The organism is Streptomyces sp. AC627_RSS907, from assembly GCF_019049165.1.
Map to the genome: position 1 here is coordinate 2,488 of NZ_JAGMUE010000280.1, position 57,671 is coordinate 60,158.

Sequence of the window (57,671 nt, forward strand, 5' to 3'; positions counted from 1 at the left end):
CACGCGACGGCCCGCGGCACGCGCCGACGAGAGCCGCTCCACCAGTAGCATCCCCGCGCCCTCGCCCCAGGCCGTCCCGTCCGCCGCCGCGGCGAACGGCTTGCACCGACCGTCCGCAGCAAGCCCCCGCTGCCGGGAGAAGTCGATGAACGCGTCCGGGGTGGACATGACGGTGACGCCACCGGCCAGAGCCATGGAGCACTCACCGGACCGCAGGGCCTGCACCGCCAGGTGCAGCGCGACCAGCGACGACGAACACGCCGTGTCCACCGTCACCGCCGGCCCTTCGAACCCGAAGGTGTAGGAGATGCGCCCGGAGACGACACTGCCGGACGTGCCGGTACCGAGGTATCCCTCCAGGTCGGTGGGGATGTCCTGCCGCTGGGAGGCGTAGTCCTGGCCGTTGGAGCCTGCGAATACGCCGATCTGCTCACCGCGCAGCGACAGCGGGTCTATCCCGGCGCGCTCGAACGCCTCCCACGACGTCTCCAGCAGCAACCGCTGCTGCGGATCCATCGCCAACGCCTCACGCGGCGAGATCCCGAACAACCCCGCATCAAACTCACCGGCGTCATACAGGAACCCGCCCTCACGGACATACGACGTCCCCGCATGATCCGGATCCGGATGGTACAACGACTCCAGATCCCAGCCCCGGTCCACCGGGAACCCACCAACCGCATCCCCACCCGAAGCGACCAGCCCCCACAACGCCTCCGGCGTATCCGCACCCCCCGGGAACCGGCACCCCATCCCCACGATCACAACCGGATCGTCACCACCACCACCGACGGCGGCCGGCACCGCACCCACCGCCTCCACCGAACCACTCAACTCACCCAGCAGGAACGCCGCCAGCCGCTCCACACTCGGATAGTCGAACGCCAACGTCGCCGGAAGCACCAGACCAGTCGCACCCTGCAACCGGTTCCGCAACTCCACCGCCGTCAGCGAATCAAAACCCAGCTCCCTGAACGCACGCCCCGGCGCCACCGCCTCACCCGACACATGCCCCAGCACCACCGCCACCTGCGACCGCACGACATCGCTGACGAACCGCTCCCGTTCCCCGGCGGGCAGGCCGGCCAGCCGCTGGCCGAACGTGGAGAACACCGTCTCGGCGACGGCGGGCGTCCCGGCCTCGGGGAGTTCGTCGAAGAGCGGACGCGGACGCGTGGCAGCGAAGAGCGCCAGGAAGTCGTCCCAGCGGACGTCGGCGATCGTCAGCGCGCCCTCGTCGCGACCCACCGCGTCGGCCAGCGCGGCCACCGCCCGCCGCGGGTCCATCGGCACGAGGCCCTGGCGCCGCAGCAGCTCGGTCTCGCCCTGGTCGGCGGCCATGCCGATCCGCGCCCAGGGTCCCCAGGCGATGGCCGTGCCGGGCAGGCCGGCCGCGCGCCGACGGGCGATCAGCCCGTCCAGAGCCGCATTCGCCGCCCCGTACACCGCCTGCCCGCCACTGCCCCACACCCCCGAGACCGACGAGAACACCACAAACGCGTCCACATCACCGACCAGAGCGTCCAGATGCAACGCCCCGTCCACCTTCCCGGACAGCACACGCCTCACATGCGGCTCATCCGCCTCCACCAGCGAAGCATCCTCACCCACACCCGCCGCATGCACGACCGCATCAACCCGGCCGACAACCGTCAGCAGAGCCTCAACCGCAGACCGGTCAGCCAGATCACACGCATGCACCTCCGCACAGGGCAACTCCTCCAACAGCCCCGCAGCACCCTCCGCACCCAGACCACGCCGCGACACCAACACCACACGCCCGGCACCCTCAGCCGCAGCCCACCGCGCAACCTCCGCACCCAGACCACCCGTACCACCAGTCACCAACACCGTCCCCCGAGGACGCCACCCAGCACCCACACCCCCCGACGACACACCCCCAGACGACACCCGCTCCAGACGCCGCACCAACACCCCACCACCACGCACCGCGACCTGGTCCTCCACCCCCAGACCACCCGCAAGCACCACACCCACCCGAGCCGCCACCCGAGCATCCACCACCACCGGCAGATCCAGCAGACCACCCCACAACCCCGGATGCTCCAGACCCACCACCCGCCCGAAACCCCACAACGCAGCCTGACCCACATCCACCGGACCATCCGCCCGACCCGTCGACACCGCCGCACACGTCACCAACCACAACGGGGCAGTGCACTCGACATCGATCAAGGCTTGGACCAGCTCCAGGGCCTGGGAGACGGAGGCCGGGGAGGCGAGTACGCCGGTGAGGTCCGTGGGAAGCGTCGTCGCGTCGGTCAGCGGGACGACGGTCGCGCCCAGAGCGGACAGTGCCGCGGCCAGGCCGTGGCGGTCGTCCCCGATCCAGGCCCAGGTGCCGGAGAGTGTGGCAGGGGTCGGTTCGGTCGCCGGGTGCCAGGTGACGCGGTAGCGCCAGCCGTCGATCAGGGACCGCTCCCGGCCACGGGCCCGCCAGGAGGCCAGGGCCGGGAGTACGTCGGCGACGGCCCCGGTGTCGACGCCGAGTTCCGCGGCGAGCGCGGGGAGGTCGGCGCGGTCGACCGCGTCCCAGAAGTGGGTGTCGGCGGCGTCGGCGGACGTGCCGGGGCGTGCGGGGGTGCTCTCCAGCCAGTAACGCTGCCGCTGGAAGGCGTAGGTGGGGAGGTCCACGACGCGGGCGTCGGGGTAGAGGGCGGACCAGTTCACCGGTGTGCCGTGGGCGTGCAGGGTGGCCAGGGCCGTGACGGCGGTGGTGGCTTCGTCGTGGTCGCGGCGCAGGAGCGGTACGCAGACCGCTTCGGGGGCCGCCTGGCGCGCGAGGGCGGTGAGGGTCGCGTCCGGTCCGAGTTCCACGTACGTGGTGACGCCGTCCAGCGCGTCGAGCGCGTCGGCGAACCGGACGGGGCGGAGGATGTGGTCGGCCCAGTACGCGGGGTCGGTCCACTGGCCGGGCTCGACAGGGCGGCCGGTGACCGTGGAGACGACGGCCAGTTTCGGCTCGCGGAAGGTGAGGAAGCGCAGCAGGCGGCGGAACTCGGCGAGCACCGGTTCCATGAGCCGGGAGTGGAAGGCGTGGCTGGTGCGCAGCCGGGTGGTCTTCCAGCCTCGTTCGGTCGCCTCCGCCGCGGCCTGGGTGACGGCGCTGTCGGGACCCGAGACGACGACGGCGTTCGGCCCGTTGACGGCGGCGATGTCGAGGTGGGGGAAGGTGTCGCGGACGTCGGACTCGGTGGCCTGGACGGCGAGCATCGCGCCGCCGGGGGGCAGTTCCTGCATCAGCCGGCCGCGGGTGGCGACCAGGGCGGCGGCGTCGGCGAGGGAGAGGACCCCGGCGGCGTGGGCGGCGGCGATCTCGCCGATGGAGTGGCCGACCAGGACGTCGGGGGTGACGCCCCAGTGGCGGAGGAGGGCGAGGGAGGCGACCTCCACGGCGAAGACGGCGGGCTGCGCGTACTCGGTACGGCCGAGGAGTTCCTCGTCGGTGAGGGCGTCGGCCAGGGGGCGTTCGAGTTGGCGGTCGAGGTACCAGGCGGCCTCGTCGAAGGCGGCGGCGAAGGCCGGCTGGGCGGCGTACAGTACGCGGCCCATGGCGAGGCGTTGGGAGCCCTGGCCGGTGAAGAGGAAGGCGGTGCGGCCCCGGGGCGACGGCCCGGTCGCGGTGACGGCGTGTGCGGAGGGGGTGCCGGTGGCGAGGGCGGTGAGGGCCCGTGTGATCTGCTCGCGGTCGGTGCCGAGGGCGACGGCCCGGTGGGGGAAGTGGGTGCGGGTCGTGGCGAGGGAGAGGGCCAGGTCGGCGAGGTCGGTGTCGGGTCCGTCGAGGCGGGTGAGGAGGTTCGCGGCCTGTCCGGCGAGGGCTTCGGGGGTACGGGCGGACAGGGGCAGTGCGATGACACCGGTGGCCGCGGTGCGGGGGCCGGGGGGCTGTTCGGCGGTCGGCGGTGCTTCGAGGATCAGGTGGGCGTTGGTGCCGCTCATGCCGAACGAGGAGACGGCCGCGCGGCGGGGCCGGTCGGTCTCGGGCCAGGGCTGCGTCTCGGTGAGCAGCCGTACGGCACCCGCGGTCCAGTCGACGTGCGGGGTCGGCTCGTCCACGTGGAGGGTCCGGGGCAGGCGGCCGTGCCGCAGTGCCTGGACCATCTTGATGACGCCGCCGACCCCGGCCGCGGCCTGGGCGTGTCCGATGTTGGACTTGAGGGAGCCGATCCAGAGAGGGGCGCCGGTGCGGTTCTGGCCGTAGGTGGCCAGGAGGGCCTGGGCCTCGATGGGGTCGCCGAGGGTGGTGCCGGTGCCGTGGGCCTCGACGGCGTCGACGTCCGCCGTGTCCAGGCGGGCGTTGGCGAGGGCCTGGCGGATGACGCGTTGCTGGGAGGGGCCGTTGGGGGCGGTGAGACCGTTGGAGGCGCCGTCCTGGTTGACGGCGGAGCCGCGGATGACGGCGAGGACGCGGTGGCCGGCGGCCTGGGCGGTGGAGAGCCGTTCGACCAGCAGCATGCCGACGCCCTCGGCCCACGCGGTGCCGTCGGCCGCCGCCGCGAACGGCTTGCAGCGGCCGTCGGCGGCGAGGCCGCGCTGCCGGGAGAAGGCGACGAAGGAGGCGGGGCTGGCCATCACGGCGACGCCGCCGGCCAGGGCCATCGTGCACTCGCCCTGGCGCAGCGCCTGCGCGGCGAGGTGGAGGGCGACCAGGGAGGAGGAGCAGGCCGTGTCGACAGTGAGGGCGGGGCCCTGGAGGCCGAGGGTGTAGGAGACCCGGCCGGAGGCGACGCTCGCGGCGTTGCCGGTGACGAGGTAGCCCTCCAGGGAGTCGGTGGCGTCCTGGAGGCGGGGCCCGTACTCCTGGGTCTCGGCGCCGACGAAGACGCCGACGCGCTGGTCGCGGAGGGTGTGGGGAGGGATGCCGGCGCGTTCCAGTGCTTCCCAGGAGGTTTCCAGGACGAGGCGCTGCTGGGCGTCCATGGCGAGGGCTTCGCGCGGGTTGACGCCGAAGAAGTCGGCGTCGAACTCGGCGGCGTCGTAGAGGAAGCCGCCGTGGCGGGTGTAGCTGGTGCCCGGTGCGTCGGGGTCGGTGGAGTGGAGGGCGTCGAGGTCCCAGCCGCGGTCGGTGGGGAACGCGCCGATGGCGTCGGTGCCGGTCTCGACGAGTTGCCACAGCGCCTCGGCGGAGTGGACGCCGCCGGGGAAGCGGCAGGCCATGCCGACGATGGCGATGGGCTCGTCGGTGTCACCGGTGGCCGGGCCGGCGTCGGCCGGTTCCGGGGTGAGGCCGAGGAGTTCGGCGTGGAGGTGGCGGGCGAGCGCGGCCGGCGTGGGATGGTCGAAGGCCAGCGTCACGGGGAGTGCGAGGCCGGTCGCGGCGGTCAGCCTGCTGTGCAGTTCGACCGCGGTCAGCGAGTCGAAGCCGTTCTCGAAGAACGTGCCGTCGGCCGTGACCGGTTCGCCGGCGGGGCGGCGCAGCGCGGCGGCGGCCAGTTCGGTCACCAGGTCGGTGAGCGACTGCTGTGCGTCCGCTGCCGGCAGGCCGGCCAGGCGGCGCCGCAGCTCCGTTCCGGCGTCCTGCGCGGCCCGCGTCGCCGCTTCGGTTCCTGCCGATCCGTCACCGCTCGGCACAGATGCTCCGAACTCCCCGGACGAATTCATCATCTAGCGCCCACCTTCGGCGAGTAGAACCGTGGATAGCCCACACCGTCCGGCGAGGCTAACCAGCGGGTTCCTTCACCACAGCTCCTAGCGCACCCCTATTGGGAGGGGTGCGGCGCGGGGGCGGGGAGGCGATCGCGTCCCGGGTGTTCCGGACGCGGGGCCGTTCCCGGGTGTACCGGACGCAGGGCCGTTCCCGGGTGGGCAGGGCGCGGGGCCGTTCCCGGGTGTTCGTCACGCGGGGTCGGGGCTGCGCCCACGGTCCGTTCTCCGGGGGACGCGGGCTTCCGCGGGGGCGTCGGGGCCCTGTGCGGGCGCCGGTTCCAGGAAGGCGTCCAGCATTCCGGGGGTCGCCTCGTGGGCGAGGGCGAGGGCGTCGGCGAGGGCCACGTCGCGGATCTTGTAGCCGCCCCGTCCGGCGGCGACCATCACGACGACGGTGGCCAGTCCGGCGCGGCGCTGGAAAGCCGACTGGTTGACGCTGTAGGCGAGGATGCCCGACCGGTCGAGCAGGACGGTGCGCCGGGCGTAGGTGCCGTAGCGGGTGACCAGGTAGCGGCCGTGCAGGCCGCTGCCGAGGTTGCGGTAGGCGTCGACGGCCGCGGCGAGTGCGGCGGGGACCAGGACGAGGGCCGAGGTCCAGGCGATGTGCAGCAGTACGTCGGTGAGGAGCGCGCCGAGGACGAGCAGGGGTGTCTCGGCGAGGACGACCGCCGCGAGGGCCCAGGTGATCCGGCGGCGCAGGGCGGCCCGGGGCGGCCGGGACAGGCGGAGGCCGGTCAGGAATCCCGGGGCCTCGCCGAGGACTGCGGCGGCCACCCGTTCCGTCTCCCGCCATGAGGCGGGCGGGAGCAGGGCGCTCTTCGTGGAGGTGGACCGGTCGTCGGCCTTGCCCAGTCCGGTGGCGATGGCGTTGAGGCGGGCGCCCCGGGCCAGGCGCAGGGGCTGGGGTTCGGCGATCTGGATTCCGCGCAGCCGGCGGCGTTCCAGCCAGAGCGAGCGGGTGTTGAACATGCCGCGGCGCAGCCGCAGTGCGCCGTCGTCGACCTGTTCGAGCCGGTAGTCCCACCAGGTCTCGACGAACGTCACCAGGGAGGTGAGCGCGCCGAGCAGGATGACGACGAGGACGGGCAGGGTGATCGCGGCCCACAGAGGGAGGGCGGTCAGGGCGGACCAGGCGGCGCGGAGAAAGCCGACGTCGGCCGGGTTGACGCGCAGGGAGTCGAGGAGCCGGGCGAACCCGCCGGCGGCGAAGCCGACCCAGGCCAGGCCCCAGACGGTGAGCGGCGCATACCACAGCCAGCGCGGGCGCAGCACGGCCAGGGTGGTGTCGGCCGCGGTGCCGTCCGGCGCCAGGTGGTGGCGCAGGCGCTCGGCGGCGTCGCGGGACACGCCGTCGAGGGAGAGTTCCCGGGTGTCGGCGAAGACGTGGGCGCCGGCGCTGACGCGGACGGTGCGCAGTCCCAGGGCCCGGTGCAGGGGGCCGGCGGTGATGTCGACGCTGCGGACGCGGTCGCGGGGCACCGCGCGGTGGCGGCGCAGGAGGGCGCCGGTGCGCAGCTCGACCCGGTCGTCGGTGACGCGGAACGAGGTGGTCAGCAGGCGGAGGGCGAAGACGCCGGAGACGACGAGGAAGGTCACGCCGATGGAGCCGAGGGTGATCACGGCGGCCAGGTCGGGGGTGCCGCCGGTGATCAGCAGCGTCAGAAGGGTCGAGCACAGCGGCGGGACCAGCCAGGTGAGGCAGATGGCGAGCATGCGCGGGTGCAACCGCTGCCAGTGGGCCGCCGTCGCGTCGGTCACTGGCCGTCTCCGGGCAGGGCCTGGGCGCGGGTGGCCAGGGCGTCGGCGAGTTCGGCCGCCACGTCGCGGTCCAGGCCCTGGATGCGGATCGGTCCGGCCGCCGACGCGGTGGTCACGACCAGTCCGGTCAGCCGGAACATGCGCTGGAGGGGGCCGCTGGCGGTGTCGACGGTCTGCAGCCGGGCCAGTGGTGCGATCCGCGCCCGCTGCCAGAACCAGCCGGAGACCGCGTAGACGGCGTCGTCGGTGGCTTCCCAGCGGTGGACGCGGTACCGCCAGACCGGCATCACCAGCAGGTAGGCCGCTCCGGCCGCGGCGACGACGGCGAGGCTCAGCCCGAGCCAGGTGCGGGCCGGTGGGATCAGCGCGGTGAGCAGCGCCAGTACCAGGATCGGGGGGAGGACGACGACGGCGGCCTGGGCGGTCCACCAGCCCAGCGCGCGGCGTTCGAGCCGATGACGTGGGGGCCGTAGACGCGGTTCACGGCGGGGCACGTCGCCACTGTAGAGGCCGTCGCGATCGGCGGGCAACACACCCCTGGTGGCACCGGTGCCATCCGAGTCGGCTAGGGGTTGCCGGCTGCGACGGGCACCGATAGCTCTTCTCCGTTCACGTCAACACGCCCTCGAATCACGGGACGAACGGCCGATGAATTCCTCAGGAACGGATCATTCCCCGGCGAGAGACCCCGGAGCGACGACGCCTTCCGGAGTCGTCCGTGTCGCCTGCCGGCAGCCGGCGTGGGCCGGTGGCGGCGCGGGCCTCGACGGATTTCCGGGCCGGCCGGCGCGCACCGCGGAGCGGGCAGCGGAGGGTGGTGCGGCGCTGCTGGTCGCACCGGAGACGCCGGCGACCGGGTATCAGCTGGGCGCGGTCCGCACCGCCGGCCTCGCGGAACCGGACGCCGGTGGCCTGACCGGGGGTGTGCGGGCGATCGGCGCGCGCACGGGTGTGGCCCTCGCGTACGGCCGGCCCGAGCTGACCGGTGAAGACGTCCACAACCGTGTGCGTCACGTCGACGCTCGGGGGGCGGTGGCGGCACGGCACCGCAGGACACACCTCGACCGGGCGGCGCTTGCCGCCTGCCGCGAGAACACGCCGTATCTGCGCGACCGGCGGCCCGGGTCGTACGGCGGTACGTGCGACAGCGTGTGCGGGGGCGCCGGATGACCGCGCTCGCGGAGGACCTGTCCGCGCCGCCGGTGACGATGTTCGGGCCCGACTTCCCGTTCCCGTACGACCGTTGGGTGCGGCACGCGGAGGGGCTGGGATCGGTTCCGGCCGGGGTGCTCGGTACGCGGGTCGCCGTGGTCGGCGGCGGGATCTCGGGGCTGGTCGCGGCGTACGAGCTGATGCGGCTGGGTCTGCGGCCGGTGGTGTACGAGGCGGAGCAGCTCGGCGGCCGGATGCGGACGGTGGGTTTTCCCGGGCATCCCGGTGCGGTCGCCGAGCTGGGGGCGATGCGGTTCCCGCCGTCGGCCACCGCCCTGTTCCACTACGTCGACCTGGTGGGGCTGGGGACGCGGCCGTTCCCGAACCCGATGGCCCCGACCACCCCGCACACCGTCGTCGACGTGGGTGGCGAGCGGCACTTCGCCCGGCTGCCCGAGGACCTGCCGTCGGTGTACCAGGAGGTGTACGACGCCTGGTACAAGGTGCTGGAGGAGGGCGCCGACCTGTCCGCGATGGACGCGGCGATCCGCCGCCGGGACACGGCGACGGTCAAGGCGCTGTGGAACCGGCTGGTGCCGCTCCTGGACGACCAGTCCTTCTACGGTTTCCTGGCGTCGTCGCCCGCGTTCGCCTCGTTCCGGCACCGAGAGATCTTCGGTCAGGTCGGGTTCGGCTCCGGTGGCTGGGACACCGACTTCCCCAATTCGATGCTGGAGATCCTGCGGGTCGTCTACACCGGGGCCGACGAGCGGCATCTGACACTGACCGGCGGCGCGCAGCAGCTGCCGCTGCGGCTGTGGGAGCACGTGCCGCGGCGGTCGGCGCACTGGCCTGGGGGGACGTCGCTGGCGTCGCTGCATCCGCAGGGGCCGCGGCCCGCGGTCAGGGCGGTCCGCCGGACCGGCGGGGGCATCCGGGTGGTGACCGCCGACGGGGCGGAGGAGTTCGCGGCGGCGGTGCTGACGCCGCAGGTGCGGTTGCTGCTCTCCCGGATCGACACCGATGAGGACCTGCTCCCGGCCGAGCTGTGGACGGCGGTGGAACGCACCCACTACATGGGTTCCTCGAAGCTGTTCGCGCTGGTCGACCGGCCGTTCTGGCGGGACATGGACGAGCGCACCGGTCGGCCGGTGATGGGCATGACGCTCACCGACCGGATGCCGAGAGGGGTGTACCTGTTCGACGACGGTCCGCACGAGCCGGGTGTGATGTGTCTGTCGTACACCTGGAACGACGACTCGATGAAGGCCGCCGCGCTCCCTCCCGACGAGCGGCTGGAGGTGATGCTGCGGCATCTGCGGCGGATCTATCCGGACGTGGACGTCCGGGGCCGGATCGTCGCGGAGCCGGTCGCCGTGTCCTGGGAGACCGAACCGTGGTTCATGGGGGCCTTCAAGAACAACCTGCCCGGCCACTACCGGTACCAGCGGCGGCTGTTCACCCACTTCGTGCAGGACACGCTGCCCGCGCACCAGCGGGGGGTGTTCCTCGCCGGGGACGACGTGTCGTGGACCGGTGGTTTCGCCGAGGGGGCGGTGACCACGGCCCTGAACGCGGTGTGGGGTGTGCTGCGCCACCTCGGGGGACGGACACCCGCCGGCAACCCCGGGCCGGGGGACGTCTTCTCCGCCATCGCGCCGATCGACCTGCCCTCCTGACGTATCCGGTGTGCCGGGCAGGTCAGGAGGGTGCGGGCGGCGGGTTGTGGGCATGCCCGTCCGGCCGTGAACCGGCCGCCGCCGAGGGGTTCACAGCAGTCCGGCCTGTACCGCCGCCATCACGGCGGCGGTGCGGTCGGACACGCCCAGTTTGGTGAAGATGCGCACCACGTACGTCTTCACGGTGGCCTCGGTGATGAACAGGGCGCGTCCGATGGCGGCGTTGGTGAGTCCCTCGGCCACCAGTCGCAGGACGTCGATCTCTCGGCGGGACAGGGTCTCGGGGCGGGGCCGGCGTACCTGGTGCAGGAGTTTCGCGGCGACGGTGGGCGACAGCACCGTCTCACCGCGGGCGGCGGCGCGGACGGACCGGGCGAGGTCGGTGGGTGAGGTGTCCTTCAGCAGGTAGCCGACGGCGCCGGCCTCGACGGCGCGCAGGATGTCACCGTCGGTCTCGTAGGTCGTCAGGATCACCACGCGGGTCGCGGGCAGTTCGGCGAGGATCGCGGCGGTGGCGCCGACGCCGTCGCCGTCGGGCAGCCGCAGGTCCATCAGGACGACGTCGGGCCTGAGGTCGCGGGCGGTGGTGAGCGCGGCGGCGGCGGACACGGCCTCGCCGACGATGGTCAGTCCCGGCTGGTCGTGGAGCATGGCGCGGATGCCGGCCCGGACCACCGGGTGGTCGTCGACCAGCAGTACGTCGATGGTCATGCGGGCACCTTGATCCGTACGTGCGTGCCCCGGCCGGGTGCGGACTCGACCCGCAGGGTGCCGCCTGCCTGGCGGACCCGGCGTCGCATCAGCGGCAGGCCGTGGCCGGAGGAGGTGGTGTCGGTGGTGAAGCCGAGGCCGTCGTCGCGTACTTCGAGCCGTACGCCGTCGTCGTCGGTGGCGAGGAGTACGTCGACGTGGTGGGCGCCCGCGTGTTTGCGGACGTTGCTCAGCGCTTCCTGGGCGTGGCGCAGCAGGTCGACGTTGAGGGCGGTGTCGGTGGGGTCGGGGGCGCCGTCGACGGTGAGGGTGGCGTCGATGCCGTGCAGGTCGCGGAGCCGGTCCAGTTCGCGGCGGAGACCTTCGACCAGGGACGCGGAGGTGGCCTGGGGCAGGGGGCGTGCGGTGATCAGGGCGCGGGCGTCGGCCAGGTTGTCGCGGGTGGTGGACTCGGCGAGCCGGAGGTAGTGGCGGGCGCGGGCGGGGTCGGTGTCCAGTGCCGCGCCCGTGGCCTGGAGCAGCATGACGGTGCTGGACAGTCCCTGGGCGAGGGTGTCGTGGACGACGTCGGCGACCTCTTCGCGTTCGGTGGCGCGTCCGGCCTCGTAGGAGAGGCGGCCGAGTTCGGCGCGGGTGCTCTCCAGTTCCCGGATGAGGGCGGCCCGTTCGGTGCTCTGACGGATGATCTGGCTGGCCCAGACACCCAGTACGACGGAGAGCGCGGCGACCGTCGCCCCGGCGACGCCCAGCGGCCAGCCGGAGCCGGGGATCAGGTCGCCGGCCGCGACCCGGCCGAGCCACACCAGGTTCATGGCGAGCACGGCCACCGCGCCGGCCACCGGGCCGACGGTCATGAACGCCGGGGCGCACAGCGCGAACAGCATGAACGCGCTGCCGGCCGCCAGCACGACCGCGCCGCCGAACACCAGCACCACACCGAGCTGGTAGAGCAGGGCGCGCGGGGTGCCCCGGCCGGAGCGGATGAGGCGGCGGCCGAGTGCGAGGTGGGCGGCGACCAGGAGCAGCAGCAGTGCGGCGGCGCCGGTCCGCCGGGCGGGGGCGGCGCCGCCGGCCAGCAGGACGGCGCCCAGGCCGGCCGCGCCGACCAGGACGAAGTAGGCGTCCCAGAGCGGCTGCCAGCGCAGCCATTCGTCGGGGGCGCGGCTCAACCGTCCTTCCTTCCCTGCCAGCGGAACGTCGTCAGGCACAGGATCAGACCTCCGAGGCACCAGGCCGCCAGGACGAGCGCGACACGGCCGTGCTCCCAGGAACCGGCCGGTTCGGTGCCGGCCGCCGCGTCGGGGAGGAACACCGAGCGGAAGCCCTGCGCCATCCATTTCAGCGGGAACACCGCGCCGACGTGCTGCAACACGGTCGGCAGCGTGGTGACCGGCACGATGAAGATACCCGAGACGAACTGCAGGACGAGGAACGGGAGGTTGACAATGGGTGCCGCACCGCGCACCGAGCGGGGGACGCTGCTCATCGCGGTGCCCAGCAGCGCGCACCCGGTGACGCCGAGCAGGAACACCCAGGCGAACGTCGCCCAGCGGCCGGCGCCGGTGGGCAGCGGCAGGTCGTAGAAGAGCACGGCGACGGCGAGGACGACGACGACCTCGGCGACGGCCGTCACCAGCACCAGGATGATCTTGCCGATGAAGTAGGCGACGGGGGGCATGGGGACGCCGCGCAGCCGTTTGAGGGTGCCGTCCTCGCGGTCGCTGGTGATGCTGACGGCGAGGTTGACGAAGCAGGTGGAGCCGATGCCACCGGCGATCATGCCCGCGGCCAGCAGTTGGCTGGAGGGGATGCCGGTGGCGCTGAGCTGTTTGTCGAAGATGGAGCCGAGGAGGATCAGCAGGACGACGGGCAGGGCGAAGGTGAAGATCACGGCGGTGCGTTCGCGGAAGAACTGGCGCAGTTCCACGCCGCCGCGGGCCAGGCACAGCCGCCACACGGACGGCTCACGGACGGTGTGCGGGGCCGGTGCCGGGCGTTCGGTGGGAGCGGTGGTGGTCATCACGGGTTGCCGATCAGGTCGAGGTAGACGTCTTCCAGGGAGGGCCGGGTGACGGTGAGGCCGGGGACCTCGCCGTCGAACCGGGCGGCCAGTTCCCGTACGGACTCGGTGGGGCGGTCGGTGCGCAGGTGCCGGGGCGCACCGTCCTCGGTCCAGCGGACGGTGGCCTCGGCGGAGGCCCGGCCGCCGAGTTCGGCGGGTGTGTCGACGGCGACGATGCGTCCTGCGGCGATGACACCGACCCGGTGGGCCAGCGCCTCGGCCTCGTCCAGGTAGTGGGTGGTCAGCAGGATGGTGGTGGCGTCCTGCTCGGACAGCCGCCGGATCAGCGCCCAGAACTGCCGGCGTGCCTCCGGGTCGAATCCGGTGGTGGGCTCGTCCAGGAACAGCAGCCGGGGGCGTCCCACGACGCCGATCGCGACGTCCACGCGCCGGCGCTGGCCGCCGGAGAGGGTCCGGACCTTGCGGCCGGCCTTCTCGGTCAGGCCGACCAGGTCGAGCACCTCCTCGACGGGGCGCGGGTCGGGGTAGTACCCGGCGAAGTGCCGCACCGTCTCCGCGACGGTCATGTCGGCCATGTCCGAGGCGTTCTGCAGGACCAGGCCGATGCCGTAGCGCCAGCGGCGGGGCGCCCGCTGCGGGTCCTCCCCGAGCACCCGGACGTCGCCGCCGTCCCGTTTGCGGAAGCCTTCGAGGATCTCGACCGTGGTGGTCTTGCCCGCTCCGTTGGGGCCGAGCAGCGCGAATATCTCACCGTCGGCGATGTCCAGGTCCACGCCGTCGACGGCGGGAGTCCCGTGGTAGTTCTTGCGTAGTCCGCGTGCCTGCACCGCATCTGTCACCGTTTCAGCGTCGCCCGGTGCGGTTCCCGCCCGCGACGGCCCGCCGGCCGACAGGTGTCCATCGATCGGTGGACGGCGGCCCCGGCCCGGGGTGCGGTAGGGGTTGGGGCCGGAGCGGGGCACGTCTACGTTCGGGCACTGTGGAAGCCCCGACCCTGTTCGCGATCAGCGACCTGCACATCGCCTACGCGGAGAACCGTGCCGTCGTCGAAGGGCTGCGGCCCGCTCACGACGGCGACTGGCTGATCGTCGCCGGTGACGTCGGCGAGTTCTTCGCCGACGTGGAATGGGCGCTGAGCCTGCTCGCCGGCCGGTTCGCCAAGGTGATCTGGGTACCGGGCAATCACGAGCTGTGGACGCCCCGGGAGGACCCGGTGCAGCTGCGCGGCGAGGCCCGCTACCGCCGGCTGGTGGAACGCTGCCGGGAGCTCGGCGTCGTCACACCCGAGGACCCGTACCCGGTGTGGACCGGTCCGGGCGGTCCGGTCACCGTCGCGCCGCTGTTCCTGCTCTACGACTACTCGTTCCGGATGCCGGGCCTGGCCACCAAGGAGGAGTCGCTGGCCCACGCCTACGACGCGGGTGTGGTGTGCACCGACGAGATCCTGCTCCACCCCGACCCGTATCCCGGCCGGGAGGAATGGTGCCGGGCCCGGGTCGCCCGGAGCGAGCGGCGGCTCGCGGCCGTCGACCCGGAGCTGCGGACCGTACTGGTCAACCACTGGCCGCTGGTCCGCGAACCGACGCGGATCCTGCGGTACCCGGAGTTCGCCCAGTGGTGCGGCACCGAGCTGACCGCCGACTGGCACGTGCGGTACCGGGCCGCGGCGGTCGTGTACGGGCATCTGCACATTCCCCGGACCACCTGGTACGACGGGGTCCGCTTCGAGGAGGTGTCGGTCGGCTATCCGCGTGAGTGGCGCCTGCGGGCCGCGGAGCCGGGCCGGCTGCGCCGGGTGCTGGAGTGAGCGGGCGGCGGGTGCGGGACACGCCGCGCACCCGCCGTTGGTGTTCAGGCGATGTTGCTGAACCGGGGGCCGAGTTTGACCAGCAGGTCGGCTCGCCGGGTCACGTTGAGCTTGCGGTACACCTTGGTGAGGTGCTGCTCGACGGTGCTCACCGTGACCAGCAGCTTGTTGGATATCTGCCGGTTGGTGTTGCCCTGGGCGGCCAGCACGGCGACCCGCCGCTCGGCGTCGCTGAGGGAGTTGAAGGCCTCCGCGTAGGACTCGTCGGCGCCCTCGGGGACGGCGTCGTCGACGTCGGGGAGCAGGCGCTGGCGCAGCGCGTCGGCCTGGCAGTCACCGGCCAGGGTGCAGGCCCGGCGCACCGTCATGCGGGCGCGGTGGAAGTCGCCGAGGGAGCGCTGCGCCTGGCTGAGGTCGGCCAGGGTGTGGGCGAGTTCGAGGCGGTCGCCGCAGCCGCGGAGCATCTCGGCGGCCTCCCGCAGCAGGGTGGGGCGCTGGGTGAGGGGCGAGACCGCGGCCAGCACGCGCAGGGCCGCGGCCTTGGTCCGGCTGGGTTCGGGGCCCATCTGGGTCAGCTGGCTCTCGGCCAGCGCGCGGGCCTGCTGCGTCTGGTCGAGTGCCAGGTGGGCGCGGGCGGCGTCGACGCGCCAGGGCACGAGGGCGGGCAGGTCGAGGTCCCAGCGTGCCATGAGGTCACCGCAGGTGGTGAAGTCGTCCAGGGCGGCCTCGGGTATGCCGGCCGCGAGGTAGTAGGCGCCGCGGGCCCGCAGGTAGTGCAGGCCCCAGACGGTCTGGAACGTCGCCTCCGGCACCGGCTGGTCGAGCAGCCGGCCGGCCTCGGCCAGGCGGCCCCGGGCGGTGAGCGCCAGCAGGGCGGTGCCGAGCGGGACACCGACGGCGGCCGCCCAGCTCTCCCGGGACATCGTGTTCAGGGCGACCTCGGCGTTGCGCTGGGCGTCGGCGAGCCGGCCGGAGCGCAGGGCGATGTCGGCACGGATCGCCAGCAGCACGGCCTGCCAGGAGGAGGCGCCGCGTTCGCCGGCCTGGGCGAGGAGGCGGTCGGTCCACTGGCCGGCGGTCTCCAGGTGGTCGGCGCAGACGAGGATGGTCAGCGCCGCGCGGTGCAGGGCCGTGCCGTCGCCGCGCAGTGGTGAGCGCGGCAGGACCCGTTCGGCGGTGACGACGACCGCGTTGTCGGGGCCCTTGTCCCGTACGGTCTCCAGGGCCTGGGCGAGGGCTTCGCGGATGTTGACGACGCCCTCGGCGGGGCGGCGCCTCGGGGTGTGGGGGTGCGTGGGTTCGCTGCCGAGCAGACCCGGGTGGGTGAAGCGGGCCCACACCGTCAGGAAGCGGATCTCGGCGCTCTCCTCGGCGTCGGGTTCCAGGGCGGTGAGGGAGTCGATGATCTCGACGGCCTCGGCGGTGCGGCCCATCCACAGCAGGCAGTGCGCGGTGGAGACGCGTTCCGCGACGGAGAGCCGGCCGGCCCGGACGGCGGCCGTGAGCTGGCCCAGGCGGTGCCCGGCGGCGGCCGGGTCGGTACGCCATTCCGCGCGGAGCAGGGCGACCTTGAGCGTGTCCCGTTCGCTGACGTCGGCGGCGCCGTCGTGGGCGAGGCGCAGCAGGGAGACGGCCGGCTCGGTGTCGCCGGTGCCGAGCAGTCCGTCGGCGGCGGCGCCGAGCACCGGTCCCGCCCAGTCGGGGGCCCGGCCGGCCGCCAGCAGGTGCCGGGCGACGGGGAGCGGCGCCGAGCCCTCTTCGTAGAGGAAGCGGGCGGCCCGCAGGTGCAGTTCGGTCAGCGCGGCGGGCGGGAGCTGGTCGAGGACGGCCTGGCCGGCGGCCGGGTGCGGGAGCCGGCCGTCGGTGACCAGGCCGCTGTTCTTCAGGCTGGCCAGGGCGCGGCGGGCGGCGGCGGTGTCGACCTCGGCGAGCCGGGCGAGGGTGAGCATCCCGGTCGGCGGGCACCGGTCCAGAAGCGCGGTGGCGGCCAGGACCCGCCGGGTGTCCGGGTCGCAGCGGTCCACGTACCGGCGGACGGCTGCGGTGTAGGCACGGCCGGGCAGCGCCTGGCCGTCCCGGTCCAGGCCGGTTTCGCCGGCGCCCCGCAGATCGGCGATGAAGGTGCGGATCAACAGCGGGTTGCCTCCCGAGGCGCGGGTACAGGCGTCCACGAGCGCCTCGCAGGAGCGGTCGCCCAGTGCCTCGGTGAGCAGCTCGCCGACGCCGCGCCGGGACAGCGGCGGCAGTTCCAGGTGGTGGTCGGAGGCGAGCACCATCAGTTCGGCGTACAGCTGGGGGTCGGTCGGCTCCACCAGGTCGCCGGCGCCGACCGCGATCAGGAGACGGGCGCGTCGGGTGCGCCGGGCCACGTGCAGCAGGCAGGACAGGGAGAGCGGGTCGAGGTGGTGGAGGTCGTCGACGACCAGGAGCAGCGGGGTGTGCCGGCTGCTGGCCAGCAACGCGGTGGCCAGCCCGTGCACTTCACGGATCAGCGTGGTCCGGTCGGGGTGGCCGGTCGTGTCGAGGTCGTGCCGGATCTGGCCGGCCAGGCCCAGCGGCAGCTCCCGTTCGGTACGGGCGCCGGTGGCCCACAGGGTCTGGAACCCGGCCTCGTCGGCGCGTTCGGCGAACGCGCGCAGCAGCGCGGTCTTCCCACTGGTCAACGGACCGACGACGGACAGTGTCCGGCCCTGACCGGCCTGACACTCCTCCAGTACGGCCGTGAAGCCGTCGAGCTGTTCCTGCCGTTCGACAAACACCCTGTCTGGCCCTCCACGAGGTCGCGGAGTCGGCTGCCGCACCGTCTCTCGTCTTTTTTCCCCCGAGAGAGACCGCGCGGCATTCGACAACTGAATTGGTTCGTAATGAGAAGCTTTCGCCTTCCCCGTTCGGCTGCTTCAGTATGGACCAGGGAAGATGATCTTCAGCTGAATCGGGCAGGTCCGGGCCGTGAACAAGCAAGCGTGTTCCCGGGCAGCCGTCCACGTCGCTGAACTGGCGCGTTGCCTCTCCAGGTTGGGCGGTAGGGGATCCGCTGGGGTTGGCGCACCCGACCGCGCTCCGTAGCCTGCGGTCGGCGTTGACGAGTCTTCGCACAGTGCGTTGCAAGGCAATACAACGGTTAAGGATTCAGCGTGACGGAAAAGGGCGCCGAAGAAGAGGCGTGGCGAATTCCGGTCGACCGCTCGCAGGCGCCGTCGCGCGAGCCCGGCCCGATAGATCTGCGGCGTAACTTCCTGCAGGCGGCCTACAGCGGAATTCCCACCTTCATGGGCGTACCGGTCGCCCTGAACCCGGAGGACCTGCGGGCCGGCGGCGTCGACGTCGCGGTGTTCGGTGTGCCGCTGGACTCCTCGTCGGGCCACCGGGGCGCCGCCTACGGCCCGCGGGCGCTGCGCTCCGACGAGCGGTACCTGTTCAACACACCGGAGCTGCTGGTGAACGCCAGTACCCGGGTGAGTCCGTTCAACCTGCTGAAGGTGGTCGACTACGGGGACGCGGCGGTCGACATCTTCAGTGTCGAGAAGTCGCTGCCGTCCATCGCCTCGACCGTCACCGAGGTCGCTGAGACGGGGGCGGTGCCGGTGATCCTGGGCGGCGACCACTCCCTGATGATCGCCAGTGTGGGGGCGCTGGCCGACCTGTACGGGCCGGACAAGGTCGGGGTGGTCCACTTCGACGCGCATCCCGACTGCCACGAGCACATCTTCGGGCACCGGATCACCCACGGCACCCCGATCTGGCGGCTCATCGAGGAGAAGCGGATCCCGGGCAAGAACTTCGTGCAGGTGGGCCTGCGCACGCCGACCGGTCCGGACGACTCGCTGTTCAACTGGATGCGCCGCCAGGGCCTGCGCACCCACTTCATGGTGGAGATCGAACGGCTGGGCTTCGACGCGGTGCTGGACAAGGTGATCGAAGAGGTCCTGGACGGCCCCGAGTTCATCTACCTCTCGCTGGACATCGACGTCCTGGACCCGGCGTACGCGCCCGGTACCGGCACCCCGGAGCCGGGCGGGATGACGCCGCGCGAGTTGTTCCCGGCGTTCCGGCGGCTGTGCGCGGAGACCAACGTCGTCGGGATGGACGTGGTGGAGGTCGCGCCGCACCTGGATCCGGGCTACTCGACCACGATGAACGCCCGCCGGGCCATCTTCGAGGGCCTGACCGGCCTGGCGATGAAGAAGGCCGGCATGACCAGCGCCGACTACGTCAACCCCATCGCCTCGGGCCGGCTGAAGTTCCCGCTGACCTGACTTTCGCTCGTACACCCACCCGCGGAAGGACGGCATCCGACGATGACCGCCACTGTGTTCGCGCCCGGTTCCGCCCAGCCCCTGACCGAAGTGGAGCGGTCGGCCGTCGGGGTCGCCGGGGTACTGGCCGGCCTCGGGGTCCGGCCGGGTACCCGTGTGCTGTTCAAGGCGGACAACTCGGCCGCCTGGCTCACGGTGCTGCTCGGCCTGGCCCACGCCGGCGCGTCGATCGTCCTCCTCGACCACCAGGACACCGCCGAGGAGACCACCCGCGTCCACCGGCTGGCCCGGACCGCGCTGACGGTCGTGGACGACGCGGCGGCACCGCCGGCCGTCGGCGAGACGGTACGTGTCGGCCAGTTGCTGACGGCCGCCGCTTCACGGCCCGCTCCCCCGCTCGACGGCCCACTGGACCTGGACCTGTGGCGCGGGCTCCCGGACGGGCTGATCATGTGGTCGTCCGGTTCGACCGGCGTCCCCAAGGGCGTGGTGAAGACCGGTGCGCGGTTCCTGCGGAACCTGGAGCGCAACGCCGAGCAGATCGGCCATCGTCCGGACGACGTACTGTTGCCGCTGCTGCCGTTCTCCCACCAGTACGGCCTGTCGATGGTGCTGATCGCATGGCAGGTGCGCTGCTCCCTGGTGGTCGCCCCGTACCGGCGGCTCGACCAGGCCCTGCGGCTGGCCGGCGAGACCGGCGCCACGGTGCTGGACGCGACGCCCGCCACGTACCGCAGCATCTTCAACATCGTCACCCGGCGGACCGGCACACTGGCCGGCCTGCGGGACGTACGGCTGTTCTGCAGCGGCGCCGCACCGCTGGACCCCACTCTCGTCGACCGGTACGTCGGCCTGTGCGGCAAACCGCTGCTGGACAGTTACGGCAGCACCGAGCTGGGCAACGTGGCCTTCGCGACCGCCGACAACCCGGTGGCCACGGGCCGGCCGGTGGCGGGCATGGGCGTACGGATCGTCGACGACGCGGGCACGGTGCTCGGCCCCGGGGAGACCGGGGAGATCGAGGTCGACTCCCCCGACCTGATGGAGGGCTACCTCGGCCCGGACGGTGAGCTGGCCCCGGCGGTACGGGGCTGGCGGCGCACCGGTGACTTCGGCCGGCTGGACGCGCACGGCAACCTGTCCGTCGTCGGCCGCAAACTGGCCGTGCACCGCATGGGCTACACCCTCTATCCCGAGCGGATCGAGGCGCGGATCGCCGAGGCCGGGTGCTCGGCGAAGGTGATCGCGGTGCCGGACGAGCGGCGCGGCAGCTCCCTGGTGTTCTTCGTCGAGGACGAGTCCGGGGCGGAGGCCGCGCACTGGCGGGAGCGGATCTGCGCGGTGCTGCCCGCCTACGAGCAGCCCAACCGGGTCGTCGTCCTGGACCGGCTGCCGCTCAACCGCAACGGCAAGCCCGACCGGAGGGCACTGGAGCAGTTGGCCGCCCGGCCGGCCGTCGAGAAGCCCCTTGTCCCATGAACCACCCGGCACCCACGGGAACGCTCACGGAGGCCCCCCGATGACCGACGCGATCGTCTTCCCGGCGCTGTCGCCGGTCCGCCGCAAGGACCTCGGCACGTTCCTGATGATCCATCCGTACGCCCGCCGGCGCCTCGCCGAGGCCGACGAGGCGCTCGGCTACCACCTCGCCGACGCGCTGGCCGACGCGCCGGACGACGACTACGCGGAGCCGGTGCAGGTCGCGGTGCTCGTCGCCTGTCTGGCGCTGGCCGAGTGGGCCGGGGAACGGCTCGGCGCCGCACCGGAGTTCTGCGCCGGCCCGAGCTTCGGGGAGCGTGCCGCGCTGGCCTACACCGGCGCGCTGCCGTTCGCGGACACGGTCCGCCTGGTGGACGAGATCGCGCGGACGGAACGGCGGTACTTCGCCGCCGAGCACCGTGACGTCGTCACCCACTCCTTCGTCCGCGTGTCGGAGGAGCGGCTCCACCCGCTGCTGGCCGGCCTGGACTGGCACGACGTGTCCGGCAGGCTGGACGCCGACTTCCACATGGTGTCACTGCGCGAGCCGGAGCTGGACGGTTTCAAGTCGGCGATCAGCGCGGCCGGCGGGTACTCGCTGTACACGATGCGCCCGCCCGCGCACACGTCCCTGTTCTCCGGGGTGCGCGCCCTGATGGAGGACGTGTACGCGCGCTACACCCTGTCCGCGCCGCGCGTCCCGGTGGTCTCGTACCAGGACGGCACGGTGCTGACCGACCCGGAGGCGCTGCGGACCGCGCTGCTCGACGGGTTCGTCAACCCGATCCGCTGGGTCGACACCGTCCGGTCCCTGCGCGACCTGGGCGTCGACCGGCTGTGGATCACCGGCCCGGACGCGATGCTCTCCCGGCTGCGCACCACGGCCGACACCTTCGACGTCGAACTCTGCGACCTGCGACGCGTCCTGGTCCGCCCGCGCCGGTGACGCGCGTCTTCGGACGCGGGCACGCCGGACCGGTACCGGTCGGCCGTCGCGCGAGAGCTGTTCCCGTGACGGTGATGCTGTGCGTCCGGTTGTCCGGTCGCACGCGTTGCCAGGCCCTTCGGTTCCGGGACGCCCCGGGCTCGGGACACCGCTCGTGATCGGGCGGTTCCTCACGTAGCCGGGGCGGGGACACATCGACGAAGCTGGGCCCGGCCTGCGTGCGGAGATCAGCCAAGGCGGACAGGACAATCCGAACAGCCGAGTCACAGATCACCCGCTCGGCGCAACGAAGCCGCGGACCGCCGTGCGGCGGCACGCCTGCTCGAGCAAGCTCGTGACAAGGCGGGCCCACGTCCGCGCCTGTGCCGAATGGAGGCGTCCTTGAAACCAGCCCTGCGCACGGCCTTGGCCGTCGTTCTGTCCACGGGGACCATCTCGGCCACGGCAACGGTCACAGCCGCCCCGGCCGCGGCCGAGCCGCTGCGGTACGTCGCACTCGGCGATTCCTACGCGGCCGCGCCTCTGGTACCGCCGATGGACCCGGCCGACCTGGCATGCCTGCGCTCCCTGGCCGACTATCCCCACATCGCCGCCAAGGTCCTCGGTGCGAAAGTCACCGACGTGAGCTGCTCCGGCGCCACCAGTGCCCATCTGAGCACCGCCCAGCACCCGGGGACCGCGCCCCAGTACGACGCTCTCACGCCGGACACCGACATCGTCAGCGTCACCATCGGCGGCAACGACACCGACCTCTTCGACGAGCTGCTGGGCTGCGTCAACATCCTGCCCCAGCCTTACGGCACCAGTTGCGCGAAGGAGAACACCGCCGGCGGCACCGACAAGGTCCGGGCCCGCATCGACGCCTGGGCACCGGCCTTCGCCACCGTCCTGGACGCCATCGCTCGACGGGCACCGCATGCCGAGATCTTCGTCGTCGGCTACGGCAACTACGTCCGCACCGACGGCTGCCACCCCGCGCAGCCCTTCTGGAAGCAGGACGCCAACTACCTCCAAGGCGCGATCAACCACCTCGGCGCCGTACTGAGGCAGACGGCCGAAGAGCACGGTGCCACCTTCGTCGACACCTACACCCTGAGCATCGGACACGACATCTGCGCCGCCCCCACCGACCGCTACGTCGAGGGCGTGATCCCCACCCGGGTGGCCGCGCCGCTGCATCCCAACGCTCCAGGAGCCCGGAGCGTCGGCGAGGCCCTCGCCGCGGCCGTCCGTGCGACGGCGGCAGGCGGCTGACGCCGGCCGTTCACATCGCCCGAGACCGTCCGGCCAGGGACCGTCGCCTGCCTTTCCCGCACGACCACAGGGTGCGAAGATCGAAAGACCCACACCTGAGCGGGGCGTGGATGGACGTGCTGATCAGGCCCGCACGGGCGACAGAAGCCGACGTACTCACCGACTTGGCGCTCCGGTCCAAGGCGCATTGGGGCTACGACGCCGATTTCCTGGAAGCGTGCCGGGACGAGCTCACCGTCGCCGCGCACGAGGTCGCACGCCGACGGACCATGGTGGCCGACACGGATGGCCACGTCCTGGGCTTCACCACTCTCGAGGGGGAGCCACCCACAGGCGTTCTGGGCATGATGTTCGTCGATCCGCGGGTCATCGGCCAGGGGATCGGCCGCCTGCTGTTCGAACGCACCGTCGCGGCTGGACGAGACCTGGGGTTCACCCGGCTCACGATCGACGCGGACCCGAACGCCGAGCCCTTCTACCGCGCGATGGGCGCAGTCCGCAAGGGAAACGTCCCGTCGGGCTCCATCGCCGGCAGGGTCCTGCCGCGGATGGTCGTCACCGTCCGGCGCTGACAGACGGCGCCGCTCGACAGCGTCATCAGGTTCGCGGCCCGTCCTTCCTCGCTGTGCTTGCCTACCGAGCGGCGCGGCGACCGTCCCGTCTCCACGGGCGGGCGGGTGCCCACTACGCTCAGCGCATGGGCAGCGAAGCGGCGGCGGCCGGAAACCCCGTGTGCCAATGGTGCGACCGTCCGCTGTCAGAGCGCCGATGGCGCCGGTACTGCAACCGTAGGCACGCGATGAAGCACCGCATCGTGGACTTCATCGACAGCCTGCTGAGCGGCCTGTGGTAGTACGGAGCCGACGATCGGGACCGTCGTGACGGCCACGGTTGACGCGGTACCGCGCCATGCCGATGACGTCTGTGCTGCTCCACGATGACATCGGCCTGGACCTCGTCCTCGAGGGCCGCTCCCAGGTAGCCCTGAATGTATCCCGCTCGCCCACCGTCCGAACTGGCGCACCCCGCACTGAAACCACCTCCGCCCCGGATCGTTGACCGTGTAACGCTGCCTGCTCGTCACGGGCCTGGCGAGCAGGGCGACTCCGCGCGAGGGCAGGCGGCGGCTGTCGGGGACACACCAGGAGGGAGAGCGAGATGACGCAGGCCGCGGTGGACGGGCCGGACGAGCGGGTGCCGGGGCGTCGGTGGACGGTGCGTCTGGACGCCGTCGGCCGGGGCAGTCCGGCGGTGCGCGTCTCGTGCAGCCGTCCCGCCTGTGCCGAGCAGCGTCTGCCGTCCGCGGCCGCGGGCCGTGCGGCCGCGATCGCCCACCTCAAGGCACACCTGCGAGCCGCCCCCGCCCCCCGGGCCGAGGCGTACTGCGCCTGCAGGGCCGACGGCTGCCACACCCATCTGCCCGGCACCGGCCGACATGCGCGTGCCGAACCCTGGCGGTGCGGCGGGCCGGTCGTCCTGGCCGTGCTCACTGACCGCGGGGGGCGCTGGTGGCGGGCCATGGAGTGCTGCTCGCGGTGCGCGGCCGCCACCCCGGGCGCAACGACCGCGGCCACCTCCCGGACGCTCGGCCCGCAGGCCACCGACCGCCCTGCCCCCGCAGCCTCCGACACGGGCGCGGGCAGCAGAGCGCCCCAGTTCTCCGACCACCGGACCGCCTCCAGGACGGGGGGTCCGACCCCCCGCGCCGTACCCGCGCGGCGGCGCCCACCACAGGCGAAGATCGCCCAGCGGGTCATCCCGCACGACCTGCGGCCCGTCGCCCTGCGGGACGAACTCGTCGAACTCGGTGACCTCTTCCGCGCCTACCAGAAGCGTGAGCAGCCCGACCTGTCGCTGCTCGCCGAACTCCAGGAACGCAAGGCCCGTGCCTTCACCACCTGGGCCGATGTCACCTGTGACGGCGCCCTGCGAGGGGAGGCCCGACGTGCCGAGCAGGCCGCTGCCGCCATCCGCCTGCAGCACCAGCAGCGCACCGGCGGCATCTCAGGCGACGGGCCGGCCGTGGCGCGTCTGCTGACCGCGCCGGCGCAGTGGGACCACATGCGCTCCGTCCTCGCGCACGTGGCCGACCACACCCCACTGCCCGGACCGGAAGCACGGCTGCTGGTACTGATGCTGACCCTGCGCACCGCGCACACCGGCACCGGCAACCTCGTGGGCCAGGACCTCACCGCTCTGGGTCTGACCGATCCGGAGGACCTGGTCGAGAAACTGACCGGCTGCGGCTGGCTCACCCTGCCCGGCACTGTCGGCGACCTGCTCGCCTCCCGGCCGGAGAACCCCACCCCGATCAGCGTCCCCTCCCTGGTGCCCGACGGGGACGGAACGGGCCCGTTCACGTTCGGCAGGAAGGTGCGGCCCAAGCTCTCCGGCTGGGCCCAGAGGGTCGTCTCGGAAAGGAAGCTCCGCAAGGCCAAGGCCGCCGCCGGCACCCGGCTGCTCGCCCTGACGCTGGCCACCCGGACCGACGCCTCGGGGCGCCTCGGGGCCGGCGGCCGGGGCATCGCCCTGGACGCTCTCGCCGCCTGGGTCCCGGTGGATTCCGGCGAGCTGCGGCACCTGGCCGACCAGTTGAGCGCAGCGGACTGGCTCACCGACGCCGCCCTCACCGAGACCCGCCTCACGGGGCAGCTGACCGAACGTGTCCTTCCGCTCACCTGCCCCCTCCGGGCCGGGCTCGAGGTACCGCACCCGTCCCAGTGAACTCATGACGTCGTCGTCCGTCCTGGGCTCCTGCAACCAGTCGGGACCAGGAACACGTGGGCGTCGGTAGCCGCGGCCGTCGCCGTGGCGTGGAATCACACCTGCGTCTGCGCGATCGCCGCCCGCAGCTCGCGCGCCAGGTGATCGACGTGGGGCTCGACGACGAGCGTGACGTGGTCGCCGGGGAGCTCCCGGACGCGCGGAGGCCGCGTCGAGACTTCTTCCCAGCCTCCCGTGGCGGTCTCGCACAGCGCGGATTCGCAGGCGCGGTAGAACGAGACCGCGCCCGTGTAGACATCCTTGGGCCTGTACCTGGCTCGACAGATGCGAGCGCCGAGATCCACGACACGGCTCATGCGGTCGTCGGGTTCGTCCGGTGGGAACATGCCGCGCTCCCTGGCGAGCCCCGTGACGAACGCCGGTCGTCGCTCCGGCTCGACCGCGAGCAGCGTCCGACGTCTCAGCGGGAGCGCCTGGTTGAACCAGGACGTGAACCCGCTCCCGAAGAAGATCAGTGCCTCGAAAGGGTCCTGGACGATCTCCGTGATCTCGTCGCGGAAGAAGGGGGCGGGTGCGAGGCCGTCAACGGCGGCGAGCAGGGCCACGCGCTCCCCCCGGCGCTGCAACTGCAGGGCCATCTCCAACGCGACCATGGCGCCGACGCAGTGGCCTCCCAGGAGATACGGCCCGCGCGGCTGCACGGCGCGCATGGACCCGATGTGGTCCGCCGCCATGTCCTCCACGCGGTCGAAGGGCGGTTCGGCACCATGGAGCCCCCGGGTCTGGAGGGCGAGGAAGGGCTGGTCCGGCGCCATCCGGCGGGCCAGGGCGTGGAAGTAGTAGACGTTTCCCTCCCCACTCGGCAGGAAGAAGAACGGGCGTTTCGAACCGTGCGGCTGGAGCGGCACGACGGGCTGCTCGGCGAGCTTCCTCGACCGCGCGCGCAGGTGACAGCCGATGCGCTCGATCGTCGGCGCCTCCAGGAACGTCTTCATCGGGGGTGGCTGAGCGCCGAGCTGCGCCGTCGTCGTGTCGAGGACGGCCCGCGCCTCGGCGTGGTCGCCACCGAGGGCGAAGAAGTCATCCTTCACCCCGATGTCGTCCAGGTGGAGGATGTCCGACCAGATCTGCCAGAGCCGCAGTTCGTAGATGTCCCGAGGGGTCACAGGTCGCGGGGGCATGTCCTTCTTCCTCAGCCGTGCCCGGAAACGGGGGTGCGTGCGCGCCGCTCCTGGTCGAGCCGACCGGGACGCGGTCCACCGTGGCATCCTCGGCCCGCGCCGGACGGGTCGCGACGGGGCAGGAGTTCCCGGTCGCGCACGCGGCGTTTGACCGGCGTCGGCAGCGCGCCGGAGACCGCCTCGCGCGCGAGCACGCTCGCGATGAGGTGCGCGACGCGCGACCAGTCGCAGTACCCGTCGATCGCCGCGCGCTGGCGCGACTGGACGTCCGGCTCCATCGCACGGCGCAGCGTGGTCAGTGCCTTCTGCTTGTCGTCACCGAGTGTGTCCACGAGGACCGGCAGCGGCGAGTCGGGGTACTGGGCGCACTGGGTGGCATAGAGCCGCTCGAGCTGGAACGCGTAGACCGCGCGCTCCATGGCCACCTCCGCCGTGATCGCGTCCACGGTTCCGTCCGGCCCCGCCAGCGGGTCGGGCGACATGAGGAGCGGGGGGACGCCGTTCGCCAGGGCGGCGCCGATACTGCTCAGGCCCGGGCGGCAGACGAAGGCCGCCCGCGGTTTGGCGCGGAGTGCCCGGAGGAGCGTGCTCCAGTGCTCGTTGATCCAGCCGAGGAGCGTCACGTTCGCACGGGGCCGGCGCTCGAGCTCGCGGGCCAGCCACGCGCGGTCCTCCGCGCTCCCGCCCGCGAACAGGAACTGCGTCTCCTCCATCCGCGCCGCCAGCGCCAGCATCGTGCTCCAGTGTTGGCGGCTGCGGGTGGAGAAGCCGTTGCCCTGCGACACGAGCGCGACGCCGCGTGGGTCCCGTGGGGTGAAGAGGTACCGGAGCGCCGCCCAGCGCTGGGCCAGGACGGCACCGGCCCGCTCGGCGGCCTGTTCCGGGCAGAGCTCGCTGGCTTGGCCGAGCGGCGGGACGACCACATAGGGCCGCTTGCCCGACTCCAGCGACAGCCGGTCACGCCAGTCGACGGCTTGATACCAGATCGTGCCGTTGCGAGGCAGGCGGACCGTGATCTCCCGGCTGGCGGCTTCGAAGTCGGCCGAGGGGTTGCGCCGCACATCGGTCCCCGATGCACGCAGCGCGTCCTGCAGCTCGCGCCGCGTGTGGATGGCCGGGGCGGACGCGGCCAGAAGCTCGGCCACTCCCGTCGCCGGCTCCGACGACCGGGCCCGGCCCGCCAGTTGCCTCAGACACGGGAACTCCTCGAACGCATAGCGCACGGTGTGCAGAGGGACTTCCTTCTGCTGCGCGTGCTCGGCGAGCTGGTGCAGGATCCAGGTCTCCGGCCGGCAGTCGTTGACGATGGCGGCGGCGCCCGCGCCGGCCTGGGCGAGTTCGAGGTTGTCCGCGATCCAGAGGAGAGCCGCCTCGCGGTTCAGGAGCTCCGGTCGCGCGATGTTGGCGACGTCGGAGGGTGTGATCGTTGCCGACTCCGAGTCGCTGTAACGGAGCGGGACGACATGGAGGCCCGCTGAGCTCTCGGCCTTGCTGCGGGCGTGGGCCGCGTCCTCCTGCCGCCGGATCGCGGCGGTGAACGGGATGGGTTCCGGGAGCCTGGCGAGGGCTCCGTGCACCGCTGGTACCCAGCCCGTCGTGTGCCCGAACGCCTGGGCGACGTACAGGGCACCCGTACCAGCGGACGGGCCGTGGACCGTCACACGGAAGCGGCCCGCGCGCCGGGGGTCCGGCCTCGTGGTGTAGAGCGAGGCCTGCGCCTCCGGCAGGGACGAGCCGTCGCGCGGGACGAGCACCGCCAGCCTCTCGTCGCGGTCCGAGACGAGAATGCTGTCCGGGCCGGCAGCCAGGGCGAACGCCGCCTCGTCCTGGGCCGGCGGCGCGTCCTCGACCGGCAGCGGCCGCCCGGCGACGGCGATCCGCGGCAACCGTCCGGGTACGGCGTACGTCACCTCCACGCGCCCGAGCGAGAGCGTCACGGCGCTGCCACGGAGCGCGCGGAACGGCTCGTCCGGCGGCGGATGCGCGCAGACCGAAGAGGCTGTCACCGGGAGGCCTCGTCCGCGTGAAGATCCCTGGCGATCATGTCCTCGTAGGTCTCCGGGCGTCGGATGAGCGTCTCGCGGCCGTGGTCCAGGACCACGACGCCCGGCTGTGGGAAGCAGAAGGAGTTCGAGAAGGAGACCAGGTAGGCCCCCGCGTCCATGAGGGCGAGCGTGTCTCCGACCCGGAGTGGGGGAAGCTCGACGGTCTGACGCAGGCAGTCCATCGGGCTGCAGGTAGGACCGTCGAGGGTGTAGGTCTCGCTCCGGGATGCGCCCCACCGCTCGGCATGGAAGATCTCGTGGTACTCGCGGTGCAGGATGTGGGCGATGTTCTCGCCGGCGTCCAGGATCGCGTGCGCGTGCCCCGCTCCGGGCGCGTTGAGGCTGTTGACCCGGCAGAGCAGCATCTGGGTGTTCCCGGTCAGCGCGCGTCCGGGCTCCAGCAGGACGCGAGGCGCCGGTCGGCCGGCGCGACGGAAGTGGTCCTCGACCTGCTCGACGAGCAGCGCCAGGTAGCGTTCGACGGAAAGTCTGCGGCCCACCCGCTCGGCGAGCGGGAGCGGCGAGGCATCGAGCGGCAGCACGGTCGGGACCGCCAGGCTCCCACCGAGGTCGAGCAGCTCCACGGCGAGGCCGAGCCGGGCGTGGAGCGCGTCGCAGAACTCCAGCACCTCGCGGACGAAGCGCTCCAACGTGTCCGCGTCCTCGATGGCCACGCCGCGGTGTGCGTGCAGTCCGACGACCCGCAGGGAGGCATGCGCCAGGGCTTCCTCGTAGGCCGCCAAAGCCTGCCCTCCGGCGATCGGGACTCCGAACTTGCCCGACCAGCTGTCGGAGGTCGCCACGCGCAGGCCCACGTCGGTGCGCTTGCCGAGCTCCGCGGCGGCCCGTGCGACGAGCGCGATCTCCTCGCGATGGTTCAGGTGGGTGATCAGCAGGTCGCTCCGGACCAACGTGCGCGCGAGACCCTGGGTCTTGCCCGGGCCGTTGTAGATGATCCTTCCGGGCTCGACCCCGAGCCGCAGGGCGAGCCACAGCTCGTACGGAGAGACCACCTCGGCTCCGACGCCGAGCTGCGAGAGCCTTTGGAGCACGGCCGGAACCGGGTTGGTCTTGTAGGAGTAGAAGACTTCGACACCCAGCGACCGGCCCTGCGGCACCTGCTGGAAACGCCGGACGTTCTCGGCGAGCCGGGCGCCGTGCACGACGAAGAGAGGGCTCCCCCAGCGGTCCGCCAGGCTCCTGAGCGGTTTCCCCTCCAGACACAGCGCCCCTTCGGCGCACGTCAGGCCCCAGGTCTCGGGATGGAGGGACTGTGCTGCCCCGGCGGAGGGGTCGGGGCGGTGTTCCGGTGAGGTGCGAGGTGGGGACACGAACTCGGCCGTCCGCCGCGGCACCGCATGCGGTACGGCGTCGTCGGCGCTGCTCGTACCGGGAAGCCGGCCGGAATCGGTCAGCTCCTGGCGTCGCCACGTGTAGATCGTCTGGTCGCTGATGTCGAGATCCGCAGCGATCTGTGCGACACGGCGGCCCGCGGCGACCAGGTCGAGCACCTTCCGCCGGAACTCCGGCGGGTATTGCTTGGGCATGGGAAGCGGCCCTCCGAGCAACTGGGATCAGTAATCCTCCAGCAACCCGGCTCCGGGCAACAGCGGGAACATCAGTTCGGCGCCGCGCTGGACCGGGACTGGGACTGGGACTGGGACTGGGACCACCAACTGCCGTGCCCCGGAAGCGGTCACGACGGTCCCCGTCCTCCAGCTCGCCGAACAGCGGGGCGATGTGCTGGTACTTCACTGCCGCAGTCGGCTGGTGGAAGCTGAGGTCCTGACCGTTCCTGATTCCCGGGAGGAGTTGGCGTCCCCGCCCTCGCGGTGTTCGTCGGCCGCTCGGCAACCGGACCCCCTCACCTCCCCCTCAAGCCGGAGGAGAGCCACCGTGTCCGAACAGCAGATTCTCGTCCTCAGCCCCACCGGATCCGACCCGGATGCCGAACACCGGGCCCTGCGCGAGCGCGGCCCGGCCACCTTGGTGGACATCCTCGGCGTGCGCGCCTGGTCCGTCTCCGACCCGGCCCTTCTCAAGCAGTTGCTGACCAGCAAGGACGTCTCCAAGGACGGCCGCGCCCACTGGCCGGCCTTCGCCGAGACCGTGGCCACCTGGCCCTTGGCCCTGTGGGTGACGGTGGAGAACATGTTCACCGCCTACGGCACACACCACAGCCGCCTGCGACGCATGGTTGCTCCCGCTCTCTCGGCCCGCCGTACCGCCGCCCTCCAGCCGGACATCGAAGCCCTGGTGGCCGGCATCCTCGACGACCTCGACGGCCTCCCCGGCGAGACGGTCGACCTGCGCGAGCACCTCGCCTACCCGCTCACGATCGCCGTCATCGGCAAGCTCATGGGGGTACCCGCGGGCCACCGCGCCGGCTTCCGCACCATGGTGGACAACGTGTTCGCCACTCACCTGGCCGCCGAGGAACAGGCCGCGAACACCGCCGCCCTCTACGGCCTGCTGGACACCCTGATCGAGGCCAAGCGCGCCGAGCCCGGTGAGGACATGACCTCGCTGCTGATCGCCACCCGCGACGAGGAGGACGGTTCCGCCCTCAGCCACGCCGAGCTGCGCGACACGCTCCTGCTCATGATCAGCGCCGGGTACGAGACCACCGTCAACGTCATCGACCAGGCCATCACCACCCTGCTGACCGAACCCCAGCAGCTCGCCCACGTCCGGGAAGGCCGCTGCACCTGGCAGGACGTCGTCGAGGAGACCCTGCGCCACCAGCCCGCGGCCAAGCACCTTCCCCTGCGTTACGCCCTCACCGACATCCCCCTCCCGGACGGACAGACGATCAAGGCCGGTGAAGCGATCCTCGCCTCCTACGCCGCCGCCAACCGCCACCCCGACTGGCACGAGGACGCCGACCGATTCGACGCCACCCGCGCCAACAAGGAACACCTGGCCTTCGGACACGGCGTGCACTTCTGCCTCGGCGCTCCGCTCGCCCGGCTCGAAGTCACCACCGCACTGCGCCTGCTCTTCGAACGCTTTCCCGACGCCCAACTCGCCACGGAGCGAGCCGCGCTGAGGAGACTGCCGAGCCTCATCAGCAACGGGCACACCTCCGTCCCCGTGCGCCTGCGCCCGACGCCGCGCATGCCCGCATGAACTCCCACTCCCCCCTTGCGGGCGACCTGCGACCGGCGCCGAGGGTACTGACCGGCCCGAACTGCCCCCGCATCGCGAGCAGATCGCACGGTGGTGCGACTGAGGGGCATGTGCGGGGCAGCCGGAGACGGGGCCATCCGGGTGCGGGCCATCGTCTGAGCGGGGGACGGACGTCCTGGGGACGCAACCAGACGCGGGCCGGCTCGTTCTACGGGCATGATCACGATCAAGACGGTGACGCGTTCGGCGGTGGCTGTCGGCCTGGCCGTCAGCGCACTCGCAGCATCCGGCACTGCGTTCGCGGCGCCTGAACCCTCCAGTCCTGCCGTGGGGCAGCATGTGCCGCTGGTCGGCCCGACCCTGTGCCAGCTCGGCATCCTGCTCTGCGCTGCTCCCGAGGGAGAGCAGGCCCCCCAGGGAGAGGAGGCTCCCGAAGGAGAGCAGGCCCCCCAGGGAGAGGAGGCTCCCGAACCGAACTGAGCCGCCCGGCCTGTCGTCCGCGCAGTCACTGTGCGGGAAGCCGTGGGCCCACGCCGGTCACGGGGTGGGCCCACGGCTTCACCTTTCATACCCGGCGTCGGTGGTGCCGGAGACGGCGCGACGCCGTGCGCGCCCAGCCCTTGGGACGGCCGACGCCGCAAGAACGGCCGCGTATCAGGCCGCCGATCAAGAAGAAGTCCCGTAACCGCCGCAGCGGTTACGGGACATGTGTGGAGCGCTGGGCAGGCCTTGCACCTGCATTTCCCCGCAGGAAGCGGGGCGTCTTTCCTTGGACGACCAACGCGTGGAGTGAAGCCGCCGCAGCGGCCCGCCTCTCAAGATCCACTATAGGGCATGGGCGCCGACAAGGCATCTGCGGAAGGTGAAGTCACTCCGTACCGCGGGGTGTCACCGTCCGGTGCGCGTCGGTCAAGGCCGACCACACGGTGTCGGGGCGCAGGGGCAGGGTGGTGAAGCGGATGCCGGTGGCGTCGCGGATGGCGTTGGCGAGGGCGGGGGCGACGGGGTTGAAGGGCAGTTCGCTCATCGGCTTGGGCGGGGCCTGGTCCGGGTCGCCGGGGGGTACGAGGTGGATCTCGGGCGGTGGTACTTCGCCGAAGTGGGGGATGGTGTAGGTGCGCAGGTCCACGGAGGTGACGTGTCCTGCGCAGTCGGTGGGGAGGTCTTCCCGGAGTGTGGTGCCGACGCCTTGGACGATGGCTCCCTCGATCTGCCCGCGGCACTGGGCGGTGTCGAGCACGGTGCCGGCGTCGGCGACGTGCACGCTGTCGAGAATGCGCACGAGCCCGGTGACGGCGTCGACTTCGACGCGGAACCACTGCGCGCTGAACGCCAGGCCCGGGACGGCGTCGTCCGCGTAGGCGGCTGCGTGAGCGCGGAGCGGGGCCTTGGCGGTGTGCGCATGGGTGTGCACGGCGGTGAGGGCGAGCGGGGCGCCGTCGCAGTGGACGGCGTCGGGGCCCAGCCGGCAGGCGGCGTAGCTGGTGGCGGTGTGGACGGCCGCGACGGTTCTCAGACGTTCGGTGAGTTCCCGGCACGCCTGGGCGACGGCACGGCCGGTGAGGGTGACACCCGTGGAAGCGAAGCCGCCGCTGTGGTGGTCGAGCAGATCGGTGTCGGCGTCGCAGAGGTGGACCCGGTCCGGGGCGGTGGCGAGGGCCTGTGCGGCGATGCGGCGCAGGACGCTGCCGGTGCCGCTGCCGAATTCGGGGACGGCGGTGGTCAGGTCGTAGTGGCCGTCGGGGCGCAGGGCGACGGCGGCTTGGGCGATGTGCCCGTCGGCGGGGACGGTGTGCTGGGTGACGAACGCCATCCCCTCTCCGACCAGGTGGCGTCGCCCTGTCGGCCTGGGCCGGGTGCGCAGGCGGCGGGCGCGGGCCTCGCCGAGGGTGTCCAGACAACGAACGAGACCGGAGTCCATGACGGGATACCGTCCGGCGGCGCCGGGGAAGTGGGCCCTGTCGCCCGGGCGGAGGTAGGCACGTCTGCGCAGGGCCAGGGGATCGAGACGAAGGCGGCGGGCGAGGTCGTCCAGGGCGGACTCGACGGCGAAGGCGAGCTGGCCGACGCCGTAGCCGCGGAAGGCTCCTGCGGGCACGTTGTGGGTGCGCACGCAGTACCCCTCGACGGAGAGGTTCGCGCAGCGGTAGAGGGCGACGGCTTCGGTGCACGCGACGGCGAGGACGGAGGGGCCCTGGTTGCCGTAGGCGCCGGTGTCGGAGACGACGCGCAGCTTGAGGGCGGTGAGCGCGCCGTCGCGGCGTGCGCCGAGGGTGACCTTGACGTGGAAGGGGTGACGGGTGGTGGTGGCGGTGAGCTCGTCGGTGCGGGTGTGCTCCAGTTGCACGGGGCGGCCGGTGTGCAGGGCGGCGAGCAGGGTGATGTCCTCGGTCTGCAGGTCCTGCCCGCGACCGAAGGAGCCGCCCAGGCGTCCGGCGGTGACGCGAAGACGGTCCGGGGTGAGCCCGAACACCGCGCACAGACGCCGCCGGACCAGATGCGGGGCCTGGGTGGCGGAGTGGAGGTGGAGGCGGCCGTCGGAGCCGGTCCAGGCCCGGCTGGCGTGGCATTCCATGGCGGTGTGCTGCACCCGCTGGGTGTGGAAGACGGCTTCGTGGACGATGTCCGCCTCGGCCAGGCCCTGCTCGACGTCTCCCAGGGCCTGGTGGAACTCACCGGCGACGTTGCCGTCCTCGTGCACCCGCACGGACCGCGGACGCAGGGCCTGCTCGGGCTCGGTGACGGACGGCTGGACCTGGTAGGTGACCTGGACGAGGCGGGAGGCCTGCACGGCGGTGGCTGGGCTGTCGGCGACGACGGCGGCGACGCGCTGCCCGACGTGGCGCACGATGTCGTCCAGGACGCGGGTGTCGGCGGGGTCGTCGTCGGGGTTCTCGTGCAGGGCCGTGGAGAAACGCGTGCGGGGCGCATCACGGTGGGTGAGCACGGCGTGCACGCCCGGCATGGCCAGCGCGTCGGTGGCGTCGACGTCCACGACCCTGGCATGCCGGTGCGGGGAGCGGACCAGGGCGATGTGCAGCAGGCCGTCCGGCTCTGGACGGTCCAGGGTGAAGCGTGCGCTGCCGGTAACGACCTCACGGGTGACCGGGTCCACGTCGTCGGCGGCCTGGGGTGCGGGTGGTCCGGGGTGGGCGTGCGCGGTCCGCACCGCCTCGCCGATGGGACGGTAGCCCGTGCACCGGCACAGGTTGCCCTTCAGGGCCTGCGGTAGATCGGTGAGCTGCTCACGCGTCAGGGCGGCGGCGGTCATGACGAACCCCGGCGTGCAGTAGCCGCACTGGAACGCCTTCGACCGGGCGAACGCGTCCTGCACCGGGTGCATCCGGTCTCCCGAGCCGAGGCCCGTCACGGTCGTGACGGTGCGTCCGTCGACACGGTGCGCGGGATACAGGCAGCTGTGCACGGCCAGTCCGTCCACGTGCACGGTGCAGGCGCCGCAGTCACCCGTGTCACAGCCCTTCTTCACCCCCGTACGGTCACGCTCGCGCAGATAGGTACGCAGGCACTGCCCCGGCCTCGGCGGCTCATGACTCTCGCCGGCATCGATGCGTACGGAGAAGGACACGGGCTACCCCCTTCCCGCCAGCTCGCCGCGCACTTCCTCCGCGAGGTGCAGTGCCAGGTGGCGGCGCCAGTCCGCCCGGCCGTGGGCGTCCTGGAGGAGCAGGTCCGGAGTGAGCGCCTCCTCCAGCGCCCGCCGCAGCTCCGTAGCGGCCGGGGCGCGGCTGAAGGAAACGGTCACCGGGCGGGTCGTGGCGGCGGTGACGGCGACGGTCAGCCGCCCGGCCCCTGGCTCGTGGGTACCGGTCACCAGGGCGACCGACCTGCCCCATGGGTGTGTGCTCACCCTGCGCACCGTGCTGCGCTCCGCGAGCGCGGTGGCGGGCAACCAGACGGAGCGCAGCAGCTCGCCGGGGAGCAGCACCGTGGTGCCGGAGCCGGTCACGAACTGCTCTGCGGGCACCTCCCGCCTCCGTCCGTCGAGGCCGGACATCCGGCACACCCCGCGCAGCGCCACGGCCAGGGAGATCACGGAGCCGACGGGCAGTGCCGTACACAGGTTCCCGCCCACCGTCGCCGTGTTCCACACCTTGAAGGACGACGAGAACGCCCGGCAGCACCCGGAGATGAGCGCGCGTCCCGTCGGCCACGGCCCGTACGGTGCCTCGGCGTAGGTGAGGAGCTCGGCGATGGTGCAGGTGGCTGCCACCTCGAGGCCGTCCTCAGTCGCCGTCAGCGGTTCCCACCTCCAGGTGCCGAGGTCACGCAACCGCCGAAGACCGGGCCGGGGCTCGGCGAACAGCACCGTGCCGCCCGCCAGCCAGGCGTCGCCCGGCTGCCAGGGCAGGACGTCTCGCCCGTCGACGACCTCGCGCACCGCTGTCAGGTCCATGCGCCCTCTCCGCTCGTCCGCCGGCGCGGGTCAGGCCGGCTCGGCCGGGTTTCCGATGCACAGCTAGGGTGCCCGAGGCCGGAAGCGGGCAAGGGAACCGAACGGGTGATGCACCCTTTTCCCGCCCGCACCGTCCTTCTTGGGGGGACATGGCGGAGGGACCGGCCACCGGCACAGACCGCCCGCCAGGCCCCAGATTTCGCCGGAGCGACGACCGTGCGTCCGGTGCGGCCCCGACGCACGGGGGTGCGAGGACATCGCTCGCCCGGTGCGCCGGACCCGTCACCACCGCCGGCTCGACTACGTCCCCGTCGGTTCGCCGCGCGCTCAGCCGCACACCTCTGGTGCCGCCGGCCCCGGCCGGTATCCGGTGACGCTGTAGCGCTGGGACGGGAGAACATCTGGCTTCCGGTCGTGCGCGGGGGCGGAGCGGGCCACCGGTGGTTCGGTGCGGTGGGAGCCGGCGGTCCCGGGAAAGGTTCCCGGTGGCCGGCTCCCACGCTTCGGGCGTCACCCCGTCACCCCGTCACCTCTCGGCCACGAGTTCCTTGAGCGCGATGTTCAGTTCGAGCACGTTCACGCGGGGCTCGCCGATGAAGCCGAGCGTGCGGCTCTCGGTGTGCTCGTCGACGAGCATTCGGACCTTCTCGACGGGCAGGCCGTTCCTGGCGGCGACCCGGTGGACCTGGAGGTCCGCGTACTGGGGGGAGATGGCCGGGTCCAAACCGGAGCCGGAGGAGGTGACCGCGTCGGCGGGCACGTCGGAAGGCTTGACGGTGTGGCCGGGTACGGAGTTGTCCTCGATGACGGCCGCCTTGGCGTCCCTCACCCACTGGATCAGTTCTTCGTTGTCGGCGGAACGGTTGGTGGCTCCGGAGAGGACGAGGTCGTACTGGGTGTTGACACTATTGGTGCCGAGGCCGTTGGCCGGGCGGCCCTGGAACCACTTGAGGTCGGGTTCCGGGGTCTCCTGGCCGTCCTTCAGCGGCAGGTTGTACGACTGGCCGATCAGGGACGAACCGACGACCTTGCCGTCCGCCTTGATCTCGGAACCGTCGGCCTTGCCGGGGAAGAGCCCCTGGGCGATGCCGGTGACGACCAGCGGGTAGACGATGCCGGTGACGACGGTGAGGACGAGGAGGGCGCGCAGGCCCGCCCCGAGCAGCCGTGCGGTGTTGGTCATGGGGGTGTTCATGTCCTTCAGCCGATCCCGGGGATGAGCGAGATGATCATGTCGATGATCTTGATGCCGATGAACGGGGCGACCAGTCCGCCGAGGCCGTAGACGGTGAGGTTGCGGCGGAGCAGGCGGTCGGCGCTCACCGGGCGGTACCGCACCCCCTTCAGGGCGAGCGGCACCAGCGCGATGATGATCAGCGCATTGAAGATGACGGCCGAGAGGATCGCGGAGTCCGGTGAGGACAGGCCCATGATGTTGAGCTTGTCCAGACCGGGGTAGACCGCCGCGAACAGCGCCGGGATGATCGCGAAGTACTTGGCGACGTCGTTGGCGATGGAGAACGTGGTGAGCGCGCCCCTCGTGATCAGGAGCTGCTTGCCGATCTCGACGATCTCGATGAGCTTGGTCGGGTTGGAGTCGAGGTCGACCATGTTGCCGGCCTCCTTGGCGGCCGACGTGCCGGTGTTCATCGCCACGCCGACGTCCGCCTGCGCGAGCGCGGGGGCGTCGTTGGTGCCGTCGCCGGTCATCGCGACCAGCTTGCCGCCGGCCTGTTCCCGCTTGATCAGCGCCATCTTGTCCTCGGGAGTGGCTTCCGCGAGGAAGTCGTCGACACCCGCCTCTTCGGCGATCGCCTTGGCCGTCAGCGGGTTGTCACCCGTGATCATCACCGTCTTGATGCCCATGCGGCGCAGTTCCTCGAACCGCTCCCGCATGCCCTGCTTGACGACGTCCTTGAGGTGGATGACGCCCAGGACACGTGCACCACGCTCGTCCTCGACCGCCACCAGCAGCGGCGTACCGCCCGCCTCGGAGATGCGGCCGGCGGTCGCTTCGGCGTCCTCGGCCACCGTGCCGCCCCGCTCCTCGACCCAGGCGACGACCGACCCCGCGGCCCCCTTGCGTACCTTGCGGCCGTCGGCGTCCACGCCCGACATGCGGGTCTGGGCGGTGAACCGGACCCACTCGGCGCCCATGAGTTCGCCCTGGTGGCGTGCGCGCAGCCCGTACTTCTCCTTGGCGAGGACCACCACGGAGCGGCCCTCGGGCGTCTCGTCGGCCAGCGACGAGAGCTGGGCGGCGTCCGCCACCTCGGCCTCGGTGGTCCCGCGCACCGGCACGAACTCGGCGGCCTGCCGGTTGCCGAGCGTGATCGTGCCGGTCTTGTCCAGCAGCAGCGTGGAGACGTCACCGGCTGCCTCGACAGCGCGGCCCGACATGGCCAGCACGTTGCGCTGGACCAGGCGGTCCATGCCCGCGATGCCGATCGCGGAGAGCAGGGCGCCGATCGTGGTCGGGATCAGGCAGACCAGCAGCGCCACCAGGACGACCATCGTCAGGTGGGTGCCCGCGTAGTCGGCGAACGGCGGGAGGGTGGCGCAGGCCAGCAGGAAGACGATGGTCAGCGAGGCCAGCAGGATGTTCAGCGCGATCTCGTTCGGTGTCTTCTGCCGTGCCGCGCCCTCGACCAGGCTGATCATCCGGTCGATGAAGGTCTCGCCGGGCTTGGTGGTGATCCGGACGACGATGCGGTCGGAGAGGACCTTGGTCCCGCCGGTGACGGCGCTGCGGTCACCGCCCGACTCGCGGATGACGGGCGCCGACTCACCGGTGATCGCCGACTCGTCGACCGATGCGACACCCTCGACCACATCACCGTCACCGGGGACGATGTCGCCGGCCTCGCAGACCACCAGGTCACCGATCCTCAGCTCGGTACCGGGCACCTGTTCCTCACGCTCGCCCACGAGACGACGGGCGACGGTGTCGGTCTTGGCCCGGCGCAGGGTGTCGGCCTGCGCCTTGCCGCGGCCCTCGGCGACGGCCTCCGCCAGGTTGGCGAAGACGACGGTGAGCCAGAGCCAGGCGCTGATGGTCCAGCCGAACCAGTCGCCGGGGTCCGTGAAGGAGAAGGCCGTGGTCAGGACGGAGCCGACGAGGACGACGAACATCACGGGTGACTTCACCATCACCCGCGGGTCGAGTTTGCGGAAGGCGTCGGGCAGCGACCTGATCAGTTGCGCGGGGTGGAAGAGGCCGGCGCCGACACGGCCGTCCTCGGACTTGTGACCGGTGGGTGCGTCGCTGTGCGGCGCCCGGGTCGGGGTGGCTGTGGACATCGAGTCCTCGTGCTTCTGCGTATCGGTGGTCATGCCGCCAGCCCCTCGGCGAGCGGGCCCAGCGCGAGCGCCGGGAAGTAGGTCAGACCGGTGACGATCAGGATGGCGCCCACCAGCAACCCGGTGAACAGCGGTTTCTCGGTGCGCAGGGTGCCCGCGGTGACCGGTACCGGCTTCTGCTCGGCCAGCGAGCCCGCGAGCGCCAGGACGAACACCATCGGCAGGAAACGGCCGAGCAGCATGGCGAGGCCCAGGGTCGTGTTGAACCACTGGGTGTCGGCGTTCAGACCGGCGAAGGCCGAGCCGTTGTTGTTCGAGGCGGAGGTGTAGGCGTACAGGATCTCCGAGAAGCCGTGCGCCCCGCTGTTGGTCATCGAGTCGCCCGGGGTGGGCAGGGCCATCGCCGCGGCCGTGAAGGCCAGCACCAGGGTCGGGGTGATGAGGATGTAGCAGGCGGCGAACTTGATCTCGCGGGTGCCGATCTTCTTGCCGAGGTACTCGGGCGTGCGGCCGACCATCAGCCCGGCGATGAACACCGCGATGACCGCCATGACCAGCATGCCGTAGAGGCCGGATCCGGTTCCGCCCGGCGCGATCTCGCCCAGCATCATGCCGAGCATGGTGATGCCGCCGCCGAGGCCGGTGTACGAGGAGTGGAAGGAGTCCACCGCTCCCGTGGAGGTCAGGGTGGTCGCCACCGCGAAGATCGACGAACCGCCGACGCCGAAGCGGACCTCCTTGCCCTCCATCGACGCGCCCGCGATGTCCAGGGCCGGTCCGTGATGGGTGAACTCGGTCCACATCATCAGGGCGGTGAAGCCGACCCAGATGCCGGCCATGGTGCCGAGGATCGCGTAGCCCTGCCTCACCGAGCCGACCATGACGCCGAAGGTCCGGGTCAGCGCGAACGGGATCAGCAGGATGAGAAAGATTTCGAAGAGGTTGGTGAACGGGCTGGGGTTCTCGAAGGGGTGGGCGCTGTTGGCGTTGAAGTAGCCGCCGCCGTTGGTGCCCAGCTCCTTGATGGCCTCCTGCGAGGCGACCGCGCCGCCGTTCCACTCCTGCGTGCCACCCGTGAACTGACCGACCTCGTGGATGCCGGAGAAGTTCTGGATCGCCCCGCAGGCCACCAGGACGACCGCGGCGACCGCGGCGATGGGCAGCAGGACGCGGACGACGCCGCGGACCAGGTCGGCCCAGAAGTTGCCCAGCTCGCCGGTGCGGGACCGGGCGAAGCCGCGGACCAGGGCGACGGCCACGGCCATGCCGACGGCCGCGGAGACGAAGTTCTGCACGGCCAGGCCGGCGGTCTGCACGACGTGGCCCATGGCCTGCTCGCCGTAGTACGACTGCCAGTTGGTGTTGGCCACGAAGGACGCGGCGGTGTTGAACGCCTGGTCCGGGTCGATGGCGGCGAAGCCCAGTGAGCCGGGCAGTACGCCCTGGAGCCGCTGGAGCAGGTAGAGGAAGAGCACACCGGCGACGGAGAAGGCGAGTACGCCGCGCAGGTACGCGGGCCAGCGCATCTGAGTGTCCGGGTTGGCACCGATGCCCTTGTAGATCCACCTCTCGACCCGCAGGTGCTTGGGTGAGGAGTAGACCCTGGCCATGTGGTTGCCGAGGGGAACGTAGGCGAGCGCCAGCGCCGCGATGAGCGCGAGCAGCTGGAGCACGCCGGCGAGGACGGGGCTCATGTGGTGCTCAGAACCTCTCCGGGTAGATCAGGGCGAGGACGAGGTATCCCAGCAAGGAGACGGCCACGATCAGGCCGACGATGTTCTCGGCGGTCACAGCTTCGTCACCCCCTTGGCGACGAGAGCCACGAGCGCGAACACCGCGATCGTGGTGACGACGAAGGCCACGTCGGCCATCGCGAACTCCTAGGTGTAGTGCTGTTCGGCGAGAAGAGGCGAGGGTGAGAAACGCAAGGGTGAGAGGACGAGAAACTGACAAGAAGAGGAGAACCCCTCTGTGACCGGATTCCGCCGCCGTTGACGGCTCCCTTACGGCGATACCGACCCCCTTGACGCTTCTCTGACGACCCCGCACGGGCGCGGGTGCCCGGTGCCCGGGAACGCGAAGGGCGGCGCACGCCGACGCGGTGTCGGAGTACGCCGCCCAGAGGGGGACGGGCTGCCGGCCGGCCCCGTCCGGGGCGCGGTCGACCAGCCGCCTGGGCCGGAGGCGGCCGAGAGTCGGGGCGTACGGGTCAGTCCGCCCCGCCCTGGCCGGCGCCGCAGGGTCCGGCTACCGCGTCACCTGCTTGCCGCCGAAGGTGACGACGAGGCGGCCGTCCGAGGCGTGGGACCAGCCGTTGTCGTACGCGATGCTGCGCCGGACGGCGTGGTTGACCGCGATGTGCTCGCCGCCGAGCTGGTAGCCGTTGCGGTCGCCGCTGCCCGCCTGGGAACCGTCACTGAGGGTGCCGTTCCCGAAGGCGAGGGAGTCCTCGATGGTCACCGTCCCGATGGGGCCGGTGTCGGGCTTGGCGCAGAGGTCCCAGCCGTCGTCGGGCGGGGACCTGGTCGGTGCCCGGCGGCAGCGAGGGTCTGAACATCGTCCACGCGCGGGGAAAGGGCCCCGGCCGACGCCGACGCGCCGGATGCCGGGACGGGATGTTTGTCCGGGCGTATTCGGCACAGACGATGAACTGACACGGCGTTCGTACAACAGAGCGGAGACATACCATGGGTATCATCGCGTGGATCATCATCGGCCTGCTCGCCGGCGCCATCGCCAAGGCGCTGCTGCCGGGCAAGGACCCCGGCGGCGTCATCGTCACCATGCTCATCGGCGTCCTCGGCGGTCTGCTCGGCGGCTGGCTCGGCAAGGTGCTCTTCGGGGTCGACTCCATCGACGGGTTCTTCGAGGTCTCCACATGGATCGCCGCGATCGTCGGCTCCGTCATCCTGCTCGTCCTCTACCGCGTCGTCACCGGCAACCGGCACTCGCACCGTCACGCGTGACCGGCTGAAGGCGTACCGGTCCGAACGCACCGGACGGCTCCCTTCCTTCTTGGCGAAGGCGGGAGCCGTCGGCGTGTCCGAACGGGTACGGCGGCGCACCGTACCGGGAGCCCCGTCCGGTCAGGAGCGGGCGCGCAGGGCCGGCGGTACCGTCTCCGCGATCCGGGGCCCTGAGCTGTTCTCCCCCACCGAGGAACCCTGCTGCTCCGCGCCTCCTGCACCGGTCCGTCATCTTCCCGCTGGAGGCCGCCATCGTGCGCCCGCGAAGCGCACGAGCGCGTCATGCAGTTCGGGTGGGGTCGTCGCGTCGTCCGGATCTCCCGTGGGGCTGTCGAGCGGCCACAGAGCCACCCAGCCCGTGCTGTTGACACGGATCCGCGGCCCCGCGGTGGCCTCGGGCGTGAGCCGTAGGTGGAGCATGACGGCGCCGTCGTCGTTCTTGCCGACCGGCGGTTCGAACAGGCGCGGTGCGACGTCCGCGACGTCCCGCCATGCGAAGCGGAACGTCCGCTTGCCCCACGCGTACTCGACCCCGTCCCCGTCCAGGCGCAACTCGGCCCGCCGCCAGGTGAGGGGCGGGACGAGCAGGTCGACCACGAGGGGAAGCGCCACGAAGAAGCCCACCGTCTCCAAGGCGCCGGGATCGTGCCAGCCGTCCTGGTAGGTGATGATCCCGGCCCAGAGCAGCGCCGGCGTCCACAGCGTCACGTAGATGTCCGGCCGCCCTCGGGGGCGCCGCAACCCGACGTAGCCGGGGATGCGCACGGACTGCGGGGTACTGCTCGCCGCGGGAAGCGGGCGGACCGGCCAGGGCGCGCGGGTGGCGGTGCCCCGCCGACGCGCCGGGGCGCCGCCGCGCGCTCTGGCCGCGAGACGGGCCTGGAACTGGGCGTGGCGGAACTGGTAGACGCCGCCGACCTGCCGCAGCAGGCCCACCCGGCGCGCGTCCTCGAGGAACGCCATGACCGACCACGGTAGCCACCCCAGCCCCGCGAGTGCCGCCTTCGCGAGCAGCCACTGCGTCCAGGGGCTGAGCGCCGCGATCACCGCGGCCGCACCCGCGGTGCCGGAGAACCAGCTGCCGAGCAGCACGGTGCGGTCGGGGACCTGGACGACGGCCAGGGCGCCGATGGCGCCGATCACAGGGGCGACACCCAGCATCAGAAGGATGGTGCTGGCCCGCTCACCGCTCAGCAGTGCCCGCGGTCCGACGGCCTGCGCGGTGTCGGCAGGCGCACCGACGACCATCATGAGCAGCGGCGGAACGATGAAGCCCAGCGTCAGAAGCGGTTCGTCGCGGGCCAGGAGCAAGCCGATGGGCGCCAGGAGGACAAGCAGCCAGAACAGGCCCGGGATGCGGGAGCGGTGCCTGCCGAACGCGGCGAGCCGACGGGGCAGAGGCCCCTTCCACACGTGCGAGAGCAGCAGGAACATGCCTCCCACAGTCCCGAACAGCGTGGCGGCCGTGGCTCCGGCGGCCACCTGGAAGGCCTGAAACGGATCGCCTCCGGTGAACCAGTCCTGGAACCACATGGAGCCTGCCATCAGCAGGACGTAGCCGGCCACCAGTGCCGGCGCCTTGAGGACCGTCGGCGGTTTCGCCCGGTGCAGCTCCCACCAGGCGAACTCCTTCGTCTTCGCCGCGGTGAGATGGGCCGCCAGGAAGTCGAGGGCGCGCTGTGCCCGCGCGTGCCCCCACTCGCGTATCGGATGGGGCTGGTGGGGTGAGGCCGGCCCGGAGGGGAAGACCGCGGGAACGATGGAGTCGAGCAGGTGCCGTTCGACGGCCACGACGTCGGGGAAGCGGGACTCGTCGGCGAGTTCGGCGGGGTCGGCGTCCGGGCGGGCGTACACCGTGCGGGCCAGCCACAGCATGAGCGGCGACGAGAGGGCCCTGGCCGACGGGGCCTCGGGGTGGTGGGTGATGTGGTCCAGGAGCACCTGCCAGTGCCGGGTGCGCCGGGGGTGTGAAGAGCCGCGCAGGTACTCCGCCGCCGCGGCCCCTTCCACCGGCTGTGCCCTGATCACGGCCGCCGCCTGCAACACGGCTTCGTCGTTGACGAGTTCGGTGTACTCCGTCGTGCGGGAGGTGAGAATCAGCGGCGCGTCGTCGACACCCGTCCGGTTGAGCGCGGCCAGCGCCGCGGACCGCAGCGGGCGGGGCAGTTCGTCCAGGCCGTCGAGAACCGGCAGTACCCGCCGGTCGCGTACGAGTTCGCGGATCCGGGCTCGGTCGAGTTCCTTGGCCAGGCCCACGTATTCCTCGTGGATACGGCGCGCGAGCCAGACGTCGAAGTGTTCCTTGTTCGCGTCCCAGGAGGAGACCAGCAGCGGTACGGGGACGGGCTTCGTCGCATCGTGCAGGCTCAGCATCTGCAGCGTGAGGAGGATCGCCAGGGACGTCTTGCCCGTGCCGGGTCCCCCGATGATCACCAGGCGCCGGGCGGGCAGGGCCTGGAAGGCAGCGGCGAGTTCGACGAGGCCCGCGGTGCTGCCGGTCACGTCCGCGCCGATGTGCTCACGGTGGTCGGCGACCGTCCAGTCGGCCCGCCAGCCCACCGCGAGCCTGGCGCTTCCGGCCAGGCCCAGGGCCCCCGCCTCGTCCCGCCACTGGGCGAGCACCACGCGCGCCAACTCGACGGCGGCGCGGTCCTGCGGCGTCTGGGGCGGGGGAAGATGCAGGTGGACGGCACCGAAGTCCCGGCCCTGGATCACGTATGTCGCACTGCCACCGGAGAACACGTTGTGCACGTCGCCCCGCGCCTGCTCCGACATGGCCGCTCAGCCGGTCCCTGTCCGCGGCCCGCAGAAAAGCTCCACTTCGTGCACCCCCGTCATGCCCGCAACCGCGCTCCTCCCGTCCCGGCACCGGGCGGCCCGTCTGGGGCACGCGAGCACGTGGGGGCGGGACGAGGTGCCCTCCAGGATGCCACAGAACCGCACAACTGACGTCGGCTCAGGGCTCGTTGAAGGTGATGGGGCCGTGGAAGTCCCGCCCCATGATGACGGTGCCCTGCCTGCCGCCCGTGATGCGGTTGTCGACGTCTCCCGCGGCGGTTCGCGCCACCGTGTCTTCCGCAGTGCCCCGCCAGGCCGCGAGGTCCTCGCGGAAGGCGTCGTCGTACGAGGCCCGCAGCGCCAGCACACGGGCGAGCGCTCGCGCCCGCTCCGCACTCCCGGCCTGCTCGGCGAGGGACGCGAACTCCACCTCCCCTGAGGGGACGTCCTCGGGCGCGCCGGGCATCGCGTCCCGGGAGCCGCGGCGCCGCACGAGGTCGCGCAGTGCCATCCATGCCTGCTGCCCCGCCGCTCCCGCGGTGCCGCCGGCCAGCGCCATGAGAAGATCGGCCGCGATCACTTCCACAGCGTCCTCCGTTCCCCGTCGTCCTCCGCGTCTTTCCCCTTCGAACAGCCACGCATGCGCCGGAGCTGAACCTGGGGGGAACGATCAGTACTGCCGGTGACATCCCGGCGCCGCGCTGTGGTGCCGGTCCGGGCGGGGCGGGGCGGGCAGCGGGGCTGTCCCGCGTGAGCGGGCTCGGGCACCGAAGGCGCCATCGCCCGCCGGATGCCCGACGAGCGCGACCGCGCCTCGTACGGGACGGCTGAACAGTCGATGTCCTGCCGGGTGAGCCGCCCGGCCGCCTGTGTCGGGTCCGTGATGAAGCCGCGGACCGCTTGTGAACCCAGCGGTCCGCTTCCGTCCGCTTCGCCACAGCATGACTGCAAAGCAGCGAAGCCGAGGTGCGACGACGCGCCCCATGGATGTACCGATTTGCGGCCCCACATGCCCTGAAAGGGGATTTGGGAGGCTCTGCCAGCGGAATGTCATGCCTGAACATGGGCGGCTTTATGATCGTCAACGAAGTACCATCTCCGCGCCCGCCCTCCTGCCGTCGACCTTCCTTGGCGACCGCGAACGCAATGGACCGAGCGGGCCGCACGATGGTGACACGTGTGGAGAAGGGTGAACCCCATGGCCCTAGGGCTCCTGCGACGTCGGCGTTCCCGCGGCACCTCCGGTGCCGGACCGAGCATCTCGGTCCCCCTGCCCCCCGATGCCGGGGCGTTCGGTTTCGAGGTCGTCGATCCCATGGGGCAGCCCATGGGCGGAGCCGAGGTCACCGTGACCGCGCTCGACAGCCACCGGATGGTGACGCGTGGCACCACGGACCCCCACGGCTACTTCATAGCGACGCTGCCGCCGGGCTCCTACAGCGTGATGACCGCGGCCGAGGGCCTGTCACCCTCCCGTGAGAGCATCGACATCGCCGCCGGGGTGGCTCTGCCCCCGGTACGCGTCGCGCTCGAACCCGCCCGCCAGTTGGAACTTCCGACAGCCGGAACGTGGCTGTTCGACCCTCCGCACACCGCGATCAGGTTCATCGCCAAGCACGTGGGCATGGCCCACGTCCACGGCCGTTTCACCCGTTTCCAGGGCGGTATCCAGGTCGCGCCGGACATGGCGGACTCACACGTCTCGGTGCGTATCGACGCCGCCAGCATCACCACGGGCAACAAGACCCGTGACAACCATCTGCGTTCCGCCGACTTCCTGGACGTCGAGCGCTACCCGTACATCGACTTCACCAGCACCCGGTTCGCCTACCACGGCGGCTCCAAGTGGACCCTGCACGGAACACTCACCATGCACGGCACCAGCCGCTCCGTCGGCCTCGACACGACCTACCTCGGGACGGTCAACGGGGGCTACGACCAGGAGCTGCGCTGCGCCGCGCTCGCCAAGGCGGAACTCCACCGGGAGGACTTCACCCTCAACTGGCGGTCCATGCTGGCCCGTGGCATCGCGGTCGTCGGTCCGACCGTCCAACTGGAGCTGGACGTACAGGCGATGTACCGCACCCACGACACGCCCACGCCCCCGGAGTAGGCCCTCGCGGGAGGCTGCCTGGCGTGGGCCGAGGCGCACGCCAGGCAGCCTCCCGTCGCGTTCGGGGGGGCGCCCGCCGGACATGTCCGGCAGCGGACCACCACATCATGTTGATCTTGTGCAGCTTCACGGCCGAGGGCATGGAAGCCGGACGAGCCCGCCCATCTCGCGAGGCGGTGCCCGGCTACGCCGTGATAGCACGGAGCCATCAGAGGGGAAAGGGCTCACGCTCATGGGTATCTTCAGCCGTCGCCAGACCGCCGTCATCGAGCCGTCTCCGACTGCCGGCACCTCCGTCGTGGAGGCCGCGCCCCGGGGCGCCGGACTCGACCCGGCACTTCGCGCACTGACCGGGCGGTGGACCATCGACCGCCCGCACAGCCGCATCGGTTTCTCCGTGCGGCACGCGATGGTCACGACGGTGCGGGGAGCGTTCGCCGACTACGACAGTACGTTGTACTTCGACGGGGCCCGGCCCTCCGAGTCGCGTGCCGAGCTCGTCATCCGGGTCGCCAGCGTCGACACGGGGGTGGAACAACGGGACGCCCACCTCGTCGGCACCGACTTCTTCGACGCGCGCCGCTTCCCCGAGATGGCGTTCCGCAGCACCTCCACCGTCCACGAGGGCGGCGAGAGCTTCCGCATGACCGGGGACCTCACCATCCGCGACACCACCCGGCCCGTCGACCTGCAACTCGACTACCTCGGCTCGGTGGTGGACCCGTTCGGTTTCGAGCGCGCCGGCTTCGACGGCACCACCACCATCGACCGCACGGAGTGGGGCCTGGTGTACAACCAGCGTCTGAAGGCGGGCGGCGCCATGGTGAGCGAGAAGGTCCGCCTGCAGTTCGACATCTCGGCGGTCCGGTCGCCGTCATAGCGGGGCGCGCTTCCGCCTCGGGGGACAACGTTCCCGCACGCCCCGTCGCCCACCTCTCCCCGGACTCCAGCACCATGTGGCAGTATCCGCTGGCATGACGCCGTCAGCCGCATGGTCGTTCCCGTCCGGTCGCCGCATGGTCGTCGCCCTGCTGGTGCTGCTGCTCGTGGCGGTCACCGCAGGTGTGAGTGACGCCGGCGCAGCGGCCGGAGCGCCGGAGGAGCCGAAGGCCGCCGCGACGCCCGATCGCGCTCGCTACGACGTGGCCCTGCGCTCCGACGCGGACGGCGGCCGCTGGGCCGGACGGCAGCGGGTGTCGTTCCGGAACGCGTCCGATCGTCCGCTGCGTGAGGTGTACCTGCGTCTGTGGGGAAACGGCGAGGACAAGTGCGGCACGCCCGCCGCGAGCTCCCCCGTCACGGTCTCGCACGTACGTGGTGGCACGCCGGGTGGTCTCGCCGTGCACTGCACGGCCCTGCGGATCGTTCTCACGAAACCCCTCGCACGCGGTGAGCGGACGTCCCTCGCCTTCGACGTCTCCCTCACGGTGCCCGACCGCAATGCCCGCTTCGGCCGTGAGGGCCCCTACCGCTTCCTGGGAAACGCGCTGCCCGTGCTCGCCGTCCACGACGCGAAGGGGTGGCACCTCGACCCGTACGTGGCGCGGGGAGAGAGCTTCTACGCCCTGACGAGCGACTTCCGGGTGCGCCTCGACCACCCGTCGGCGCTGAAGGTGCCGGCGACCGGAGACACCCGTGCCCTGCCCGGCGGCCCCGGCCGTACGGTCACGCTCAGTGTCGCGAACCGGGTGCGGGACTTCGCCTGGGCCGCGGGCCCGTTCCGCACGGCGACGGAGACGACGCCCGAAGGGGTGCGGGTGAAGTCGTACTGGGCGCCCGACACCCCTGCCGCGGGTGTGCGCCTCAGCCGCGAGGACGCCGTCGCCGCGCTCGGCCGGTTCGGCCGGGAGTTCGGCCGCTATCCGTACGGCGAGATCGACCTCGTGATGACCAGTGGTTTCGGCGGCGGCATGGAGTACCCCGGCCTCGTACTCCTGGGCACCACCGAGGAGGGCAGCGCCGTGGTCCACGAGGTGGCGCACCAGTGGTGGTACGGCATCGTCGGCAACGACGAGTACGCCTCGCCGTGGCTGGACGAGAGCTTCGCCCAGTACGCCAACGCCCGCTTCTACGGCTGGGACACCCGCGACTGCTGGTCGGACGTTCACTGGCCCGACGAGAGCGCCGCACTGACCGGCTCCATGGCCTACTGGTCGCAGCACCCCGGCGAGTACCACCTCGTCTACACGGCCGGCTCCTGCGCCCTGGCCGACCTGGAACGCGCCCTGGGCGCCGATGCCATGGCGCGACTCCTCAAGGAGTACGCCAGGGACCACTGGCACGGCGTCTCCAGCACCGCCGACTTCAAGGAGGCCGCCCAGTCCCTGACGGACCAGGACCTCGGCCCCTTCTGGGAGACGCACCGCATCCGCTGACGGCCCGTCCCGGCGCGGGCCGAGCCGCCCGGCGGCGCGAGGGCTCATGTCGCGGCGGTTCCCTCACGGGGCTCCGGCGGCGCGCTCGCGAACCCGCACCGGCCGGAACAGCGGATTGGCAGCCGTACGCAGTGGGCAGGGAAGCAAAAGATGTCATGCACACGACTGCCCTTCCCCCACAGGAGGTCGACGATGCACGTCCGTACCCTGACCGGCGGCCTGGCCGCGGCTCTGCTGACGGCCCTCCCCCTGCTGAGCGGCCAAGCCGTGGCCGCCGAACCGACCGGCGGCACCACGGCCCCCCTGCCCGCCGCCCGGGTGCTCACCTACGACGCGAGCGGCTCCGCGGAGTTCAGGTCCGCGGTCGACCGGGGCGCGGCGATCTGGAACGAGAGCGTCGAGGGAGTGGAGCTGCGCCCGGCCGCCTCCGGGCAGCGCGCCAACATCCGGATCCTGGCCGACAACGGGTGGCCGCGCGCCCTGACCACCTCCCTGGGCAACGGCACCGTCTACATCGGACGCCAGGCCGTGAACCAGGGCTACAACACGGTGCGCATCTCGTCCCACGAGCTCGGTCACATCCTGGGCCTGCCGGACCGCAAGCCCGGTCCCTGCTCCAGCCTGATGTCGGGCTCCACCGCGGGCGTCTCGTGCACCAACCCCTACCCGGACGCGGCCGAAAAGGCCGAGGTCGAGGACAACTTCTAGTCAACCTCCCGGACACCGGTACCGGCACCCCCGGCCGTCGCCGTCGACGGCCGGCCGGGCGCACGGGCCCCCTCCGTACGGCTTTCACCGCACCGGTTCGGCTCCCGGTCCGCGGGCCCCGCCCCCCTCCAGGAGCGGGGCGGCCCCACACCAGGAGCGGGGCGGCCCCACACCGGTCCCGGGTGGCTCGGCCCTGTACCGGCAGGCCGACGCGGGCAGGGCCCCGACGGGGCTCGTCCCCCGGACGGTCGGTCGGACCGGGCGGCTCCCCGCGGAACGCGGCCAGTTGCCGCGGTTCGGTGGTGTCCAGCACGGTGTGCGGCGGCCTGGGGGACTCTCCCATGGGTTCGCCGTCGCGCCGCCCGGTTCCCCGTGGTCGGGCGGCCGGGTGGCGCGACGGCGGTCATTCGGTCATTGGTCGGAGTAACTGAAGTCGCCCACGGTCCAGGCACTGACGTCCTCGATCGCCACGCGGTACATCCCTCCCGTCTCCGGGATCCCCACCGTGCCCTGCAGGATGCGGGCGACGTGGAAGTGCAGGTGCGTGGGCGGCCCGTCCGTCTTCACGGGAGTGTCGAAGACGGTGGAGAACGCGCTGAGCTGGGCGGAGTCCGTCAACACCTCGGACACCCTCTGCCGCCACACGGCTTCGGGGGCCAGGCGACCGGTGATGACGGCGCCACCCGTCACCACGGTGAGGGACATCTGACTGCTCTGCCCGGACTCCACGAGGGCAGCGATGTCGATGATGAGCTCGTCAGGCTTCGGCATGAGACCGAATTCTATGCGCCCGAGCCACCCGAGCGGTCTGCCAGTGGCACACCGGGCAGTCGGACGCCCGTCACCGGACGCGCTGCGACACAACCGCAGTGGGACCGTGCTCACGTTCTCCGCAGCGAGGCCGGGACCCGCACGCGCCCACCGTCGCGGTGACGGGCGATGGGGAGGTCGTCCTCGCGGTGGTGAACGACGCCGAACGGATCGAACATCCACGGCCGGCATCCGGCATGGAGCTCCCTCGGCACCGACGTGGCGCACGGGGGAGCCCATGAAGGCTGAGACGGGGGGCCCGGCCCGTCCCTCGGGGCACTCGGGGACACGGCGACCCGCGCTCCGCCGGGTGAGCGGTCCGGTCATTCCTGGGCCGGGGTGAGCACCACGAAGTCCGCGTTCGACGGATCGAGGCAGACGGCCAGCCGACCGACACCCGCCGCGTCCTCCGGGCCCATCTGAACGCTGCCGCCCCGCGCCGTGACCGCGGCCACCGCGGCGTCGCAGTCGGCGACGGCGAAGACCGGATGCCAGTAGGACCGGCCGTTCGCCAGGGCGAGGTCCTGTTCCCGGAGCTGCATGAGGCCGCCGTGCACGCGCTCCTCGGGCAGACCGGCAGGTGTGATGAGGGAGTACGTGCCCGCGCCGCCCGGCAGCTCCACGTCACCGAACTGCCAGCCCAGGACATCACCGTAGAACGCCTTGGCCCCTGCGGCGTCGCTCGTGCACAGCTCGGTCCAGGACAGCGACCCGGGCTCGTCCACCAGCTCGACGCCCTTGTTCGTGCCCGGCTGCCACACCGCGAACTGACCGCCCGAAGGGTCGCTGTACTGGGCCATCCGGCCCCAGTCGTCGAGGTCCGTCGGCGCCACCCGCACCGTGCCGCCGGCGCGCTGCACGGCCTGGGTCGTGGCGTCCGCGTCGCCGACGCAGTAGTAGATCATCCAGGCGGAGCGCGCGCCCTCCTCGGTGAGCTTGCCCAGCCCGGCGACGATCTTGCCGTCCTTGCGGAACATGCCGCCTTCCGCGCCCTCCCCCATGGACTCGTACTCCCAGCCGAGCACGGCACCGTAGAAGGCCGCGGCGCCGGCGACGTCGGGAGTACCGAGGTCGAGCCAGCAGGGGGAGCCGGGGGCGAAGTCATTGGTGATCACGGCGATTCCCTTCCACGGTTCCTGTACGGCCTCAAGCCTGACACCCGGCGCCGACACCCGCCCGTCGTCCTGCTCCGTCATCGAGTCACGTGAGCCCGAGGCCGGCCGTTTCCGCTCCGGCTTCCGCCGGCCGTGCTGTTCCGTGTAGTGCGCGCGAAGCAGGTCGGCGCCCCAGTCGTGCCGGGCGTGCCGCCAGACGGAGTGGGCGTGGTTGCCGTCGTCCTGGGTGTTGTCGTACTCGATGAGCAGGTCCCGGCCCCGGACGCAGTAGTAGTGCCGGTCGCCGGGCGCACGGCCACCGGCCCAGGCGAAGGAGAGGACGTCCAGTCCACCTGCCACCGTGTCGGACCAGCACTCCTGCGCGTAGGCCGCGGGTGCCCGGTCGAGGTAGCGGCGCACCAGGCGTTCGAGCAGCCGCTGCTGGCCGGACGTCATGTCGGCGTGCGGCAGGCCGGCCGGCAGCAGGTCCGGCTCGACGAACGGATCGGCGCGGGTGAGGATGTCGTCCGGCGGCTCGGCGGCGAAGACCGCTGTCGCCCGTCGGCCGGCGTCCAGGTCCGTGACCAGTTCACGGGCCAGGTCCTCCTCCGGTCCCAGCAGCCGGCGTCCGGCCTGCGGTCCGTCCGTGACGCGGGCCGGCTCCGCCCCGACGAAGTGCGGTGTCACCCGGATTCCGGTCGCCGTGATCAGTACGTGTACGGCGAGGTGGTGGCCGTTCATCCGCCAGCCCCAGGGTCCGTCGCCGTCCGGGTCTCCCAGCAGCCGCACCCAGTAGCGGTCGGCGCCCGTGGCGCCGGCCGTGGCCCGGCGGTGGCGCTCCACCTCGATCGCCCCGCGCGCCAGCTCCGCTCCTGGTGCGCTGTGCGCCGCGGCCAGCAGCGCGTCGACGGCCTCACGCTGCCGGCCGTCGAGCCCCTCCGTGGGCAGGCCGGGGCGCGGGCCCGGCAGATAGGTCCACTCCCGCAGCTCGGGCGCGTCCAGCCGGGCGGGACCGGCGCGCATCTCGCTCACCTGCTCCGGGTCCAGTACGGACAGCAGCGCGCGCACCGCCTCCCGCATCTTCGCGGCCGTCTTCTCCGGTCGATGGACGTCCACCGTTCCTCCTCCCCCTCGGCGCCCGGCACGGCGCACCCGCGGGGCGGTGTCACCCCCGTGTGGTCCATGGTGCGTCACCGAGCGACGACGGGACACCTTGTACGCCGTCGTCGTGGGCCGCGTGCGCGCCTTCAGGGGGCGTGATGCCGTCCATGACGGTCGCACCGCGGGCGGGCTGACCGGGCGGCGGGCCGGCTTGCCGGCTGCGTGCGCACGGCCGTGCCGACCTGTCCTGAACGGCGCAGGTCGCACGGGGTGCACAGCCGAGGACGGTTCGTCCGACGCGGCACGCGAGCGGGCCCCCGATCGGCCTGGGGGCCCGCATGCTCTCCGCCTCTGTCCGCTGGTCAGGCCCGACGCAGTGCCGAGCGTCCCGCGAAGCGCGCCGAGTCGCCCAACTCCTCCTCGATGCGGATCAGTTGGTTGTACTTCGCCGTGCGGTCGGAGCGGGAGAGCGAGCCGGTCTTGATCTGACCGCAGCCGGTCGCCACCGCCAGATCCGCGATGGTGGTGTCCTCCGTCTCGCCCGAGCGGTGTGACATGACAGCCGTCCAGCCCGCCTCGTGGGCCGTGGCCACCGCGGCCAGCGCCTCGGTCAGGGTCCCGATCTGATTGACCTTGACCAGGACCGAGTTGCCGACGCCCGTGCGGATGCCTTCGCGCAGCAGCGTCTCGTTGGTGCAGAACACGTCGTCGCCGGTGAGCTGGCAGCGGTCGCCGACGCGGGCGGTCAGCTCGCGCCAGCCGTCCAGGTCGTTCTCCGCCATCGGGTCCTCGATGGAGACGACCGGGTAGGCGTCGATGAGCTCGGCCAGGTAGTCGGCGTGCTCGGAGGGGGTGCGGCGCACCCCCTCGCCCGCGTAGTCGTACATCCCGTCGCGGAAGAACTCCGACGACGCCGGGTCCATGACCAGGCCGATGTCCGCGCCGGGGCGGTAGCCCGTGCGCTCGATGGCGGTCATCACGAAGTCGAGCGCCTCCTCGGCGGTACGCAACGCGGGTGCGAAGCCACCCTCGTCACCGACGCCCGTGGAGTGCCCGGCGGCCAGGAGATCGCGACGCAGGGTGTGGAAGACCTCGCTGCCCATACGGACGGCTTCGGCGAAGGTGTCCGCCCCCACGGGCGCGATCATGAACTCCTGGAAATCCAGTGGATTGTCGGCGTGGGCACCACCGTTGACGATGTTCATCATCGGCAGCGGCAGGAGGTGGGCGTCGGCGCCGCCGAGATGGCGGTAGAGGGGTTGGCGGTGGGCCGCCGCGGCGGCCTTGGCGGTGGCGAGGGAGACACCGAGGATCGCGTTGGCACCGAGCCGGGACTTCGTGGCGGTGCCGTCTAGGGCGACCAGCGCGGCGTCGAGGCCTGCCTGGTCCGCCGCGTCCCGGCCGCGCACGGAGGCCGCGATCTCCCCGTTGACGTGGCCCACCGCGCGGTCGACGCCCTTGCCGTGCCAGCGCGCGGAGTCTCCGTCGCGCAGTTCCACGGCCTCCCGGGCGCCCGTGGAGGCGCCGGAGGGGACAGCCGCGCGCCCCAGCGACCCGTCTGCCAGGACGACGTCGACCTCGACCGTGGGGTTGCCGCGGCTGTCGATGACGCTGCGGGCGGTGACGGTCTCGATGACGGCGTCGACGGTTCCCACTGGCTTTGCGGACATGGGGGTCCTTCCCGTTGTCGTGTGCCGTGGCCCGGCTGCGACGACGCTGGCGCGCTGAGCCCGGCAAACCACGATCCTACAGCAATGCTGCACAGTCTGGCTGTTCAGTATGGCTGTGCAGGTAAGGTGCGCATCTTCACCGGCCAGCGAGGTAAAGTGCCCTATGCCCACTTCGGAAGCCGCCGCCATCGCCACCGAACTGCGCACCGCGATGGGCAAGCTCACCCGACGCGTCAAGCACGAGGACCGCATCCCGCTGGGCCAGGTCGCCGTGCTCGGTGCTCTCGACCGCAACGGCGCCATGACCACCAGCGACCTCGCCGCCGATCAGCGCGTACGCCCCCAGTCGATGGCCCGGGCGGTGGGGCTGCTCATGGAACAGAACCTGGTCACACGCCGGGCGCATCCCACGGACGGCCGCAAGTCGCTGGTCGAGCTGTCGGACGCGGGCCGGGCCGCCCTCGAAGCCGAGCGCGGCCGCAGGGCCGGTTGGCTGGCACAGGCCATCGAGGCCGAACTCACGACGGAGGAACGGGCGTTGCTGGCACAGAGCGCCGCCCTGCTGGAGCGGCTCGCCACCCGCCACTAGCTACCGCGAGGGCGCTTGTGCTGACAGGTGCCGGAGGTGGGCCGGGCGATCTCGCGAACCGCTCCGGACAGGGCCGACCGCAGCCGCCGGTCGTGGGTGACGACGATCAGGGTCCCTTCGTACAAGGCGAGGGCCGCCTGGAGCTCCTCCACCAGCGCGGGCGAGAGATGGTTCGTCGGCTCGTCCAGCAACAGCAGATCGTACGAGCCGGTGACCAGGCGGGCGAGTTCGAGCCGGCGGCGCTGCCCGGTGGAGAGGTCCCGTACGGGCCGGGCCAGGTCCGTGGCACGGAACAGGCCCAGGGCCAGCAGTTCGTCGGCGCGGTCCTCACCGAAGGCCGCGAGCAGGGACCCGCTCGCCTCTTCGGCGGAGGCCGGGACCGCCACCTGCCGCAGGAACCCGACCCGCGACGGTCGCCGGACTGTGGCGCCCGGTTCCGGGTTCAGTTCGCCCGCCAGGACCCGTAGGAGCGTGGTCTTACCGGTACCGTTGGGACCGGTCACCACGAGGCGGCCCCCTGCGGGCACATGGAGCGAGTCCAGCACGAGGCGCCCCGGCACGCGCAGGTCCCGCACCTCCACCGCGCGGTCCGCCATCCCCGCGATGTCCGCCGAGAACCGCAACGGCTCAGGAGGTGCGGGCACCGGGTTCTCGGTGAGCCGGTGCAGCCGTTCACGCGCGTTGCGGATGCGGCTCATGGCACCGTGGGCCCGCGAGCGGGCCCTGAACGCGCCCGCACCACTGAAGGCCCACGGCCCCTTGCGAGGGATCGTTCCGAGGCGTCCCGCATGAGAGTCCGCGAGCCGGGACTGCCGGGCCAACTCGGTGCGCCACTCGGCGTGTTCCCGCTCCCGCCGGGCGCGTTCGGCGGCCTTGGCGACGAGGTACCCCGGGTAGCCGTTGCCGTAGCGGCGCACGGACCGCGTGTCGGGGTCGACCTCCAGAATGGTGTCGGTGACCCGGTCGAGGAACGCCCGGTCGTGGGTGACGGCGATGACGGTGCCCCGGTGAGCGCGCAGCCGTTCCTCCAGCCAGGCCACGGCCTCGTCGTCCAGGTCGTTCGTGGGCTCGTCCAGCAGGAGGAGTTCGGGTGCCGAGGCGAGCGTCGCGGCCAGGGCGAGCCGGGAGCGCTGGCCGCCGGAGAGGGTGCCGAGCCGCCGCGACCGGTCCTGACCGGCCGCCTCTCCCAGGTGGCGCAGAGCGACGTCGACACAGCGGTCCGCGTCGTACCCGCCGCGCGCCTCGAACTCCGCCTCGAGCGCGGCGTACCTGTCGTACGCGGCCGGGTCGGCGCCCTGGAGCGCGGCACCGGCCGCCCGCATTCGCCCTTCGAGGGCGCGCAGCCCGGCCAGGGCCAGGTCGATGGTGTCACCGACGCACGCCGTCCCGGGGAGATCGAGGGTCTGCGCCAAGTGCCCTGTTCCCCCCGGCGCGACGACACCGACCTCTCCGTTGTCGGGCTGTTCGACGCCGGCGAGCAGCCGGAGCAGGGTGGACTTGCCGGAGCCGTTGTCCCCGATGACCCCCGCCTTCTCCCCGGGCCGGACCGTGAAGGACACGCGGTCCAGGACGAGGTGCCGGCCGTAGCGCTTGCTGACGTCGGAGACGGTGAGCTGGGAGACGGCAGCGGGGGTGGACGATGCTTCGGAAGTTCGGATCAAGCGGCGTCTTCTTTCATGGAGGACGGAGGGCATGAGCGACGACACGTACCGTCTCGTCAAAACGACGAGAGCCCGCGCGGCCCTCTCGCGCAAGACGCAGTGTCTCGCGACGGCGGCCCCGGCCCTTCACTGCCGCCCTCACCCCTCACCCCTCGCCCTGCGGCAGCACGTCCCCCACGGAGCCGCCGACGCTCGCCTCACACCCCATCCGCGTGTTTGACAAAGCGGAGCAGTGCTCCGAATACTAGGTGGAGCGGTGCTCCGTTTCGGTCCGGCCGAAG

The 57,671-nt window shown here is 72.1% G+C and carries 40 protein-coding genes and 3 pseudogenes; 18 read left to right on the forward strand and 25 right to left on the reverse strand.

Annotated elements, in window-relative coordinates; all coding sequences use genetic code 11:
• The 3 genes and pseudogenes from KUM32_RS33280 to KUM32_RS33290 form a co-directional block, all read right to left on the reverse strand.
• A pseudogene (locus tag KUM32_RS33280) lies at nt 1-5,586 on the reverse strand (SDR family NAD(P)-dependent oxidoreductase); the annotation flags it as partial.
• A gap of 270 nt (nt 5,587-5,856) precedes the next feature.
• Nucleotides 5,857-7,425 carry a PH domain-containing protein gene (locus KUM32_RS33285; RefSeq protein ID WP_217145648.1) on the reverse strand — a complete coding sequence of 523 codons (1,569 nt, stop codon included), beginning with the start codon at nt 7,423-7,425 and terminating at the stop codon, nt 5,857-5,859.
• Nucleotides 7,422-7,919, reverse strand: a complete 498-nt coding sequence (locus KUM32_RS33290) for a PH domain-containing protein (RefSeq protein ID WP_217145649.1) — start codon at nt 7,917-7,919, stop codon at nt 7,422-7,424. The genes KUM32_RS33285 and KUM32_RS33290 overlap by 4 nt, the downstream gene beginning before the upstream one ends.
• Before the next feature lie 154 nt (nt 7,920-8,073).
• On the opposite strand from KUM32_RS33290, the gene KUM32_RS33295 reads away from it, so the two are divergent.
• Together KUM32_RS33295 and KUM32_RS33300 are read left to right on the forward strand one after the other, a co-directional pair.
• Nucleotides 8,074-8,595, forward strand: a complete 522-nt coding sequence (locus KUM32_RS33295) for a nitrilase-related carbon-nitrogen hydrolase (RefSeq protein WP_217145650.1) — start codon at nt 8,074-8,076, stop codon at nt 8,593-8,595.
• Complete coding sequence (locus tag KUM32_RS33300) at nt 8,592-10,256, forward strand: NAD(P)/FAD-dependent oxidoreductase (protein ID WP_254406494.1); 1,665 nt, start codon at nt 8,592-8,594, stop codon at nt 10,254-10,256. Before KUM32_RS33295 ends, KUM32_RS33300 begins: the two co-directional genes overlap by 4 nt.
• 90 nt (nt 10,257-10,346) lie before the next feature.
• Here the strand turns inward: KUM32_RS33300 and KUM32_RS33305 are convergent, their stop codons facing one another.
• Genes KUM32_RS33305 through KUM32_RS33320 form a run of 4 tightly spaced genes read right to left on the reverse strand, consistent with a single transcriptional unit; the run spans nt 10,347 to nt 13,829 of the window.
• Complete coding sequence (locus tag KUM32_RS33305) at nt 10,347-10,967, reverse strand: response regulator transcription factor (protein WP_217145651.1); 621 nt, start codon at nt 10,965-10,967, stop codon at nt 10,347-10,349.
• Nucleotides 10,964-12,136, reverse strand: coding sequence for a sensor histidine kinase (locus tag KUM32_RS33310; protein WP_217145652.1), 1,173 nt, complete (start codon nt 12,134-12,136; stop codon nt 10,964-10,966). The genes KUM32_RS33305 and KUM32_RS33310 overlap by 4 nt, the downstream gene beginning before the upstream one ends.
• Nucleotides 12,133-12,987 (reverse strand): ABC transporter permease, encoded by an 855-nt coding sequence (locus tag KUM32_RS33315; RefSeq protein ID WP_217145653.1) that lies wholly within the window; start codon nt 12,985-12,987, stop codon nt 12,133-12,135. The genes KUM32_RS33310 and KUM32_RS33315 overlap by 4 nt, the downstream gene beginning before the upstream one ends.
• Entirely contained in the window at nt 12,987-13,829 is an 843-nt protein-coding gene (locus KUM32_RS33320) for an ABC transporter ATP-binding protein (RefSeq protein ID WP_217145654.1), read from the reverse strand. The genes KUM32_RS33315 and KUM32_RS33320 overlap by 1 nt, the downstream gene beginning before the upstream one ends.
• 140 nt (nt 13,830-13,969) lie before the next feature.
• Here KUM32_RS33320 and KUM32_RS33325 point away from each other — a divergent pair, with 140 nt between their 5' ends.
• Entirely contained in the window at nt 13,970-14,797 is an 828-nt protein-coding gene (locus KUM32_RS33325) for a metallophosphoesterase (RefSeq protein ID WP_217145655.1), read from the forward strand.
• A 44-nt stretch (nt 14,798-14,841) separates the two neighbouring features.
• Here the strand turns inward: KUM32_RS33325 and KUM32_RS33330 are convergent, their stop codons facing one another.
• Complete coding sequence (locus KUM32_RS33330; protein WP_217145656.1) at nt 14,842-17,556, reverse strand: LuxR family transcriptional regulator; 2,715 nt, start codon at nt 17,554-17,556, stop codon at nt 14,842-14,844.
• Nucleotides 17,557-17,931: 375 nt separating this feature from the next.
• Between KUM32_RS33330 and KUM32_RS33335 the strand changes: the two genes are divergently transcribed.
• The 7 genes from KUM32_RS33335 (at nt 17,932) to KUM32_RS33365 (ending at nt 25,456) form a co-directional block, all read left to right on the forward strand.
• Complete coding sequence (locus KUM32_RS33335; RefSeq protein ID WP_217145657.1) at nt 17,932-19,053, forward strand: agmatinase family protein; 1,122 nt, start codon at nt 17,932-17,934, stop codon at nt 19,051-19,053.
• A gap of 42 nt (nt 19,054-19,095) precedes the next feature.
• Nucleotides 19,096-20,532, forward strand: coding sequence for a class I adenylate-forming enzyme family protein (locus KUM32_RS33340; RefSeq protein ID WP_217145658.1), 1,437 nt, complete (start codon nt 19,096-19,098; stop codon nt 20,530-20,532).
• A 40-nt stretch (nt 20,533-20,572) separates the two neighbouring features.
• Nucleotides 20,573-21,478 (forward strand): ACP S-malonyltransferase, encoded by a 906-nt coding sequence (locus KUM32_RS33345; RefSeq protein ID WP_217145659.1) that lies wholly within the window; start codon nt 20,573-20,575, stop codon nt 21,476-21,478.
• 381 nt (nt 21,479-21,859) lie between these two features.
• Entirely contained in the window at nt 21,860-22,732 is an 873-nt protein-coding gene (locus KUM32_RS33350) for an SGNH/GDSL hydrolase family protein (RefSeq protein WP_217145660.1), read from the forward strand.
• Between the two features lie 110 nt (nt 22,733-22,842).
• Nucleotides 22,843-23,304, forward strand: a complete 462-nt coding sequence (locus KUM32_RS33355) for a GNAT family N-acetyltransferase (RefSeq protein ID WP_217145661.1) — start codon at nt 22,843-22,845, stop codon at nt 23,302-23,304.
• Between the two features lie 125 nt (nt 23,305-23,429).
• On the forward strand, nt 23,430-23,585 hold the full coding sequence (locus KUM32_RS33360) for a hypothetical protein (protein WP_217145662.1): 156 nt from the start codon (nt 23,430-23,432) through the stop codon (nt 23,583-23,585).
• 305 nt (nt 23,586-23,890) lie between these two features.
• Entirely contained in the window at nt 23,891-25,456 is a 1,566-nt protein-coding gene (locus tag KUM32_RS33365; protein ID WP_217145663.1) for a hypothetical protein, read from the forward strand.
• A gap of 95 nt (nt 25,457-25,551) precedes the next feature.
• Here the strand turns inward: KUM32_RS33365 and KUM32_RS33370 are convergent, their stop codons facing one another.
• Genes KUM32_RS33370 through KUM32_RS33380 form a run of 3 tightly spaced genes read right to left on the reverse strand, consistent with a single transcriptional unit; the run spans nt 25,552 to nt 30,229 of the window.
• Nucleotides 25,552-26,637: a non-ribosomal peptide synthetase gene (locus KUM32_RS33370; protein ID WP_254406496.1), complete on the reverse strand. Its 1,086-nt coding sequence runs from the start codon at nt 26,635-26,637 to the stop codon at nt 25,552-25,554.
• A gap of 11 nt (nt 26,638-26,648) precedes the next feature.
• Nucleotides 26,649-28,643: a hypothetical protein gene (locus KUM32_RS33375; protein ID WP_217145664.1), complete on the reverse strand. Its 1,995-nt coding sequence runs from the start codon at nt 28,641-28,643 to the stop codon at nt 26,649-26,651.
• Nucleotides 28,640-30,229, reverse strand: coding sequence for a transposase (locus tag KUM32_RS33380; RefSeq protein ID WP_217145665.1), 1,590 nt, complete (start codon nt 30,227-30,229; stop codon nt 28,640-28,642). Before KUM32_RS33380 ends, KUM32_RS33375 begins: the two co-directional genes overlap by 4 nt.
• Before the next feature lie 349 nt (nt 30,230-30,578).
• Here KUM32_RS33380 and KUM32_RS33385 point away from each other — a divergent pair, with 349 nt between their 5' ends.
• Together KUM32_RS33385 and KUM32_RS33390 are read left to right on the forward strand one after the other, a co-directional pair.
• The gene (locus KUM32_RS33385; protein WP_217145666.1) at nt 30,579-31,811 is read left to right on the forward strand and encodes a cytochrome P450; all 1,233 of its coding nucleotides are present in this window, start codon (nt 30,579-30,581) and stop codon (nt 31,809-31,811) included.
• Between the two features lie 216 nt (nt 31,812-32,027).
• Nucleotides 32,028-32,291: a hypothetical protein gene (locus tag KUM32_RS33390; RefSeq protein WP_217145667.1), complete on the forward strand. Its 264-nt coding sequence runs from the start codon at nt 32,028-32,030 to the stop codon at nt 32,289-32,291.
• Nucleotides 32,292-32,679: 388 nt separating this feature from the next.
• Here KUM32_RS33390 and KUM32_RS33395 read toward each other — a convergent pair whose 3' ends face one another.
• From KUM32_RS33395 to KUM32_RS33425, 7 genes and pseudogenes are all read right to left on the reverse strand, one after another.
• Nucleotides 32,680-35,397, reverse strand: coding sequence for a molybdopterin-dependent oxidoreductase (locus KUM32_RS33395; protein WP_217145668.1), 2,718 nt, complete (start codon nt 35,395-35,397; stop codon nt 32,680-32,682).
• Nucleotides 35,398-35,400: 3 nt separating this feature from the next.
• Nucleotides 35,401-36,225 carry a xanthine dehydrogenase family protein subunit M gene (locus tag KUM32_RS33400; protein ID WP_217145669.1) on the reverse strand — a complete coding sequence of 275 codons (825 nt, stop codon included), beginning with the start codon at nt 36,223-36,225 and terminating at the stop codon, nt 35,401-35,403.
• Nucleotides 36,226-36,751: 526 nt separating this feature from the next.
• Nucleotides 36,752-37,420, reverse strand: coding sequence for a potassium-transporting ATPase subunit C (locus tag KUM32_RS33405; protein ID WP_217145670.1), 669 nt, complete (start codon nt 37,418-37,420; stop codon nt 36,752-36,754).
• A 5-nt stretch (nt 37,421-37,425) separates the two neighbouring features.
• Nucleotides 37,426-39,558 (reverse strand): potassium-transporting ATPase subunit KdpB, encoded by a 2,133-nt coding sequence (kdpB, locus tag KUM32_RS33410; RefSeq protein ID WP_217145671.1) that lies wholly within the window; start codon nt 39,556-39,558, stop codon nt 37,426-37,428.
• Nucleotides 39,555-41,219 (reverse strand): potassium-transporting ATPase subunit KdpA, encoded by a 1,665-nt coding sequence (gene kdpA / locus KUM32_RS33415; RefSeq protein ID WP_217145672.1) that lies wholly within the window; start codon nt 41,217-41,219, stop codon nt 39,555-39,557. Before kdpA ends, kdpB begins: the two co-directional genes overlap by 4 nt.
• A gap of 7 nt (nt 41,220-41,226) precedes the next feature.
• The gene (kdpF, locus tag KUM32_RS33420; protein ID WP_217145673.1) at nt 41,227-41,316 is read right to left on the reverse strand and encodes a K(+)-transporting ATPase subunit F; all 90 of its coding nucleotides are present in this window, start codon (nt 41,314-41,316) and stop codon (nt 41,227-41,229) included.
• Between the two features lie 519 nt (nt 41,317-41,835).
• Nucleotides 41,836-42,039 (reverse strand): annotated as a pseudogene (locus tag KUM32_RS33425) (silent information regulator protein Sir2); the annotation flags it as partial.
• A 173-nt stretch (nt 42,040-42,212) separates the two neighbouring features.
• Between KUM32_RS33425 and KUM32_RS33430 the strand changes: the two are divergent.
• Entirely contained in the window at nt 42,213-42,491 is a 279-nt protein-coding gene (locus KUM32_RS33430) for a GlsB/YeaQ/YmgE family stress response membrane protein (protein WP_217145674.1), read from the forward strand.
• A gap of 228 nt (nt 42,492-42,719) precedes the next feature.
• Here KUM32_RS33430 and KUM32_RS33435 read toward each other — a convergent pair whose 3' ends face one another.
• Complete coding sequence (locus KUM32_RS33435; RefSeq protein ID WP_217145675.1) at nt 42,720-45,266, reverse strand: NACHT domain-containing NTPase; 2,547 nt, start codon at nt 45,264-45,266, stop codon at nt 42,720-42,722.
• 181 nt (nt 45,267-45,447) lie between these two features.
• The gene (locus KUM32_RS33440; protein ID WP_217145676.1) at nt 45,448-45,855 is read right to left on the reverse strand and encodes a hypothetical protein; all 408 of its coding nucleotides are present in this window, start codon (nt 45,853-45,855) and stop codon (nt 45,448-45,450) included.
• 612 nt (nt 45,856-46,467) lie between these two features.
• On the opposite strand from KUM32_RS33440, the gene KUM32_RS33445 reads away from it, so the two are divergent.
• From KUM32_RS33445 to KUM32_RS33460, 4 genes are all read left to right on the forward strand, one after another.
• Nucleotides 46,468-47,382 (forward strand): YceI family protein, encoded by a 915-nt coding sequence (locus KUM32_RS33445; protein ID WP_217145677.1) that lies wholly within the window; start codon nt 46,468-46,470, stop codon nt 47,380-47,382.
• Between the two features lie 232 nt (nt 47,383-47,614).
• Nucleotides 47,615-48,262: a YceI family protein gene (locus tag KUM32_RS33450; protein ID WP_217145678.1), complete on the forward strand. Its 648-nt coding sequence runs from the start codon at nt 47,615-47,617 to the stop codon at nt 48,260-48,262.
• A 136-nt stretch (nt 48,263-48,398) separates the two neighbouring features.
• Complete coding sequence (locus KUM32_RS33455; RefSeq protein ID WP_217145679.1) at nt 48,399-49,757, forward strand: M1 family metallopeptidase; 1,359 nt, start codon at nt 48,399-48,401, stop codon at nt 49,755-49,757.
• A gap of 192 nt (nt 49,758-49,949) precedes the next feature.
• Complete coding sequence (locus KUM32_RS33460) at nt 49,950-50,465, forward strand: snapalysin family zinc-dependent metalloprotease (protein ID WP_217145680.1); 516 nt, start codon at nt 49,950-49,952, stop codon at nt 50,463-50,465.
• A gap of 411 nt (nt 50,466-50,876) precedes the next feature.
• Here KUM32_RS33460 and KUM32_RS33465 read toward each other — a convergent pair whose 3' ends face one another.
• The 4 genes and pseudogenes from KUM32_RS33465 to eno all read right to left on the reverse strand — a co-directional run bounded on the left by KUM32_RS33465 (nt 50,877) and on the right by eno (nt 55,140).
• Nucleotides 50,877-51,236, reverse strand: coding sequence for a hypothetical protein (locus KUM32_RS33465; protein WP_217145681.1), 360 nt, complete (start codon nt 51,234-51,236; stop codon nt 50,877-50,879).
• 362 nt (nt 51,237-51,598) lie between these two features.
• Nucleotides 51,599-52,390 (reverse strand): VOC family protein, encoded by a 792-nt coding sequence (locus KUM32_RS33470; RefSeq protein ID WP_217145728.1) that lies wholly within the window; start codon nt 52,388-52,390, stop codon nt 51,599-51,601.
• Between the two features lie 180 nt (nt 52,391-52,570).
• Nucleotides 52,571-53,746 (reverse strand): annotated as a pseudogene (locus KUM32_RS33475) (DUF3500 domain-containing protein); the annotation flags it as partial.
• A gap of 86 nt (nt 53,747-53,832) precedes the next feature.
• A complete protein-coding gene (gene eno / locus KUM32_RS33480) occupies nt 53,833-55,140 on the reverse strand; it encodes a phosphopyruvate hydratase (RefSeq protein ID WP_217145682.1) in 1,308 nt (435 codons plus the stop codon).
• Nucleotides 55,141-55,303: 163 nt separating this feature from the next.
• Here eno and KUM32_RS33485 point away from each other — a divergent pair, with 163 nt between their 5' ends.
• Nucleotides 55,304-55,729 carry a MarR family winged helix-turn-helix transcriptional regulator gene (locus KUM32_RS33485; protein ID WP_217145683.1) on the forward strand — a complete coding sequence of 142 codons (426 nt, stop codon included), beginning with the start codon at nt 55,304-55,306 and terminating at the stop codon, nt 55,727-55,729.
• Here KUM32_RS33485 and abc-f read toward each other — a convergent pair.
• The gene (abc-f, locus tag KUM32_RS33490) at nt 55,726-57,423 is read right to left on the reverse strand and encodes a ribosomal protection-like ABC-F family protein (RefSeq protein ID WP_217145729.1); all 1,698 of its coding nucleotides are present in this window, start codon (nt 57,421-57,423) and stop codon (nt 55,726-55,728) included. The genes KUM32_RS33485 and abc-f overlap by 4 nt on opposite strands.
• Nucleotides 57,424-57,671 lie beyond the last annotated feature (248 nt).

Excerpts from the sequence above, each read along its gene's own strand:
- KUM32_RS33295 (WP_217145650.1), top strand. The coding sequence starts at position 8,074 with ATGAATTCCTCAGGAACGGATCATTCCCCGGCGAGAGACCCCGGAGCG.
- KUM32_RS33300 (WP_254406494.1), top strand. The coding sequence starts at position 8,592 with ATGACCGCGCTCGCGGAGGACCTGTCCGCGCCGCCGGTGACGATGTTC.
- KUM32_RS33305 (WP_217145651.1), bottom strand. The coding sequence starts at position 10,967 with ATGACCATCGACGTACTGCTGGTCGACGACCACCCGGTGGTCCGGGCC.
- KUM32_RS33315 (WP_217145653.1), bottom strand. The coding sequence starts at position 12,987 with ATGACCACCACCGCTCCCACCGAACGCCCGGCACCGGCCCCGCACACC.
- KUM32_RS33340 (WP_217145658.1), top strand. The coding sequence starts at position 19,096 with ATGACCGCCACTGTGTTCGCGCCCGGTTCCGCCCAGCCCCTGACCGAA.
- KUM32_RS33345 (WP_217145659.1), top strand. The coding sequence starts at position 20,573 with ATGACCGACGCGATCGTCTTCCCGGCGCTGTCGCCGGTCCGCCGCAAG.
- KUM32_RS33355 (WP_217145661.1), top strand. The coding sequence starts at position 22,843 with ATGGACGTGCTGATCAGGCCCGCACGGGCGACAGAAGCCGACGTACTC.
- KUM32_RS33360 (WP_217145662.1), top strand. The coding sequence starts at position 23,430 with ATGGGCAGCGAAGCGGCGGCGGCCGGAAACCCCGTGTGCCAATGGTGC.
- KUM32_RS33365 (WP_217145663.1), top strand. The coding sequence starts at position 23,891 with ATGACGCAGGCCGCGGTGGACGGGCCGGACGAGCGGGTGCCGGGGCGT.
- KUM32_RS33370 (WP_254406496.1), bottom strand. The coding sequence starts at position 26,637 with ATGCCCCCGCGACCTGTGACCCCTCGGGACATCTACGAACTGCGGCTC.
- KUM32_RS33380 (WP_217145665.1), bottom strand. The coding sequence starts at position 30,229 with ATGCCCAAGCAATACCCGCCGGAGTTCCGGCGGAAGGTGCTCGACCTG.
- KUM32_RS33390 (WP_217145667.1), top strand. The coding sequence starts at position 32,028 with ATGATCACGATCAAGACGGTGACGCGTTCGGCGGTGGCTGTCGGCCTG.
- KUM32_RS33400 (WP_217145669.1), bottom strand. The coding sequence starts at position 36,225 with ATGGACCTGACAGCGGTGCGCGAGGTCGTCGACGGGCGAGACGTCCTG.
- KUM32_RS33405 (WP_217145670.1), bottom strand. The coding sequence starts at position 37,420 with ATGAACACCCCCATGACCAACACCGCACGGCTGCTCGGGGCGGGCCTG.
- kdpB (WP_217145671.1), bottom strand. The coding sequence starts at position 39,558 with ATGACCACCGATACGCAGAAGCACGAGGACTCGATGTCCACAGCCACC.
- kdpA (WP_217145672.1), bottom strand. The coding sequence starts at position 41,219 with ATGAGCCCCGTCCTCGCCGGCGTGCTCCAGCTGCTCGCGCTCATCGCG.
- KUM32_RS33430 (WP_217145674.1), top strand. The coding sequence starts at position 42,213 with ATGGGTATCATCGCGTGGATCATCATCGGCCTGCTCGCCGGCGCCATC.
- KUM32_RS33435 (WP_217145675.1), bottom strand. The coding sequence starts at position 45,266 with ATGTCGGAGCAGGCGCGGGGCGACGTGCACAACGTGTTCTCCGGTGGC.
- KUM32_RS33445 (WP_217145677.1), top strand. The coding sequence starts at position 46,468 with ATGGCCCTAGGGCTCCTGCGACGTCGGCGTTCCCGCGGCACCTCCGGT.
- KUM32_RS33450 (WP_217145678.1), top strand. The coding sequence starts at position 47,615 with ATGGGTATCTTCAGCCGTCGCCAGACCGCCGTCATCGAGCCGTCTCCG.
- KUM32_RS33455 (WP_217145679.1), top strand. The coding sequence starts at position 48,399 with ATGGTCGTCGCCCTGCTGGTGCTGCTGCTCGTGGCGGTCACCGCAGGT.
- KUM32_RS33460 (WP_217145680.1), top strand. The coding sequence starts at position 49,950 with ATGCACGTCCGTACCCTGACCGGCGGCCTGGCCGCGGCTCTGCTGACG.
- KUM32_RS33465 (WP_217145681.1), bottom strand. The coding sequence starts at position 51,236 with ATGCCGAAGCCTGACGAGCTCATCATCGACATCGCTGCCCTCGTGGAG.
- eno (WP_217145682.1), bottom strand. The coding sequence starts at position 55,140 with ATGTCCGCAAAGCCAGTGGGAACCGTCGACGCCGTCATCGAGACCGTC.
- KUM32_RS33485 (WP_217145683.1), top strand. The coding sequence starts at position 55,304 with ATGCCCACTTCGGAAGCCGCCGCCATCGCCACCGAACTGCGCACCGCG.
- abc-f (WP_217145729.1), bottom strand. The coding sequence starts at position 57,423 with ATGCCCTCCGTCCTCCATGAAAGAAGACGCCGCTTGATCCGAACTTCC.